Source organism: Pseudomonas sp. WS 5010, from assembly GCF_012985565.1.
Taxonomy (GTDB): domain Bacteria; phylum Pseudomonadota; class Gammaproteobacteria; order Pseudomonadales; family Pseudomonadaceae; genus Aquipseudomonas.
In genome coordinates this window covers 453,783-507,382 of the sequence record NZ_JAAQWQ010000001.1, presented here as the reverse complement: position 1 = coordinate 507,382, position 53,600 = coordinate 453,783, and the positions used below count along the sequence as shown (strand labels likewise).

At 56.5% G+C, this 53,600-nt stretch carries 70 protein-coding genes and 2 pseudogenes (2 of these 72 cut by a window edge); 16 read left to right on the top strand and 56 right to left on the bottom strand.

The genetic code is table 11. From position 1 onward, the window contains the following. From HBO11_RS02465 to HBO11_RS02445, 5 genes are all read right to left on the bottom strand, one after another. Nucleotides 1-527: the start of a molybdopterin cofactor-binding domain-containing protein gene (locus tag HBO11_RS02465; protein ID WP_170058769.1), read on the bottom strand. The gene continues 1,666 nt to the left of window position 1, outside the view; the window shows 527 of its 2,193 coding nt (coding positions 1-527); it begins with the start codon at nt 525-527; the stop codon falls past the left edge of the window. Between the two features lies 1 nt (nt 528). Beyond that, nucleotides 529-990: a (2Fe-2S)-binding protein gene (locus HBO11_RS02460; RefSeq protein WP_010562382.1), complete on the bottom strand. Its 462-nt coding sequence runs from the start codon at nt 988-990 to the stop codon at nt 529-531. 92 nt (nt 991-1,082) lie between these two features. After that, nucleotides 1,083-1,304 (bottom strand): hypothetical protein, encoded by a 222-nt coding sequence (locus HBO11_RS28785; RefSeq protein ID WP_170058834.1) that lies wholly within the window; start codon nt 1,302-1,304, stop codon nt 1,083-1,085. Nucleotides 1,305-1,435: 131 nt separating this feature from the next. Beyond that, nucleotides 1,436-2,470: an NADP-dependent oxidoreductase gene (locus tag HBO11_RS02450; protein WP_047300481.1), complete on the bottom strand. Its 1,035-nt coding sequence runs from the start codon at nt 2,468-2,470 to the stop codon at nt 1,436-1,438. A gap of 113 nt (nt 2,471-2,583) precedes the next feature. Further along, entirely contained in the window at nt 2,584-3,177 is a 594-nt protein-coding gene (locus HBO11_RS02445; protein ID WP_047300480.1) for a TetR/AcrR family transcriptional regulator, read from the bottom strand. A gap of 412 nt (nt 3,178-3,589) precedes the next feature. On the opposite strand from HBO11_RS02445, the gene HBO11_RS02440 reads away from it, so the two are divergent. Beyond that, complete coding sequence (locus tag HBO11_RS02440; RefSeq protein ID WP_047300479.1) at nt 3,590-4,210, top strand: glutathione S-transferase; 621 nt, start codon at nt 3,590-3,592, stop codon at nt 4,208-4,210. Between the two features lie 256 nt (nt 4,211-4,466). Here HBO11_RS02440 and HBO11_RS02435 read toward each other — a convergent pair whose 3' ends face one another. Continuing rightward, nucleotides 4,467-5,084 carry a transposase gene (locus HBO11_RS02435; protein ID WP_080963906.1) on the bottom strand — a complete coding sequence of 206 codons (618 nt, stop codon included), beginning with the start codon at nt 5,082-5,084 and terminating at the stop codon, nt 4,467-4,469. On the opposite strand from HBO11_RS02435, the pseudogene HBO11_RS02430 reads away from it, so the two are divergent. Then, nucleotides 5,028-6,044: pseudogene (locus HBO11_RS02430) on the top strand (IS110 family transposase). The gene HBO11_RS02435 and the pseudogene HBO11_RS02430 sit on opposite strands and share 57 nt — an antisense overlap. A gap of 249 nt (nt 6,045-6,293) precedes the next feature. Here the strand turns inward: HBO11_RS02430 and HBO11_RS02425 are convergent. The 40 genes and pseudogenes from HBO11_RS02425 to HBO11_RS02230 all read right to left on the bottom strand — a co-directional run. Further along, nucleotides 6,294-6,788 (bottom strand): annotated as a pseudogene (locus HBO11_RS02425) (IS5 family transposase); the annotation flags it as partial. Nucleotides 6,789-7,038: 250 nt separating this feature from the next. Further along, nucleotides 7,039-8,049 carry an NAD(P)-dependent alcohol dehydrogenase gene (locus tag HBO11_RS02420; RefSeq protein ID WP_047300477.1) on the bottom strand — a complete coding sequence of 337 codons (1,011 nt, stop codon included), beginning with the start codon at nt 8,047-8,049 and terminating at the stop codon, nt 7,039-7,041. A 57-nt stretch (nt 8,050-8,106) separates the two neighbouring features. Then, nucleotides 8,107-8,403 (bottom strand): helix-turn-helix transcriptional regulator, encoded by a 297-nt coding sequence (locus HBO11_RS02415; protein ID WP_047300476.1) that lies wholly within the window; start codon nt 8,401-8,403, stop codon nt 8,107-8,109. A gap of 142 nt (nt 8,404-8,545) precedes the next feature. Next, a complete protein-coding gene (locus tag HBO11_RS02410; RefSeq protein ID WP_047300475.1) occupies nt 8,546-9,208 on the bottom strand; it encodes an inovirus Gp2 family protein in 663 nt (220 codons plus the stop codon). A gap of 2,252 nt (nt 9,209-11,460) precedes the next feature. Beyond that, nucleotides 11,461-11,841 (bottom strand): DUF4354 family protein, encoded by a 381-nt coding sequence (locus HBO11_RS02405; protein WP_170058768.1) that lies wholly within the window; start codon nt 11,839-11,841, stop codon nt 11,461-11,463. A 42-nt stretch (nt 11,842-11,883) separates the two neighbouring features. Then, entirely contained in the window at nt 11,884-12,360 is a 477-nt protein-coding gene (locus HBO11_RS02400; protein WP_170058767.1) for a DUF3757 domain-containing protein, read from the bottom strand. A 119-nt stretch (nt 12,361-12,479) separates the two neighbouring features. Continuing rightward, complete coding sequence (locus tag HBO11_RS02395; protein WP_170058766.1) at nt 12,480-13,001, bottom strand: lysis system i-spanin subunit Rz; 522 nt, start codon at nt 12,999-13,001, stop codon at nt 12,480-12,482. Next, complete coding sequence (locus HBO11_RS02390; protein WP_170058765.1) at nt 13,001-13,426, bottom strand: cell wall hydrolase; 426 nt, start codon at nt 13,424-13,426, stop codon at nt 13,001-13,003. The genes HBO11_RS02395 and HBO11_RS02390 overlap by 1 nt, the downstream gene beginning before the upstream one ends. Before the next feature lie 61 nt (nt 13,427-13,487). Continuing rightward, nucleotides 13,488-14,036, bottom strand: a complete 549-nt coding sequence (locus HBO11_RS02385; RefSeq protein WP_170058764.1) for a tail fiber assembly protein — start codon at nt 14,034-14,036, stop codon at nt 13,488-13,490. Between the two features lie 2 nt (nt 14,037-14,038). Next, nucleotides 14,039-14,473 (bottom strand): hypothetical protein, encoded by a 435-nt coding sequence (locus tag HBO11_RS02380; RefSeq protein ID WP_170058763.1) that lies wholly within the window; start codon nt 14,471-14,473, stop codon nt 14,039-14,041. 361 nt (nt 14,474-14,834) lie between these two features. Continuing rightward, complete coding sequence (locus HBO11_RS02375; RefSeq protein WP_169872498.1) at nt 14,835-15,560, bottom strand: hypothetical protein; 726 nt, start codon at nt 15,558-15,560, stop codon at nt 14,835-14,837. A 1-nt stretch (nt 15,561) separates the two neighbouring features. Next, nucleotides 15,562-15,957, bottom strand: a complete 396-nt coding sequence (locus HBO11_RS02370; protein WP_170058762.1) for a hypothetical protein — start codon at nt 15,955-15,957, stop codon at nt 15,562-15,564. Between the two features lie 30 nt (nt 15,958-15,987). Continuing rightward, nucleotides 15,988-19,860 (bottom strand): DUF1983 domain-containing protein, encoded by a 3,873-nt coding sequence (locus HBO11_RS02365; protein ID WP_170058761.1) that lies wholly within the window; start codon nt 19,858-19,860, stop codon nt 15,988-15,990. Between the two features lie 59 nt (nt 19,861-19,919). Further along, nucleotides 19,920-20,513 carry a tail assembly protein gene (locus tag HBO11_RS02360; protein WP_170058760.1) on the bottom strand — a complete coding sequence of 198 codons (594 nt, stop codon included), beginning with the start codon at nt 20,511-20,513 and terminating at the stop codon, nt 19,920-19,922. Between the two features lie 55 nt (nt 20,514-20,568). After that, nucleotides 20,569-20,991: a hypothetical protein gene (locus HBO11_RS02355; protein WP_170058759.1), complete on the bottom strand. Its 423-nt coding sequence runs from the start codon at nt 20,989-20,991 to the stop codon at nt 20,569-20,571. A gap of 19 nt (nt 20,992-21,010) precedes the next feature. Further along, nucleotides 21,011-21,817, bottom strand: a complete 807-nt coding sequence (locus HBO11_RS02350; protein WP_170058758.1) for a DUF6694 family lipoprotein — start codon at nt 21,815-21,817, stop codon at nt 21,011-21,013. Nucleotides 21,818-21,909: 92 nt separating this feature from the next. Further along, nucleotides 21,910-22,665 carry a C40 family peptidase gene (locus HBO11_RS02345; protein ID WP_170058757.1) on the bottom strand — a complete coding sequence of 252 codons (756 nt, stop codon included), beginning with the start codon at nt 22,663-22,665 and terminating at the stop codon, nt 21,910-21,912. Nucleotides 22,666-22,667: 2 nt separating this feature from the next. Then, nucleotides 22,668-23,420, bottom strand: coding sequence for a phage minor tail protein L (locus HBO11_RS02340; protein WP_170058756.1), 753 nt, complete (start codon nt 23,418-23,420; stop codon nt 22,668-22,670). A gap of 11 nt (nt 23,421-23,431) precedes the next feature. Next, complete coding sequence (locus HBO11_RS02335; protein WP_170058755.1) at nt 23,432-23,770, bottom strand: phage tail protein; 339 nt, start codon at nt 23,768-23,770, stop codon at nt 23,432-23,434. After that, nucleotides 23,770-26,832 (bottom strand): phage tail tape measure protein, encoded by a 3,063-nt coding sequence (locus HBO11_RS02330; protein WP_170058754.1) that lies wholly within the window; start codon nt 26,830-26,832, stop codon nt 23,770-23,772. The genes HBO11_RS02335 and HBO11_RS02330 overlap by 1 nt, the downstream gene beginning before the upstream one ends. Before the next feature lie 27 nt (nt 26,833-26,859). Further along, nucleotides 26,860-27,162 carry a DUF1799 domain-containing protein gene (locus HBO11_RS02325; RefSeq protein ID WP_170058753.1) on the bottom strand — a complete coding sequence of 101 codons (303 nt, stop codon included), beginning with the start codon at nt 27,160-27,162 and terminating at the stop codon, nt 26,860-26,862. 17 nt (nt 27,163-27,179) lie between these two features. Continuing rightward, nucleotides 27,180-27,560 carry a phage tail assembly chaperone gene (locus HBO11_RS02320; protein WP_170058752.1) on the bottom strand — a complete coding sequence of 127 codons (381 nt, stop codon included), beginning with the start codon at nt 27,558-27,560 and terminating at the stop codon, nt 27,180-27,182. A 3-nt stretch (nt 27,561-27,563) separates the two neighbouring features. Beyond that, the gene (locus HBO11_RS02315) at nt 27,564-28,220 is read right to left on the bottom strand and encodes a phage tail protein (RefSeq protein WP_057959946.1); all 657 of its coding nucleotides are present in this window, start codon (nt 28,218-28,220) and stop codon (nt 27,564-27,566) included. Between the two features lie 72 nt (nt 28,221-28,292). Continuing rightward, on the bottom strand, nt 28,293-28,709 hold the full coding sequence (locus HBO11_RS02310; protein ID WP_170058751.1) for a phage tail terminator-like protein: 417 nt from the start codon (nt 28,707-28,709) through the stop codon (nt 28,293-28,295). Continuing rightward, nucleotides 28,706-29,302, bottom strand: coding sequence for a hypothetical protein (locus HBO11_RS02305; protein ID WP_170058750.1), 597 nt, complete (start codon nt 29,300-29,302; stop codon nt 28,706-28,708). The genes HBO11_RS02310 and HBO11_RS02305 overlap by 4 nt, the downstream gene beginning before the upstream one ends. Continuing rightward, nucleotides 29,299-29,670 carry a hypothetical protein gene (locus tag HBO11_RS02300; RefSeq protein WP_170058749.1) on the bottom strand — a complete coding sequence of 124 codons (372 nt, stop codon included), beginning with the start codon at nt 29,668-29,670 and terminating at the stop codon, nt 29,299-29,301. Before HBO11_RS02300 ends, HBO11_RS02305 begins: the two co-directional genes overlap by 4 nt. 17 nt (nt 29,671-29,687) lie before the next feature. Then, the gene (locus HBO11_RS02295; protein ID WP_170058748.1) at nt 29,688-30,191 is read right to left on the bottom strand and encodes a DnaT-like ssDNA-binding protein; all 504 of its coding nucleotides are present in this window, start codon (nt 30,189-30,191) and stop codon (nt 29,688-29,690) included. 59 nt (nt 30,192-30,250) lie between these two features. Further along, nucleotides 30,251-30,841, bottom strand: a complete 591-nt coding sequence (locus HBO11_RS02290; protein WP_170058747.1) for a hypothetical protein — start codon at nt 30,839-30,841, stop codon at nt 30,251-30,253. Nucleotides 30,842-30,887: 46 nt separating this feature from the next. Beyond that, entirely contained in the window at nt 30,888-31,850 is a 963-nt protein-coding gene (locus HBO11_RS02285) for a major capsid protein (protein WP_170058746.1), read from the bottom strand. Nucleotides 31,851-31,862: 12 nt separating this feature from the next. Next, nucleotides 31,863-32,591 carry a hypothetical protein gene (locus HBO11_RS02280; protein ID WP_170058745.1) on the bottom strand — a complete coding sequence of 243 codons (729 nt, stop codon included), beginning with the start codon at nt 32,589-32,591 and terminating at the stop codon, nt 31,863-31,865. A 413-nt stretch (nt 32,592-33,004) separates the two neighbouring features. Then, nucleotides 33,005-34,105 (bottom strand): minor capsid protein, encoded by a 1,101-nt coding sequence (locus tag HBO11_RS02275; protein ID WP_170058744.1) that lies wholly within the window; start codon nt 34,103-34,105, stop codon nt 33,005-33,007. Then, nucleotides 34,080-35,498, bottom strand: coding sequence for a DUF4055 domain-containing protein (locus HBO11_RS02270; RefSeq protein WP_170058743.1), 1,419 nt, complete (start codon nt 35,496-35,498; stop codon nt 34,080-34,082). The genes HBO11_RS02275 and HBO11_RS02270 overlap by 26 nt, the downstream gene beginning before the upstream one ends. After that, entirely contained in the window at nt 35,495-36,817 is a 1,323-nt protein-coding gene (locus HBO11_RS02265) for a terminase (protein WP_170058742.1), read from the bottom strand. Before HBO11_RS02265 ends, HBO11_RS02270 begins: the two co-directional genes overlap by 4 nt. Further along, a complete protein-coding gene (locus HBO11_RS02260) occupies nt 36,792-37,268 on the bottom strand; it encodes a DUF2280 domain-containing protein (RefSeq protein ID WP_170058741.1) in 477 nt (158 codons plus the stop codon). The genes HBO11_RS02265 and HBO11_RS02260 overlap by 26 nt, the downstream gene beginning before the upstream one ends. Before the next feature lie 31 nt (nt 37,269-37,299). Continuing rightward, entirely contained in the window at nt 37,300-37,923 is a 624-nt protein-coding gene (locus tag HBO11_RS02255) for a putative metallopeptidase (protein WP_170058740.1), read from the bottom strand. A 51-nt stretch (nt 37,924-37,974) separates the two neighbouring features. Further along, nucleotides 37,975-38,394 carry a hypothetical protein gene (locus HBO11_RS02250; RefSeq protein WP_170058739.1) on the bottom strand — a complete coding sequence of 140 codons (420 nt, stop codon included), beginning with the start codon at nt 38,392-38,394 and terminating at the stop codon, nt 37,975-37,977. Between the two features lie 68 nt (nt 38,395-38,462). Further along, nucleotides 38,463-38,714 carry a hypothetical protein gene (locus tag HBO11_RS02245; RefSeq protein ID WP_170058738.1) on the bottom strand — a complete coding sequence of 84 codons (252 nt, stop codon included), beginning with the start codon at nt 38,712-38,714 and terminating at the stop codon, nt 38,463-38,465. Next, nucleotides 38,711-38,902: a hypothetical protein gene (locus HBO11_RS02240; protein WP_170058737.1), complete on the bottom strand. Its 192-nt coding sequence runs from the start codon at nt 38,900-38,902 to the stop codon at nt 38,711-38,713. Before HBO11_RS02240 ends, HBO11_RS02245 begins: the two co-directional genes overlap by 4 nt. Beyond that, complete coding sequence (locus tag HBO11_RS02235; protein ID WP_057959961.1) at nt 38,902-39,132, bottom strand: hypothetical protein; 231 nt, start codon at nt 39,130-39,132, stop codon at nt 38,902-38,904. Before HBO11_RS02235 ends, HBO11_RS02240 begins: the two co-directional genes overlap by 1 nt. 56 nt (nt 39,133-39,188) lie before the next feature. Continuing rightward, nucleotides 39,189-39,521, bottom strand: coding sequence for a phage holin, lambda family (locus HBO11_RS02230; protein ID WP_065943809.1), 333 nt, complete (start codon nt 39,519-39,521; stop codon nt 39,189-39,191). 260 nt (nt 39,522-39,781) lie between these two features. Between HBO11_RS02230 and HBO11_RS02225 the strand changes: the two genes are divergently transcribed. After that, nucleotides 39,782-40,390, top strand: a complete 609-nt coding sequence (locus HBO11_RS02225; RefSeq protein ID WP_170058736.1) for a hypothetical protein — start codon at nt 39,782-39,784, stop codon at nt 40,388-40,390. A 102-nt stretch (nt 40,391-40,492) separates the two neighbouring features. Here HBO11_RS02225 and HBO11_RS02220 read toward each other — a convergent pair whose 3' ends face one another. The 9 genes from HBO11_RS02220 to HBO11_RS02180 form a co-directional block, all read right to left on the bottom strand. After that, a complete protein-coding gene (locus HBO11_RS02220) occupies nt 40,493-41,179 on the bottom strand; it encodes a hypothetical protein (RefSeq protein ID WP_170058735.1) in 687 nt (228 codons plus the stop codon). Further along, nucleotides 41,176-41,850, bottom strand: a complete 675-nt coding sequence (locus HBO11_RS02215) for a recombination protein NinG (RefSeq protein ID WP_170058734.1) — start codon at nt 41,848-41,850, stop codon at nt 41,176-41,178. The genes HBO11_RS02220 and HBO11_RS02215 overlap by 4 nt, the downstream gene beginning before the upstream one ends. Then, on the bottom strand, nt 41,847-42,434 hold the full coding sequence (locus HBO11_RS02210; protein WP_170058733.1) for a DUF1367 family protein: 588 nt from the start codon (nt 42,432-42,434) through the stop codon (nt 41,847-41,849). Before HBO11_RS02210 ends, HBO11_RS02215 begins: the two co-directional genes overlap by 4 nt. Next, nucleotides 42,427-42,897 (bottom strand): hypothetical protein, encoded by a 471-nt coding sequence (locus tag HBO11_RS02205; RefSeq protein WP_170058732.1) that lies wholly within the window; start codon nt 42,895-42,897, stop codon nt 42,427-42,429. The genes HBO11_RS02210 and HBO11_RS02205 overlap by 8 nt, the downstream gene beginning before the upstream one ends. Further along, a complete protein-coding gene (locus HBO11_RS02200) occupies nt 42,897-43,679 on the bottom strand; it encodes an ATP-binding protein (RefSeq protein WP_170058731.1) in 783 nt (260 codons plus the stop codon). Before HBO11_RS02200 ends, HBO11_RS02205 begins: the two co-directional genes overlap by 1 nt. Continuing rightward, complete coding sequence (locus HBO11_RS02195) at nt 43,660-44,610, bottom strand: DnaT-like ssDNA-binding domain-containing protein (RefSeq protein WP_170058730.1); 951 nt, start codon at nt 44,608-44,610, stop codon at nt 43,660-43,662. Before HBO11_RS02195 ends, HBO11_RS02200 begins: the two co-directional genes overlap by 20 nt. Further along, nucleotides 44,610-45,407 carry a phage antirepressor protein gene (locus tag HBO11_RS02190; protein ID WP_170058729.1) on the bottom strand — a complete coding sequence of 266 codons (798 nt, stop codon included), beginning with the start codon at nt 45,405-45,407 and terminating at the stop codon, nt 44,610-44,612. The genes HBO11_RS02195 and HBO11_RS02190 overlap by 1 nt, the downstream gene beginning before the upstream one ends. 61 nt (nt 45,408-45,468) lie before the next feature. Then, the gene (locus tag HBO11_RS02185) at nt 45,469-45,936 is read right to left on the bottom strand and encodes a YmfL family putative regulatory protein (protein WP_048365773.1); all 468 of its coding nucleotides are present in this window, start codon (nt 45,934-45,936) and stop codon (nt 45,469-45,471) included. Nucleotides 45,937-46,000: 64 nt separating this feature from the next. Then, the gene (locus HBO11_RS02180; RefSeq protein ID WP_170058728.1) at nt 46,001-46,255 is read right to left on the bottom strand and encodes a Cro/CI family transcriptional regulator; all 255 of its coding nucleotides are present in this window, start codon (nt 46,253-46,255) and stop codon (nt 46,001-46,003) included. A gap of 95 nt (nt 46,256-46,350) precedes the next feature. Between HBO11_RS02180 and HBO11_RS02175 the strand changes: the two genes are divergently transcribed. From HBO11_RS02175 to HBO11_RS02140, 8 genes are all read left to right on the top strand, one after another. Then, complete coding sequence (locus tag HBO11_RS02175) at nt 46,351-47,211, top strand: S24 family peptidase (RefSeq protein ID WP_170058727.1); 861 nt, start codon at nt 46,351-46,353, stop codon at nt 47,209-47,211. Nucleotides 47,212-47,215: 4 nt separating this feature from the next. Next, nucleotides 47,216-47,455, top strand: a complete 240-nt coding sequence (locus HBO11_RS02170; protein WP_170058726.1) for a hypothetical protein — start codon at nt 47,216-47,218, stop codon at nt 47,453-47,455. Nucleotides 47,456-47,499: 44 nt separating this feature from the next. Continuing rightward, complete coding sequence (locus tag HBO11_RS02165; protein WP_178121763.1) at nt 47,500-48,021, top strand: hypothetical protein; 522 nt, start codon at nt 47,500-47,502, stop codon at nt 48,019-48,021. Continuing rightward, nucleotides 48,014-48,781, top strand: a complete 768-nt coding sequence (locus HBO11_RS02160) for a DUF1828 domain-containing protein (protein WP_170058725.1) — start codon at nt 48,014-48,016, stop codon at nt 48,779-48,781. Before HBO11_RS02165 ends, HBO11_RS02160 begins: the two co-directional genes overlap by 8 nt. Nucleotides 48,782-48,921: 140 nt before the next feature. Further along, the gene (locus HBO11_RS02155) at nt 48,922-49,191 is read left to right on the top strand and encodes a superinfection immunity protein (RefSeq protein WP_222936211.1); all 270 of its coding nucleotides are present in this window, start codon (nt 48,922-48,924) and stop codon (nt 49,189-49,191) included. An 82-nt stretch (nt 49,192-49,273) separates the two neighbouring features. After that, nucleotides 49,274-49,600, top strand: coding sequence for a DUF2388 domain-containing protein (locus HBO11_RS02150; protein ID WP_170058724.1), 327 nt, complete (start codon nt 49,274-49,276; stop codon nt 49,598-49,600). Nucleotides 49,601-49,741: 141 nt separating this feature from the next. Further along, nucleotides 49,742-49,954 carry a hypothetical protein gene (locus HBO11_RS02145; RefSeq protein WP_222936215.1) on the top strand — a complete coding sequence of 71 codons (213 nt, stop codon included), beginning with the start codon at nt 49,742-49,744 and terminating at the stop codon, nt 49,952-49,954. A 400-nt stretch (nt 49,955-50,354) separates the two neighbouring features. After that, complete coding sequence (locus HBO11_RS02140) at nt 50,355-50,564, top strand: helix-turn-helix transcriptional regulator (protein ID WP_170058722.1); 210 nt, start codon at nt 50,355-50,357, stop codon at nt 50,562-50,564. A gap of 56 nt (nt 50,565-50,620) precedes the next feature. Here HBO11_RS02140 and HBO11_RS02135 read toward each other — a convergent pair whose 3' ends face one another. Further along, a complete protein-coding gene (locus tag HBO11_RS02135) occupies nt 50,621-50,932 on the bottom strand; it encodes a DUF1654 domain-containing protein (protein ID WP_170058721.1) in 312 nt (103 codons plus the stop codon). 811 nt (nt 50,933-51,743) lie between these two features. Between HBO11_RS02135 and HBO11_RS02130 the strand changes: the two genes are divergently transcribed. The 5 genes from HBO11_RS02130 to HBO11_RS02110 all read left to right on the top strand — a co-directional run. After that, complete coding sequence (locus HBO11_RS02130) at nt 51,744-52,166, top strand: hypothetical protein (RefSeq protein ID WP_170058720.1); 423 nt, start codon at nt 51,744-51,746, stop codon at nt 52,164-52,166. Further along, entirely contained in the window at nt 52,163-52,354 is a 192-nt protein-coding gene (locus tag HBO11_RS02125; protein ID WP_057959985.1) for a hypothetical protein, read from the top strand. Before HBO11_RS02130 ends, HBO11_RS02125 begins: the two co-directional genes overlap by 4 nt. Next, nucleotides 52,351-52,542, top strand: a complete 192-nt coding sequence (locus HBO11_RS02120) for a hypothetical protein (RefSeq protein WP_170058719.1) — start codon at nt 52,351-52,353, stop codon at nt 52,540-52,542. Before HBO11_RS02125 ends, HBO11_RS02120 begins: the two co-directional genes overlap by 4 nt. Nucleotides 52,543-52,622: 80 nt before the next feature. Further along, the gene (locus HBO11_RS02115; protein ID WP_262380935.1) at nt 52,623-53,480 is read left to right on the top strand and encodes an ERF family protein; all 858 of its coding nucleotides are present in this window, start codon (nt 52,623-52,625) and stop codon (nt 53,478-53,480) included. Then, nucleotides 53,477-53,600, top strand: partial view of a YqaJ viral recombinase family protein gene (locus HBO11_RS02110; RefSeq protein ID WP_170058718.1) — the beginning only. It continues 1,505 nt past the right edge of the window; 124 of the gene's 1,629 nt are visible here — the first part of the coding sequence; the start codon lies at nt 53,477-53,479; its stop codon lies beyond the right edge, outside the window. The genes HBO11_RS02115 and HBO11_RS02110 overlap by 4 nt, the downstream gene beginning before the upstream one ends.

Here is a 53,600-nt window from a genome sequence, read left to right as displayed (position 1 = left end):
CCTTTGGGGCCAAACACCTGGCCATTCTGCGCATGACACAGGCTCGGCGCGACGCGCCATTGCAGCGCTGCCGCCTGAATCAACAGGATGCGCGCTGTAGCGCCCGCCCGACGCAGCGGCTCCCAGGTGTAACGGGTAGAGGTCGAGCCACCAGTGGCCTGAAACTGAAGCAGGGTATCGGTATACAGTGCGGAGTTCGGTGGGGCCTCCTGGATTACTACCTTATCCAAATCGACCTCAAGCTCCTCCGCCACCATCATTGCAATACCAGTTTGCGCGCCCTGACCCATTTCAATCTTCGGCGAGATCACCGTGACCACGCCATCTGGGCCCACCCGCACAAAGGCCCCGAACCCCTCAGCGGAGCGATCACCCAGCCGGCCTAAAGCAGCAGCCTCGGAGGCAGCGCTTTTGGACACCAACGGCGGTAGCCAGGTACTCAACACCAAGCCGCCGACCGCGATACCGCTGCCTTGCAAGAGACGGCGACGGGACATATCAACATTCATTTCGATTGTCTTCTTCATCTCACGCCTCCTCTACACGGCCAACACTGTGGATGGCTGTGCGAATACGGGTGTAGGTGGCGCAGCGACAAAGATTGCCTGCCATTGCAGCATCAATCGCCTGATCGTCTGGCGCGGGCTGGCTCTGCAGCAGAGCAGTGGCCGCCATGATCTGCCCTGACTGACAGTAACCGCATTGCACCACCTCATGCGCCAGCCAAGCCTGTTGAACGGCTTGACCGACAGCAGTCTCACCGATGGCCTCAATGGTGGTGATTGAGCGGCCCGTCAAAGCAGCTACAGGGGTCACGCACGAACGTATCGGCTGACCATCAAGATGCACGGTGCAAACGCCACACTGAGCAATACCACAGCCGTATTTTGTCCCGGTGAGGCCAAGCACATCGCGTAAGACCCAAAGCAGAGGCATATCCTGCGGCACGTCGACTTGGTGCGACTGTCCATTGATGATTAGCGTTTGCATCTTCATTCCTCAGACTAGTATTTTTAATGAGCCGACAGTCTTCATTACTAATCAGCACACAGGGATATATTAAAAATATTCAGCAGCTTTTATTAAGCAATACGCCTCAAACGAGAAACCAACCACCCCGCAAGTGGAAAAGATACGAGTTGGGTAACAGGGACCAACACCACCACCTCAACCAGCACCATTAATGGAAAACTGAGATTACGCGTGAGTGGACCCAACAAACTCAGCACAAGTAAAAGTGTCGGATAAAGACCTATACAACCAACCACAACGCGCCAAAACGCGGAGTGTAATTTGTGCGACATATTGCTGCGGGAATTCATAATCACACCTCCTAGCCGATCACTTAAAACGGACTGTTTTTTTTTAAAAAAAACCCTGCCAAAGAGTAGTAACAATGGCAGGGTAAAAACTCTACGGACACATCAATAATAAGTTATTCGTCACTCACACAAACAACTAACTTTCCAAAGTTACGACCCTCTAGCAGTCCAATAAATGCTTTAGGCGCCTCTTCTAATCCGACTACTAATTCCTCACGATATTTAATACGACCATCAGCAAACCAGCTTGACATCTCTTTAAAGAACTCATTATAACGATGACCATAATCATCAAAAATAATAAATCCTTGTACATTAATGCGCTTCCGTAGAATGGTGCCCATTAATGCAGGTAAACGATCTGGCCCGTTCGGTAAAGCAGTATCGTTGTAATGCGCGATAATACCGCAGACAGGCACTCGGGCCTTTGGATTCAGCAGCGGCAGTACCGCATCGAATACTTTTCCGCCGACATTCTCGAAGTAGATATCAATACCCGCTGGGCAAGCCTTAGCCAGTTGCTCAGCGAAGTCTGGCGCACGGTGATCCAGGCAAACATTAAAACCCAGAACTTCCACGGCATGCCTGCACTTTTCTTCCCCGCCTGCAACGCCTACAACATGACACCCCTTGATCTTCCCAATCTGCCCCACAGTTGCTCCGACCGGCCCGGTGGCAGCAGCAACCACCAGAGTCTCACCTGCCGTAGGTCGACCAATGTCCAGCAACCCCATGTAGGCGGTGAAACCTGGCATGCCCAATATTCCCAAGGCATAAGACGGATGCGCCGCCGTCTCACCTAGCGGGGTCAGATCGCTACCATCGGACAAGGCATAGTCTTGCCAACCACTGAAAGACAGAACCCAGTCATCCACTTTATAGGCGTGATGCTTTGAGGCAACCACACGACATACAGTGCCACCCACCATTACCCCTCCCACTTCGACTGGAGGGGCATAGGACGGCGCATCACTCATGCGACCACGCATGTAAGGATCGAGTGATAGATAGATAGTACGCAGAAGTACCTGCCCCTCTGCGGGCTCAGGAATTGGGCCTTGTTCAATACGAAAATTCGCTTCGACAGGCGCACCATGTGGACGCGACGCCAGAACAACGCTTCGATTGATTTGCTTTGATTGGGGCATCTTCAAATTCCTTGGCTGGTGTTGAAAAAACAGTCGTATCAACAGACAATAGATTAGACCAGTCTGCTATTTTTCAGGTAAAGCAACCCACCTGTGGGTGGGCGATCTCGCAATCAAGCCTTCTCAGAGGCCAGCATGACCTGAGTAGTTGCCATGGCATTTTCTAGCGACCGACTATTACGGTGCAGCTTGCTCAGCAGGCTTGCACCAAGCCAAAGCTGGTATAGGGCCGTAGCGGTTAGGTAAGCATCACATTGAGGCAAGGAACCGTCGAGGCGCCCTTGCTCGAGACAACCAGAAATACGTTCAATTATTTGATCTGCTCCGTCGCGAAGAGTGATACGCATCACCTCCGAAAGATCCGCCACCTCGGCGCTCAACTTAACTACCAGGCACTTTTGCTCATCACAGGGCTCACAATAGCTATCAAGCCATTTCTGCCAGTACTCCATGAGTCGCTCACGAGCTGTATTCCCCGTCACGGCGAAGCGCTCGTCCATATTCGCCAAATAATTGCGAAAGTAATCCTCGAGCAAGGACTGCCCGTACTGCTCCTTGGATTTGAAGTAATGGTAGAACGAGCCCTTCGGCACACTTGCCGCGTGCAAAATCTCGTTAAGCCCAACACCGGTGAATCCCTTGACCACCATCATTCGGTGGCCTGTGTCGAGCAAATGTTGGCGCGTAGCATCATAGCGTGGTTTCATTTGCACAAGATACCAAAAAAATAGACCAGTCGTCTATATGAGATTGCTGATGAAATCATAGCAATTGTCTCTCACAGCCGCACAAAACAACATACGCGCCACCTCACATTCGGCGGCCCGACAACGCAGCAATCCTTGCAAGCACCAACCCTAAGCTTGCCTAAAGCGCCTTAGGCTTCTGGAGGCACTGCCCTTCCATTAGAGATTAACCTATGAATTTAGATCCGCGCCAAGCCGGACGGGATATGACCTCGATGGCTATGAGAGTACTTAAATTATTGATCTAGTAGACTGGTCGCATATCGACAGATACAATTTCCCACTCACTCGTTGCGAGTTGGAATATCAACCTGTGGATAGCCTCACGCAACGTGACACCACCTTACGGTGATTACTCAAAGGCGTAAAAATCATGATAAGACTTCATCACCTTAATGACTCAAGGTCGATTCGCATTCTGTGGTTACTGGAAGAAATAGGCGAACCGTATGAAATTATCCGGTATCAGCGTGATGAAAAAACCCATCTGGCCCCCCAGGCTCTGAGAGCTATTCACCCCCTTGGCAAGTCTCCAGTTATAGAACTGGATGGAAAGATAATTGCGGAGTCTGGCGCGATCACGGAGCTTTTGATAAAAAAATTCGCTCCTCATTTAGCACCAGATGAACTTTCGCCTGAGCACATCGACTATATACAATGGATTCACTTCTCAGAAAGTTCAGCAATGCTTCCGTTCTTGCTGAAAGTATTTAATGAGTTTGAAATACAATCCGGAACCGATCTCAAGTTTCTTAATGATTACGCTGAAAAAGAATTTAATAAAGTTTTTTCATATTTAAACGACTACCTGAATGGTAGGACGTTTTTAGTCGAAGAGCGACTCACCGGAGCAGACTTCATGCTGGGGTTTGTCGTGAAAGGCGCGCTCAACTGGCTCAAATCCGGGAGCAAATTCCCACATATCGAGAGCTATATTCGCAACCTTGAAAATCAGACTAGCTATAAACGAGCACTGAATATAGACGCTAACTGAGTTGAGCTTTTTAACACACAGCCGTGGCTGACTCTAAGCCTGCCATGGCTACTTACTCTAAGAGCCTACAGGCCACTGAGGCCGAAATTCTGCGGATGGCTCAACATCTAGGGAAGGTCTGAAATACCCACCGATTTTTGATGCCCTCGCTGCTTGAGGTTCAAGAAATTCCAAGTCGGCCGAAAAACAGACGCTTCCTGTTTTTAATTCACGGCTCTTTCCTCTGATCGTGCTGTTTCAGGGCGATCAGCCCGCATTACAGACGCACCTCTCCCGCATTCAACATCCGCTTTCGCACCATCCATAGATTTGACAACGCGAACAAGGTCGTTTGCTGAGCGATGTTTTTCGCCAAACCGCGAAAGCGCACTTTCGTATAGCCAAACTGGCGCTTGATCACCCGACATGGGTGCTCAACCTTGGCCCGTACCTGCGCTTTCGCGTGTTCGATCTTGCGGCGTAGGCGGCCGATCAAACTCGTTTCCGCCTGCTTTTTATAGCTGCTGGGCCGGGCGGCAATCGACCAGATCATCTTGCGATTCTGATGCTCAAGACGCTTGTCCACGCCGGTGCAACCCGCATCGCCGCACATGTAAGTTTCCTCGCCGTGTAATAACTGATCGACCTGCGTCATGTCCGCCACATTCGTCGCAGTCCCCACCAGGCCATGTACCAAGCCTGATTCGGCGTCGAAGCCGACGTGCACTTTCATCCTGAAGAAATACATATTTCCTTTAATGAGATGGTCAGCCCTGCTCGAGAAACCCAGTGAGTCTAGACTTACCGGGTTTCTCTCTTTACCGGAGGAGGATCTCTCATGAATACCGTGACGCTTCTGGGTATCGATATCGGCAAGAACACCTTCCACTTGCATGGCCAGGACGCCAGATGAAACCAGCTCTTGCGCAAGAAGCTCAATCGTAGCCAATTGCTGCCGTATCTGACGCAGTTGCCAACCTGCAAAATTGCCATGGAGTCCTGCGGCGGCTCGCAGTGGCTGGCTAGGCAGATCGAAAGCTTAGGCCATCGAGTGCAATTAATCGCGGCGCAGCATGTAAAGGCCTACGTCCCCGGCAACAAGAATGATTTTATCGATGCAGAGGCCATCTGCGAAGCAGCGTCGCGACCCAGAACCCACTCGGTTCCGGTAAAGACCCTTGAGCAGCAAATCCTGTCGACCGAGCACAAGCTGCGCAAGTCTTGGGTGGATAATCGCACGGGAATCATCAACCAGGTGCACGGCTTTCTGTTGGAGTTCGGCATCATTTTCCCCGTTGGATATGCGGCTCTGGAGCAGGTACCGGCGTTAATGGAAAACCACGAACTGCCGATTCGACTGCGCAATGCGGTTGAGCGAATGCTGCTCGATATTCAACGCCTGACTCGAGATATCAAAACCATCGATGTCGAGATCAAACAGCAACTGTCTGAGGACGCAGCCGGCATGCGCTTGTTGAGCATCCCCGGCATCGGCCCTCTCACCGCTAGCGCGCTGCTGGCGGATGTCGGCGACGCTTCGACTTACAAAAGCTCGCGCGACTTTGCCGCCTCACTCGGGTTGGTGCCTCGACAGTATTCAACCGGTGGCAAGACGAGCTTGCTCGACATCAGCAAACGCGGCGACAAGTATCTGCGCTGCCTACTGGTGCAAGGCGCTCACGCACTGATGATCCGAATCGACAAGCGAAACGATGCGCTCGGAGCCTGGGTAAGAAAGCTTTTGGCTCGCAAGCCGCCGAACAAGGTCGCCTGTGCGCTAGCCAACAAAATGGCAAGAATCGTCTGGGCTGTGTTAGCCCGAGGCGGTAGCTACAACGTGCAACAAACGGCTTGATCTAACCGAATTACCACCGGCTTTTGCGACGACAGTGATGATGACGATAAACGGCAAACATCCCGACTGAAAACCTGAAGACGAAGATAGCTTTGTTCGTAGCTGATCCTTTTATCAAGGACTGTTGGGAGCGACTTCTCATCAAGGGCCGAGCGCTAATGACCGTGCTCACCATGAGCCCGGATACATTAGCGCAAGCATGTTTTACCGTTCATCACGCTGGGTTGCGGGAGGTGGGCTGACCATACATTTCGTCTGATGCATTTCGGGAACGCGTCTGCCGTCCTTGTTCTTGGTCGAACTCGGCGCGTGAATGATCGTCGCATCGACCACCGAGCCCTGACGCATCAGCAGGCCACGATCACCCAGATAGCTATTGAGGATCTGCAAAATTCCGCCCGCCAACTCATGTCTTTCCAACAAACGACGGAAATTGAGGACCGTGGTTTCATCGGAAATCCTATCCAGATTCAACCCCCCGAACTGGCGCAGAATCGTCGTTTCATACAGGAACTCTTCCATCGCCTGATCGCTTTAGCCGAACCAGTTCTGCATCAGATGAACCCGCAACATGGCCAGCAACGGATACGCCGGACGGCCCCCTTCGCCCTTTGGATAATGCGGTTCGATTAAGGCAAGCAAGCCCTTCCAGGGCTCTACCTGACCCATCTCGATCAGGAAGCGCTCGCGGCGGGTCTGCTTACGTTTGCCAGCATATTCGGCCTCGTCAGCAGATTCTATCAGGGCGAGTAGGCTTGTCGGCCTGCACAAACAGGCCGGATATAAGACTGCTCCTACCTATACGTCAGCACGAATACCCCCTTGAGCTTCGGGAGGCGTCCATATAAGAGTTTCCCTAAGAGCCCACAGGCCACCGAGGCCGACATCCTGCGGATGGCTCAACATCTGGGGCGATGAGTCGTTTGTCGAAAGGACGAGCCTTGACTGAAAAGCCAGAGGCACACGTCGCATGCGTCCTCTGACGATGTGTCGCTTAGATATCCAGGCAGATTTTGCCGAAATGCTGATTGGTTTCCTGATACTTGAACGCTTCGACAATCTGGCTCAACGGAAAATGACGATCAATAATGGGGCGCATGCCATTAGCATTGATGGCACGGATCATGTCTTGCTGTTGGCTGCGGCTACCCACCAATACACCCTGCAGACGCACTTGCTTGATCAGTGCCGGTACAAAATTCATTGCACCGCTTACGCCACTCAATATCCCGATGACGGAGATGTGACCAGCGACCCGAATTGCAATCATCGATTGCTCAAGCGTCGCAGGGCCGCCGACTTCGATGATGTGGTCAACACCACGGCCACCCGTTAGAGCGCGTGCAGTTTCGCCCCAGTTAAGGTCTTTGCGGTAATTGATCACATGATCAGCGCCTAGCGCTGTCAGACGTTCAAGTTTTTCGTCGCTTGAAGAGGTAGCAATGACGGTAGCACCGGCCATTTTTGCGAACTGCAGGGCGAAAATTGAAACGCCACCAGTGCCTTGAACGAGCACGGTGTCGCCCGGCTTGAGTGAGTCATCGGCCATCAACGCGCGCCATGCAGTAAGGCCGGCGGTGGTAAGCGTCGACGCTTCGGCATGGCTGTAGCCAGTAGGCGCGAGGGTGAACGATGTGGCTTTGGCCGTCACTTGCTCGCGAGCGTAGCCGTCAATGCCATCACCTGGCACGCTAACAAAGCCTTCAACCAGTGGCGCACCGTCGATCCACTCCGGGAAGAAGGTGCTGACGACCGAGTCACCCACCTTGAATTCAGTGACATCTGGGCCGACAGCAATGACTTCACCTGCACCATCGGCCATGGGGATGCGTTTTTCGCTAGGGCCCCACATGCCGCTGACCACCGCGAAGTCGTGGTAGTTAAGCGAGTTGGCGTGGAGGCGTACGGTGATTTCGCCACGCGCTGCGGCTCGGACTTCGCTGCTGCCAACCACAACGTTTTCATAGCCACCACCGGGTTGGACGAAGATCGTTTTGCTGCTCATGGGGGGGATTCCTTATGTTCTCTAATTACGCGAAATAACGAAATGATAACTCAAAAATTACAACTCGATGATCAGCCTAGCCGCAAAGTCGTCAATCGCCTGCTCATTGCGCCGGTAGTAAGTCCACTTTCCGATGCGGGTGGTTAGCACGAAGCCTGCGCGCTGCAATATTGCTAAGTGTGCAGACGCGGTAGAAGGCGAAAGCCCTGCCTTGTGCTGCAAATGGGTTACGCACACCCCTATGGCAGGATCGCCATGATCCTGAGGTGGGAAATTATTAAGTGGGTCTTTGAGCCACTCCATCATTTGCATGCGAGTGTCATTGCCCAGGGCTTTGAGCTGTTCGAGTATCATGGCTGGCAATGTTACGCTTTTTTACGAAATGATCAACAATTAATCTATTAACCGTGAGGGTGTCCCAGACTTTGGGTAAACGGGTTTTCTGTTAAACCGACAACACTACTGATGGGCACCTTGGTCTGCAGCGCTGGCTCACTCACCCTCTACTGCAACCAAACACACGACAGCGATTGCCGTACACCTTGGTAGCTGCCTTGCAGAGGTAGCTCACTCGACGAAAGTACTGGTCCATCACCACTGGATCATTCCGAGTGAGTTGGTACTCAGCGTTGTCAGGGATATGCACCAAGCCATTGGTATCATCGATAGGCATTCTCAACGCACTGGCCCATGCAGCATGAATGCGGCCGTATGTATTCTCTCGTGCTGAGTCAAAGTATCCCACGGTGTGGTACGCATCCCGGTTAAGCAATAGGACGAAGTGGTAATGCGGTCTACCCTCTCGCCCGATCTCCCTGACCCAGCACCAGCGCACTTGTGTCTGATGTGCAGAACCATTCAGTCGCCTGGAACGCTCCCGTGCTGATTGGATTCTGAAGGTCAACGAATCGACAAATCTGGAAATGACAGTGTTATCTGATTCAGGGACGGAGTCGTCATCTGGGAAATGCAGGTCGAACCGTAACGCGAACACTCGACGGTGAGCGCTCAGCGCCAACCGAGTGGTTTCATAGACGCCTTCGAGGTATTGGGTAATGAAGGGCACGTGCGCGGTCAGCACGGGTAGCCCACGGAAGGTGCTCTCGCAGTGTAGGTGGAGATTGCTGTTGTCAGGGTGACGCTTGGGCTGGTATGTCATGGGAATGATCCACTGAGTAGGTACATCAACTCAGTGGATTCTGTAAATTTTTACAGTTCGTTCTGCAGGTGTAACTGCGCTAGGAGCTTGTTCAGTCACTGGCTGAGCTCATCCCTTCTTGAGGGATGAGCGTGATGGGATGGCTGCCTTGAATGGATGTATGGGTAGGATCTATAGGTTGATGACGGCTATGAGAAATGCAAGCTCTACCTCAATGAATCCATGTCTAACATATGGATATATAAATAATACTAATACCGAAACCCACCACCCCACTCCTGCAAGGGAGTGGGGCGGCAAACTGCCAGAGATCTCGGCAAGAATAGGACGGCAGCAGTGATTCAGATGCTCTGGAAATAAACTACAGATTGGAGCCACACGGTCAGCAGGAGTGCCGGCCGCAAACTTGGTGGACGCTTAGCGAGGGCATCGTGTGTCCTTTGTAATTAACGAGCAAGGCAAAGCGGAGGACCGCATGATACATGGACCGGCGCTTAGCCTGATGCCGAAGGCTAAGGCGCTTAGGGCTAACGAGGCATCAGTACACGGTTTCATTTTGGCGCGGAATACCACCAAGATTAATCAGCTTTGGCTGACTTCAGCGCGATGAGCTACATAAAGAGGGTTACCAGCTTTTCGCTAACGGTGACCCAACGGTGACCAAAGCGTTCGAATCTCAGAAACAACAAAGCCCGGACCTTTCGGCACCGGGCTAAGTCATTGAAAAATATGGTCGGGACGGAGTGATTCGAACACTCTACCCCTAGCACCCCATGCACGCAGCAACACCGTAAGCCCTTGTGAAATGGCTGTTTTTACTGGCGCTCGCTGCAATCGAATGCCCACAAGAGCTTACAAGTGCGTGAGAGAGTCACGCAAAAGTCACGCGCCATCCCCGGCGTCCTGCCGACCGAACACAACCAAAACCGCAGCAACAAACAAATACAGCACACCTAAAGCCACCACTCCAGACGCCACAACCGGTAACAAGTCCCACCTTGCTTAAGGAAGTATGGAATGAGATGGTTCTCTGTTGGGTGTTTTGGAGGGAGACCATGACCACATTTCAATTCATCGTAGGCATGGTTGTATGCCTCGCAGCTCTCGGCGTGAGAGCCTACCTACTCTTTCAATATCACGGTAAAGAAAAGACTGGCCGCTCGAAAAGCCAGTGAATAGCGGCAAGATCCATATCTGATGCTTGCCGCTTAAGTTTTTGATATCCGTCAACCGCGCTCTCCAGACATCAATGAATGGAGGCGAGAATAGAAGCCCTGGAGCGGCGCACTCCGGGGCTTTACTTTTCTATTTGGCCGCTACGTAAATGATAAGCGCGATGGCAACCATCCAGGCGACGACCAGCAGTACTCCCAGCCCTACAAAATCCTGAGTCATAGCCTTTCCTTGTGCGTGGCTCCTTCCGTGGGGTGCAGCTTAACGCGACATAACCATAACGTATGCATGGCACGCCCGTAGCGCTCAGGCTTTCCACGCGACAGTGATGCAGCAGTATGGGCTTGATCGAAGCGAAGGCCATGTAGTACGTGGCTTTAGCTGGCGCGCCGTCTAAAACCCTGCCGCGATTTGCGGCGCTTTAGGACCAATGAAGCCGGGTTAGCGCCAGGTAGTATTAGACAGAAAAACACCTACCCCGGCGTCCTGCCGACCTAACACCAAACCAAAATCCCCTACAGCTCGTCGCCTCACATCGCACAACCCGCAAACCTCGATTACTGTATGCACACACAGCACTCGGATTAACCCACCATGAACATTGATGAAGACACCTCAGCGAGGCTTGGATGCCTACGCGTAGCGGGTCACGCTTAAAAGCAATAGGGATAGAACTCCATGCGTGGCGTGGCTCACACTATTTGCAAATGGCCAGCGATGATTTGGAATCACAGAGGAATACCGGCCACGAGCATCTTGTCGCGCAACTCGGTCGCCCGTTCGAGGTCCAGCGTGTTATTGAACAAGGGGTTGGGGAGCAACGGAACAGAAAGTGCACTTAAGCCCAGCAGATCGTGGTCGACAAAGGTGGGAGAAAGCCTGCTGAATAAGGTCAGGTGAGAGCAGGTCGGCGAGGCTCTGAACCTGGTCTAACGCGGTCAGATTGATAATGCCGAGCCTGTGAAAGTTCCAATTAAAAAGGGCCTATGTTTGAACATTGGCCCTGTTTACACCAACCACCGGATCGCTCAACCGATCCTTAAACCATCGGCATTAGCCTAAAAGGCTGCTTTTTCAATTTATTTACAATCGTCAGAGATTTTTACCAGGGCCGCTTTGAAGACTGCATCGTTTTTAGAAGCAAACACAGCGATTCCTTTGACAAGCTCTCCTTCTTTCAGCGTGCCTGCGCTCAATTTTTCATCAACCGTATCGAGCTTGAACTCTTTCTTGTCAGGAGAGTAAGCCTTCAGGCAAAGCTTTGATAAATCGATACTATCGCCTGATAATTTTGCCACTGCTACCTCGAAGGTTTTAGTGTAGGCGTCTTTACCTCCAATGGACATTGAACCTTGGGATTGTTCTGTGGCATACACCGCAACATTATCAGGATTGGCGGCGCTTGCAGTAAAGCAGAAACCGGCCAGAGCCGAAGATAAAATAATAGTAAAAGCCTTCATGTTAAGTCCTTCCTGTAGTTTAATCGTCTTGGTTATTGTTCGTTACTTTAAGAAAAAGCCACATGCTCGCTCGCCTTTGTCCGTACACTCCAATATTGTTTTTGATGAAAAATCACCCAATCTCTTCCATGAAGAAGACCTGACAATCCACATGATCTCATCATTTTTATTTCCAGTATTTAGCCTCATTCTCAGGTGTCTTCCCTCCGATGTGGTGTAGATGCAGCTGATTAAAAATCCGCGAGTTTCTGAGTTTTCTTCAGTCAACACAAAAACCGCTTTCTCGAATGCCACTACACTAGCGAGCCCGTCACCGGGCAGCATACCGACCCAATCAACACCTTCCGATTTGGCTGGAGAGATAAACACCCCTCGGTTATTTTTTATGTGCCTCGGGGTAGGGCATGATTCTTCATCACCTGGCCAAGCCGGGATATCAAAGTACTGGCTACTAGCCCCAGCAGGAAAAATCGCAAACAACTGCAAAAAAATAATCCCTCTTAAGACAAAAAGACGCATGAACTAGCCACCTGATAGATTTCAAAGCCTTCTTTTATCAGTCCGCAGATTTTCTCGATGTAGGACTTGTCCGAAACTTCTCGAGAATTTTCCTGTTTTCATCACCTCCAAAAAATCCTCTACCTATTCGTTACAGCCCTGACATACGCCTGACACGCCCGCAGCGCAATCAATCCTTGGTCGCCGGCATCGGTGATGGCGATAATTCGTTGAGCATGCGCTGGGTCAAGTTGGGCTCTACGGGCTGCATGAACCAAGCCGACGGCGCCGGAGGCGGCAGGCACGTTGCAGCCACTGGCTGAATCCGTGGCGTCGAGAAGGACTGACAGCCGCAAATCAGTAGTAGCAAGGCGGTCACGCAGCAGAACCTGGTTGCGTTGAGCATCGGAAAGCTCTCGGGTGTGTTGTTGATCGGAGGTGGCCAGCGTCTGCTCCAGGGCCAGGCGCCTGCCCTGCTCGGCGCTCACCTGTTCGGCGGCGGCCGCGCTGACGGCAGCCAGTTCGCCCTGGTGCAGGCCGGCCTGCTCGGCCAGCATCTTGCCCATGCGCCATTCCTGCACCTGCCAGGTGACGCCGGCGGTGCTGGCCATCAGCACCAGGATCAGCACCACCAGCCCGGCCAACTTCTGGACGGGCGTCATCACGGAACATCCTTGAAAAAGACGTGGTGCCCGAGGCGCAACGTCTGCTTGGCCTTCGCCGCCCAGGCCGGGGCCTTGGGCATTGTGGTTGCATAGTAGTGCGTGGCCCCGCCGGTTGGATCCGGTACCGCGCCGGCCATCACCTGGTCAGCAGCACGCTGGGCCTGGGCGAGCTGCGCGGCCGGGATCGGCTTCGCACCGCTGAGGTAGGCGTAGTTCGGGTCGTTCTGGTTCCAGCAGCTGAACTGCCATGGCTTCAGGCACACACCGGCGTAGCCCTCGCCCCACCAGGACTTGGCCTTGCCGTCGAACACACGGTTGCGGATGGTCCATGCCACGGCTATCTGGCCGGCGAGCCCCTCGCCGCGAGCCTCACCCCACAGCGTGCGCGCCAGGATGTCCCGGTCTTTTTCGGAAGTGGTCATGCTTTTCTCCAGGCAAAAATAAACCCGCTCGATGGCGGGTGTGGTCGACTACGGCGCGATGCTACGGCGCGGCGGGCCAATCAATGGCGAGCGGGTAGCCTTCCTGCTCAGGAACGCGATTCAGGGCCACGCGGTATTTCTTCCAGGCCTTGAGGGTCGCCAACTCTGCCTCGGTCCCTTCGTCGATATCGACGGCGTCCTGAAGTGGCGCGATTGCGTAATCCGCCTCGGCTCGCAGGTGCGCGATCTGGGTCTGTGCAGCCACCACAGGATCAAGCGCCGGCGGCGGCAGCTCTTCCTGTCGGGGAAGATCCGGCACCAGGATGTGCAGCGTGATCATGACCTTCAAATCGTACGGCCCGCCATCTTTGGTCACGGTGACCGTGAGTAGGTCATCTTCAAACGAGATGTTCACCTCGGCGGGATTGTCCGAGGGGTGAAGCCCGTAGCCCCAGCCCTGATCGAGCGGTGGGAATGGGACCATGCCCTGGGTGCCGGTGACGCAATAGACACCCACGTCCTTGCGAAAACAGTTCACATCCGCCCCGCCGAGCGAGACGAAATCGAACTTTTCACCCGCGCCAGTAACGTTAATTGCTGCTCTTGCCATGATCAGATCGCCCTCAGTGTGTTGTCGGCCATGCGGGTGGTGTTGCCGGTGTGGTACATCCGCACCCAGGGAAGGAAGCCGTTGAATGCAGAGCGAAAGAGGAATTGGTTGTCGCCGTTGTAGATCATCATCTGGGCCCCAACTCGCCCTGAGCGCCTTAGGGTTATGCCTGTTGCGTTAATAGACTCTCCGGTACCGCCGGGAAAGATCGCATTACCCGCAATAAAGGCACCTCCAAGTTCATCGTAGGCAGTCGTCCAATCTGAAATCCCTACACAGTCCGCACCAAGGCCAAGGTCTCCATTTTTCAGCACTCGCCCTGGTGTGGTATCCGCATTGCCCACGGTCAGCGCCGCTGTTGCAGCAGTGCCGAGCCCCAGACCTGAGCGCCCTTCAGCCTGATTTCTGCCACCAGTGCCGCCCTTGGCCACCGGCACGACGTTCTCCGTCGATACGCTCCCCAGGCCGCGAGCGTGGCGCCCCACTGCTGAACCATTTGGTTCACGGCATCGGCCAGGGCTTTGGGGTAGCCATTGACGGGCACAATCCCGTACCCGGCGCCGCCAACGGCCGCACCACGGTATGCCGGGGAGATCGACAACGAGGTATCGCTTGCAGGATTGATCACCTGATAGATGCCCTGGTCAGGACCGACAAACATATCCCCCGCACGGCAGTTCGAGAACTTGGTGCCGACGCCCGTTACTGTCGGGCTCCCGTTCTGCACGCTTACAGTCCCTTCTGAAAACCAAGAAGCCATAGGTTTCTCCAGTAGAGTGCCCATATCGGCACTTGAAATTAGTTGTAGTAGCGATCTATTGGAAACTTGCAAACGGGAATACTCAGGCAAAAACCGCTTGAGCCTTGCCAGTAGAACCGTTCTAGATAGTGCCTATTATTAAAGATCTGCAACACCGGAACCCCACCTTCTAAAATTGTGATGCCGGCATATTTTGAGTCGTTTGCAAACCACATTATCCCGCGATCAAGACTCGACACACTTATAAAGTCATCAACATCAACTGTTACATCGCTGTAATAAATATCTACAAAAGACCCTCTGCCAACAGTCCAGTTCTTTGAGAATTTCCCATAGCGAACCACCCTATCACTGGATACAAACATGATCCTATTTTGCGCATCACGCACTTCAAGACCATATTCAGATGAACTGCTTTGATCTGAGTACTTACAAGAAACGAACTCCATTAAGTAATCTTGCAATACGCTGCCGCCCCGAACTGCTGACGTGACATGAAAGCCGGTCCAGTTGCCCGACGATCCTTCAATTGAGGTATACAGCCCGAGGCTGGCGTGTGATGCCGATATCGTCCTCAAAAATATTTGGGGTGGCTCCACGGTGCGAATAGGTTTGGCAAAGGTAAACTGCCCTTTGCCTTCCTTGTCAGTGTAGCGAGACTGGATTCTGAACTGCCCTCGCTCGGAGAACACCAGTACTTTGTACACGCTGCTGATGCTGACAGACCCGTGATCGTTAACAGCTACAAAACCGTAGTCATCCATATCAATTTACCTTGACCACTTCTACGACGCTCTCCACAACATTGCGCGTCCACATCTCGCGGTTTTTCCCGCCACCACCACCGTCCGGCTCGCGGTAATTGATTTGTGTGTAAATCGCAATTCTTGTCCCGCCCAAGTTTGTGTAAGTCGGTAAGCCACCCCAGGTATCAGGGTAACCAGGCTGATCATACGGCGCGTAAGCTTTGGGGGTGATGGTGACAAAGCAGGTGGCGGGGTCATAACCTGGAACATCCATAAGGATGTACTCATAGTTAGAACCGCGTCCGCCACCAGTAGCCGCCGGGACTATCAACACCGCCAACTTCTGGAGGGTGAAATCCTCCATACCTAATGTTTTAACACCGTTAGCGTCAAACACACTTAAACCAAAGTCCATGCCCACACCTCCCCTGCAACTTCAACCCAGTCAAGGTCTTAGATTGCCGGTCATAGTCCGACGCACGTCATTACCGTCATACACAGCAAGGCCGTTGTTATTGAGCAGAATAGATCCGCCAGTACCATCGCCACGAAGTGCGAATGTGCCTGACTTAACGTTGATCTCCAGCAATGGCCGACCTCTGGAGTCGACAGCCTCAGATCGCAGCGTCATGCCCAGGATGATCTCCTGGATAAATGCCTTGTTGATGATTGCTTGGTTCAGTACTACCTGATTACCTTCCACCACGAACATCGGAACAAGTTGACCGCTTACCTCATCCACCACTGCAAATCGCTGAGCAAAGATCAGGAATTCCGCTTGCTCCCCGTCAGAACCAAAAGCAAAACCAGAAGTAACCCTTTTGCCACCCACTATGGTCTGCGCCTTTAGCGTAACCATTGACGAAACACGCCCATCGAGACCTACCAAAGTCTGGTTCACTTGCTGAACCGAGGCGCTGGTCTCGCCGATCTTCGATTGCAGGGTTTCCGTAGTCCTGGCCAACGCCTCGTTCGCAGAGGCCTGGACCTTCTTCTCAACCTCAAAGCTGGCTGTCGACTCCCAGGCCTTGATCGCGCCGGCAAGATCGCCGGAACCATCATCGCCGCGCACCGAAGCCCGCAGCGCCTCATTGCTGGACGCTTGAGACGTGACCTTCCCGTCGAGGTTGGTGACCTTGGTGTCGAGGCCGGTGATTGCCTGGGCGTTGCCGGCCACCTTCCCTTCGGTCAACTCCAGGTCGCTTTTGAGCTGAGTCAGTTGAGTGGCTGCCGTCTGCTTGTTGGTGGCCACCACCTGCTCCAGAACGGTCAGCCCGGACTGGTTCGCACCCACCCGCACCTCCATCGTGGTGAGCTGCCGCGCCAATGCATCGGTTTCCGTGGCCCGGGTGCGCTTCTCAATCCCGAGATCAGCGGTCGATTGCCAGCCTTTCACCGCGTCCGCCAGGTCGCCCGATCCATCATCACCACGGGCGGCCGAGCGCAGCGCTTCAACCGATGTTGCAGTGGCCAACACCTGGCCATCGATCTCCTCGATCATGCTGGTGACCAGCTGAACCTGCTGGGCCAGCGCGTTGGTGGTTTGCAGGATCGTGCCGATATCCTTCCAGTACAGCTGGTTTGGCGGCGCTTCGCCGGCGGGTACCGGGCCAGTCGCCTGGTACAGGTGCCCATCCTTTTGCGTGAATGCGCCAGTGGTGTAGCGCTCATCCGGGTTGTACGGCTCTGCGCCGGTGATCTGGCCCAGCAACCCCTCCAGCTCTGCCTTGGCCTCTTTCAGCCGTTCGTTGACCGAGTCGGGGCCGTCCCCCGAAATCAGGTCGATCTCTTCTCGCAGGCTTGGATACAGCGCGCCCTTGCCGATCTTGTCGGCGAAGTACTTTTCGTACTCGGTCTGGTCCGAGCTGGCCTGGCCATTTACCGCACCAGGGATCGGGAAGAACGGGCCAACGTTGCCGGTCCGGTCCACCAGGCGCGCCCAGAAGAACAGGCTCGCACCCGCCAGCAGGCTGTGCATTTCATGCGTGGCCTGCGGGTAGCTGAAGTCGCTCAGCTTCGCGGCCGTCGTCAAGTCCGGCGACTCGCTGTACCAGACCTCCGTGCGCTGGGTGTCCTCTGCACCTGGTGGAAAGCCCCACTGGATACCGATGCCATAGACCAGGCTGGTGGTGGTCAGGAACGCCACCGCCGGCGGCAGGCCTACCTTACCTTCCAGGTTGGTCAGGTTTGAACTCTTCCAAATCGAAGATATCTCGAATGCACTCACCGAACGCACCCGGGCCAGATAGGCGCCCGAGTAGGTTCCCGTAACGTCCACGCTGGTCGAACCAGTGCGCTGCAGCTTGATCCAGTTGCCGCTGTCCTTGCGCCACTCCACGTCATACGCGACAGCGCCAGCCACGGCAGGCCATGAGATGTTCATGGTGCTGATCGCCAGGCCCTGGTCAACGGAGTAGTTCGACGTGATGTCGACGCTCGCCGGCGCCGGAACGACGGTGATCGGCACAACGCTGATCGGGCGATCTTCAAGGCGCGCGCCGGTGTCGATGTGCGCGAACTTGCTCGGGTCGTACTGAACGGCCGATATCTCGAACACGCCTGGCTCTGGGCGAGCCACACTCACCACCCGATACAGCGGGATGGCCAGGTCGTCAGCATCCAGTGCCCACACCAGCTCAGGCTCCGGCACCACGGAATAAGCAACGGTCACGGTAATCTGCCGGCCGCTGACCAACTGCACGGTGCGCCCCTCGCACTTGCCGTCGGGCAGGTTGAGGATCAATCGGTCACCGGGCTTGGCCTGGGTGTCGCGGTCCAGTTTGATGACTTTGCCATTCACCGCCGAGATGCGTCCGCCCACCGGCCGACCGGCCAGGAGTTCGTCGGCGATCGGGATCACATAGCCAGGCAGCGGGATACGCCCGTCGAGACCAACCTTGAAGGTAACGGCCCGATCCTTGGAGTTCGTCAGCAGCGCCCACTTACCGCGGCGCTGGGCCTCCGACTCGCGATCACATGCAATAGCACTGATTTCAAGCGGGTTATCGCCGTAGCGACGCTGCAGCTTCTGGTCAGTGACAGAAGTGACGTCGGTATCGTGGTTATTCTCACGGTTGTCGTAGCTGACCAGGGCCCGGCTATAGCGGGTACGCTCCGACGCGCTGGAATATGTGAACTTGCCATCAATAACGTTCGCGCGCGTGTAGGCGAAGTCGAAGTCCGTAGCGCGCGGCATATCTGACAGGGTGAAGACCTGGCCCTGGGCCCAGTAAGTCATGCCCCGATAGATCGCCGAGATATCACGTAGCAGCGACCACGCGTCAGCCTTGCTCTGAAGGTTGAGGTTGCAGATAAAGCGCGGCTCCATACCACCCTTCCCATCCGGCACCTGCTGATCGCAATACTGCGAGATGCGGTACAGCTCCCACTTGTCGACCATCCACGGCTTGATGCGGCGACCGAGGCCGAATCGGTCGTTGGTGGTGATGCCGTAGGTGTGCCAGACGGGGTTGTCCGTCCAAGCCTCTTTGAAGGTGCCATCCCACACGCCTGTATAGCTGCGAGAACGCGAGTCGTAGTTGCTTGGAACCTGCCATTTTCGGCCATCACACACGACAGTCACAGCAGGAATGCTGCGGAACTGCTCAGCGGAGAACTCGATGTAAAGTAGCGCGGTATTCGGGTAGCGGATCTTCGCGTCGATCACCTCCGTGAAGCCGGCAATCTGCATCGTGTCGGAGATTTTGTTGTTGTTGTTTTGATTGATCGTCAGTCGCGTGATGCGCATCAGCCAACCGCTGACTGCCTTAGGCAGGTCGATTCGGCGAGTTCGCTCGTACACAGTCGTGGTCTTGCCGTCGACGGCCTCGCTCAGCACCTGCTGGTAGGCGCCGCCGTCGGTGGCCACTTCGACCTTATATTCGATCCGGTAGCCATTGATATTGCCGCTCGCATCCACGGACTGGAGCGCCGGCCAGGCGAAACGTACTCGCACGGCAGAAAGCTGGGTATTGCTGATCGCTCGAACCCAAGGCGTACCGCTGCGCAGCTCGGTGCTGATCGTCGTTTCGTTCTCGATCGACGGGATGCCCTGGATATAAGTCTGGTCCACCGCTCCGGTGCGCCACTCCCACTTCACGTTCGGGAAGTTCATGTTGCCTTGGGGATCCTGCAACGGGGTACCGTCGAGGCGGATGTCGCGATCCGTAGGTGTGCCTTCAAACTCTCCCTCGCCTACAGCAATCAACATCTTTGCAATGGCCACTGAGCGCAGACTGTCCGGGGCCTCGGTTGGGGTTTTAGGCTTTGCTTCGCCACCCTTGGCGCCGCGGATATCAATTTTGCGTACTGCGCCCATGCTTTCCTCCAGGCAATAAAAAGCCGCCTCAAGGGCGGCTGCGGTGCTTCACGTGCGGGCTACATCTGGTCTTCGGCATAGATGGCAGCACTGATGATCGCCCCGCCCCATGGGCGCCTTCCCGCGCATAAAGGCACTGGGTTGCCGGAAGCCGTGGTGTTCTTGGCGCTCCCAAAGGCGTAGCCGGGTGTGTTCTCTGGCGCGGCGCTGGTTTTAAGGCCGCCGGCCTGGGGACTGAGCATCTGAATAACGCCGCCGGCGACAAGGCCAATGCCCGCGCCAATGAGCGGGGTACCGAAAGGCGTGGCGGAGAAGATCACCCCAACTACAATCAGGATCGCACCGACAATTGTTTGGAGAATACCGCGGCGCTTGCTACCCACAACCACTGGCGCAATGCGTATATCCCCGGAACCGCTGTAATTTAGCTCCTTCTCCCCGATGTTGTGCTTGTCGCGAAATACTGCAAACTCAAGCCCGCGTGATTTTGCATTTGACAAAAAACGTTCGAAGCCTGGGATCTGGACGCAAAGCGCCTTAATGGCCTCGGCCGGCGATTTCACCGCGAGCCTGAAGGACTTTCCGAACTGACGGAGTTGACCGTGCAGGCGAATCGTTGTCATAGGTTGATAGTTGATCGCTAATGTCTGCATCACTTTCTCCGGGCAATAAAAAACCGCCCGGAGGCGGCTTCAAAGTTTTCTTGGTTCAGTGGTAATCGACATAAGGGCCAATGTAGAACCCGGCCATATCGCCGCTAATACGGTACAGGCTTTCCTTGCCAGGCTTCACCGTCGCTGCGATGGTTCGAATTGCTGCGCCTGCGCACAGGCCTGAGCCCGCTAGGCCAGCGCCGAGATTGGGCGATCCCGGCGGAAGGTAGAATGTAGCCCGCTGACCTGTACCTATTTTTGCAGCCCTGCGGCCGTCGACATAAACAACAATATCGCAACCAGAACCGACCGCGCCCGAGTCGCGAACCACGGTGATTTTTCCGCTCTCGCCAACAGGTTTAGTCTGGAAGGCATAGACCTCGTCCGACGGAACCGGCTTCGCATCCCGCACCGAAATCGCCGATGAGGCGCACCCCGCCAGCATCGCCACCGCTAACGCCGCTATCAAAATACGCATACTCATCCTCCCCGCCGGATCAGTTTAACGAATACTTTTTCTGCAAGGCTTCTAAGCGCTTCTGATTCGCCTCTGTGAGTCCCTCGGAGCTGTAGAGCGCTTTCTTGTCCGCTCCATCAAGACGGTAAACCTCAACGGTAAACACCGCGTCAGCAGGAGCATCGACTTTACCCCAGTCGCTGTAAGAGTTCGGCCCCAGCACCCAGTCAGCCGTTTCTCCAGGCTCCAGTCCCCCAGGAATTTCATAATTGAAAGTATCAGAGAACCATGGGATTGATCGACCTGGGCTCGCAATGGTTCCTTTGAAATAGGCCCGTGAGATAGCTTGCGCAGTGCCGTTCTTTACAGAAATTTCAATGAATGGTTTTTTCTGCGAAATATATTTTTGGCTCTCCAAGTAGAATCTGGATTTGCTTACTGTGAACGCTTGGAGCTGCGCTTTTGCATTCTCTGCTTCGTTCTTTTTGGAAATCAGTTCCTGTATTTCCGCAAGAGCTTGTTCTTTCTCGCGCTTCTCGCGCTCAAGCCTAACAGCAGAGGCCTGATCCATGATTTGAGCGGCAGTCTTCCCATTCATATCTTGACGAGCTGTGTCCAAAACGCTCTGAGATGTTTGTTTTCCGCTCATAACCCCTGCGAGATCAATACCTTTCATTGAAAGAAAGACCACATCCTGCTTGAACTGCTCTCGTTTTTCCGCAGGAAGAGACTCACTAACAGCGCCTATTGACTTCTTGAACGAGTCTTCGGTCGCCCCATCTATTTTTTTTTCCCCGCACCCCACAAGCAGAGCAATGACGGCACCGAGCAAAACTATCCTTTTCATAACCGTTTCCTTTATGGTTGACCCGGTAGGATAGCAAAAGCACATCACAAGCATCGCCCTGCGAACGACACGTTTGTCATTCGGGATGAGTGCTATCGAGCGTTTACGTGACGCAAAATCAGTCTGGTGCGCTGAGTCCAAGGCCCCCCGTACACAATGATTTCGGATGGCCTGCCGTACATGTGGTGAAGCATGAAAGGCCCGGGGCCGAAGGTGCCCGACTCTTCATCGGGCAGCGTTGGGTCGGTGCCCAGGTAGATCCCAGCATGGTTCGGGTGAACCGTGCGCCCGACCTGCATAACGATCAGATCCCCTCGCTGTGGCCGGTCGACACGTACAAAACCGGCGGCCTCGTAGTTCGCCTCGTACAGGCTGGCGTTCTCCGCACTCTCCCACCAACCATCGGTGCGCTGGAAGGCTTCGAACCCGAGCCCCCATTCCCGCCGGTACCAATCAGCACAGACCTGCCAGCAGTCCCAGGCGCCGTGTACGAACGGACGATTGAGCAGTGGCGTATGGCCGGTCGGCGTGATCGTGCGTAGGTCGCCCTCGGGCCAGCTCAAAATGTGCCAGGGCAAAGCCGTGGCCTCGCACATGGCCAGGTCATGCGGTGACGGCCTGCTGGTAGCGTCCGGGTGCGAGTGGATAATTCCTATCACCTCGCCCAGGTCTTCCGCCGTGGCGTAGTCCTCAGGATCGAGACAAAACTCTTCGTTCGGCTCCGTGGCGATGTTCCGGCACGGGAAGTACTTCTGTGCGCGCCCGACGGCCAGCAGCAATCCGCAGCACTCTTTCGGATACTGGGCCGCCGCGTGCGCCTGGATCGCAGCGATGATGTGCTTGCGCATGATCAGCTCCGGGCAATCAAGGAGACAGCGGGGAATCCGCCGAAGGAAAGTTCGTTGCTCTCGCCGAAGCGCAACTTGCAGGACGACAGGCAACCCTTGCACTGATCAAGGGCCGGGTCATCCGTGGGGTTGTCCTCGTCGTCGAACATGGCTGCGCCGGTATAGCCGCAGTCCGGCCCACGGTAGCCGTTGGTCATGGCCCAGTGGCAGAAGGTTGTCATCTGCCGGCCGGGCAAACCGTGGTTGTCGATCTCACCAGGGGAAGACAGCTCCCAAATCACAGCCTCACCGTCCTCACTGGTTTTCTGGTCGATGTACCAGATCTCCAGCGCTTCCTGGGTCGGATCGGCAGTTGGGTTTCCCTCGGGGAAGTTTGCCGCGTCCAGGTACTTGGCCAGCGTCTCGCGAACCGTCAGCTTGAACTTGAGCATGTCCTCGAAGGCCAGGCAAAGCGCAGTGACGCGCCCGTTGACGTTCCCGGCGGCGAAAGTCGGCCGAGAGGCGGTGCCGTCGCTGCTCGAGGAAATGCCCTCAATCTGTACCGGCCAGGCTGCGTACTCCTCGCCCTGCCACCAAATCGACTTGGCCGGGAGCTCCTCATCGGAATGCTCGTAGGCCAGCAGTTCTTCGGGTGTATGCGGAATAGCATGCCCGTGAAAGCGCAGGTAATCGGCGCCGTATTCCGTCCCGTCAATTTCAAACAGGCGAATCTCGCCGCCGGGCTCCAGTTTCTGGATGTCCGTGATCAGTGCCATGGGCGGTTATCTCAGGGATGAAAGGTTTGCTGAAAGGTGGCGGTGATGGCATAGACCTGGCCGCCACGGTGCACGGGCTTGTAGCCGTTACACTTGTAGAGACCCAGATCCCCAAGGGGAGGCGTCCAGAGAAACGCCTTTGCCCCCTTGTGCCGATCAAGGAACGCCTTGATTAACAGTACCCGGGGCTTGGCGCCGGTGAAGGTGAGCGGCCAGGACTGGGACTGGTTGTTGAGGCCGTCCTCTACCGACTGCTCGTATCCATCGCCGAACTGCTTGGTGCGGACGCGCTGGGCGACATCCCCTTCCGCGCCCTTCTCCGTCTCCCAGATGAATCGTTCGATGGCCATCAGCGCCCCTTGATTGCTTTGTTGATGACGCCGCCTTGGCGCATGTCCTTCGTCCGCAGCTCCTGGTACTTCTGCTCGACGAACGCTGCCAGCTCTTTGCCGAATAGGTCGTAGCCAGGCGCATCTGCGGACGAAGACGCGTTACCGTCGCCATCGATGTGCACCTCGACGTTGATCTGAGTTGCACCCGCCCCGCCACCGCCCATGGCCATAACACCCAGCTTCCCGCTGGAGGTTCTGGTCAGCGGCATAATTGCCTCTTCTCCTGCCTCTCCCATGACGCCGGTCTTGCCATTGGCCATGCCGAAGGCCGTTGGCTTACTGACAATGGAGTTGGTGAACGCACCGCCGTCGGCGAACATCTGCACACCGCTCGACCACGCGCCGCCCTTGGCTTGCGGGAAGTAGGTGCTGGAGTATCCGGCAGATGATGCCCCGAGGTTTGACGACGTGGCACCCGCAGACCCGGCGGCCATGCCATTGCCTCCACCAGCAGCGCTACCACCGAAGTAGCTCGCTGCTGCGCCAACCAGGCTACCCAGCAAAGCCGAACTGGCCTGGCGGGTAGCGATACGCGCCATGTCCGCCAGTATCGACTTGGTGAAGTCCGCAAAGGAAAGCTTCCCTGTCATGGCGAAGTTGACGATCGAGTCCTCCATGGAGCTGAAGGCATTACCGAACAGGCTTTTTGTCTGTCCGGAAATGTTGCGCGCCGAATCCAAGTAGTTGTCCCACGCCGCAGTCGCGCCCTTGGTCCAATCGCCCTGGGCATTCTCCACATCCGCATAGTTCTGCCGGATCTGGTCGGTCGCCTTCTTGTTCGCATCGGCGAGCGCCTGCGATTTTCGGGTGAACTCTTCGTCCGACATATTGCGCGATGGATCGGAGCGCTGGTTTTCCAGTTCCAACGACTGCTGAGCAAACCGGTCTTGCTGGCTGTTCAGTTGCCCGTTGAGCGCGTTCTGGCGGTCCCCTTGACCGACGCCCAGCACGGCGCGTTGCCCGGCCAGTTCCAGGGCTCGCTGTTGCTGCCCCAGCGCCTGAACGTACGAACTGATCGCCCGCTCCTGCTTGGCGAGTCGCCCGGTCTCATTGGTCGCCAACACCTCAAGCTGGCTGTCGGCATCCTTCTGCGCCTTGACCATCCCTGCGCGCGCGTCGGCGATCTTCTGATCCAGTTGGATGCTTTGCGCGGCCGAGGTGGTCTTCTTGCCCTTGGCGGCTTCCAGCGCGGCAATTTCGGACTCATACGCTGCCGTGGTCTGGTCGAGCTGATTGCCGATCAGCGCCTGGCGCCGCAGCAGGTAATCCGCCTCTGAAAGCAGGCCGGCCTTCTGCGCCGCGTCCAGTTCCTTCTGGTAGTTTTTGTAGGTGTCGGTGATGGCAGCCAGGTCGTTCTTGGCGCTGTTGAAGCTGGTCAGGTCGACCTGGGTGCCGGGCGCTTTGGGGTCTTTGAACTTGGCGTTGATGTTCGCAATGTTCTTATCGACAACGTCCTGCTGTAGGCGCGGATCGTTTGGCGAAACCTTGCGGATATCAGCCAGTTGCAGCTTGTAGTCCTCAAGCTCTTTGGTCCGCTTTTGCTCATTGGTCAACGACGACTTGGTCAGCGCGTCAACTTTGGTCATGGCAGTAACGGCCGCACCCTGTGCCTTGGCCTGCTCGCCCTCCCACTTGGCGATATCTTCCTGGGCGGCTTTCTCATCTTCCAGCATGTTCAGGCGGTTTTGCCGGAACTCGATCAAGGCATTCTTGGACTTTTGGTTTTGGAATAGGCCATCCATGCCCTGGGCTTCAGCCAAGCCAGCGCGGGCATTTTCGATGTCCGCGTTGATATCTCGGCGGCCGGCATTTTTGAGGCCATCGGCTGCCTGAGCAACCGCGTTATAAGCCCTCTCCCAAAAACTGAGGTTCTCCAGGATCTTCGGTGTACGCTCATTGATGGCATCGGCGTACTGCTCTGTGGCCAGCTTCACCGCGCCGGCGTGATCGCCTTGCTCTTCCAGTGCCGCGATCTGCGAGTAAACCGAGGCTGTCAGGTAGTGGTATTGATCATTCAGCGCGGCAGACGCCTTGACCGGGTCGTCGGCCAGCTTCACGAACTCCGCGACCGTCTCGCTGACCGCCTTACCGGTGGCTTCCTGCATCGACACGGCAGCCTGGGTAATCCCGGTGAAGCTATCACCAGCGATCTTTCCGTTGTCCGCCAGCATCGCCAGAACGGCAGCAGCCTGGCCAGTGGTGCCCACGGTAGCGCTGACCTGCCGCGCCATGTCGCCCAACTGGCCCGCACTCACGCCGGCGTAGTTGCCAGTAAGGATCAGGGATTTGTTGTAGCGGTCCTGTTCTTCGCTGCCCTTGTAGTACGCAACGGCCAGGCCACCCACAGCAACAGTGGCCAACGCCAGCGGCGCCAGGATGGCGAGCAGACCAGCAGCACCAGCGCCAGCTCCGGCGCCCAACTGAGCGACGGCGCGAACGCCACTACCCCAGTCGCCAGAGGACAGCGCATTACCCAACTGCACAACGTTTTCCTGCGCCTGGCGGGTGCCGAGGCGCAGCTTGTCGAAACCGGTGGCCGTCTTTTCGAGCTTGGCGTAGTCCTTGTCGATCTTGCTCAGGGCAGTGTTGTACTGATCCTGGCTGATGCGGCCGGCGTCCAGATGCTTACCAAGCTGCTCGACCTGAGTGTCCAGCTTCGCCAGTGCGGCGCGGGCCGGGTCGATTGCGCCCAGCAGGCTGTTCAGGGCCTTCTGTTCGTCCAGGGCAGACTTGGCCAGAGCCACCTGCTGCTTGTCGAGCTGCGCGGAGATCTTCGCCGCCTCGGCCTCGCCATAGGCGCCGGTCTTGGTCAGCTTCGCCAGGGCATCACGCTGCTTTGCCAGGTCCTGCGTGGTCTTGGCACTGGTGGAAAGCGATTTCTCCAGCGCCTGCATTTCGTTCATCAGCGAAACGGCGGACTGCTCGGCCCGGCCGCCGGCCTTCGCCATTTCATCCAGGCTCGTTTTTGCCTGGATCGCATCGGCCGAGTCGATCTTGACGCCGAGTTCTGCAATGTTCATCGACTCACCTTGAATAAGTGCCCGTGGTTACGGGCTGTTTTCCCTTTCCTCCGCCATGACGCGCAGGGCTTCGCCTTCCAGGACTTGAAGGTCAGGGAAGATTTCAGGGAGCTTCTTTTTCTTGATGCCGAGGAACCCGGCCACGTCGCGGATGCAGCTGTAGTCGAGACCGATCGCGCCGCCGGCGCCTGCTCGCCACTGGGTGGACATGCGGTTGAAAAGGAGGAAGGCCGGCCAGTTACAGGGCCAGACCTCCACCTCCTCAACCAGATCTCCCGGGGCAAGGCCGAACATGCCGATAATCGCGTCGGGCACGCTCGGCGAGTACATCGCGCGGGCGGCGTCAGTCAGTTTCCCAGGCGGGCCTGGTTGTATGCGCCTTCATGGGCTTTAACGACCGCCTCGGCGGCGCCCTGGCAGGACTTCACGAATGCAACGATGTTGTCGTCGTTGTATTCGTCGTCGAAGCCCCAACCGACTACCAGGTCCTTGATTTGCTGGGTTTGCTGCTCGGTGTCCAAGGCGACCACTTCCGACCAGGACGGTTTATCGCCAAGTGCGGTGCGTGCCTTGTCCCGCTTCTCGTTCCATTCATCGAACAAAGCGGCAAGCTCGGCGCGATCCCGGTACTTGAAGGTGAACTCAACCTTCTCAGGCGCGCTGCCGACAATTGGAATCAGCACTGGCGCAGTGAAAGTGGCGTTCTGCGCGATACGGATCTTGGCCATCGGTTACACCACCGCAGTCAGGTAGCGAGTCGGCTCGGCCTGTAGCGCAAGGTTGACGGTGCGCGTCAGCAGGTTGTTACGAGACACCGCCGGCTGTTTGGAGAACGACGTGTAGGCGCCGTACAGCAGCGTGTCATTGCCCGGCAGGTTCAAACGTGCGGCCTCGACCTGCTTGCCCGCATCGGCCTTCATCAACACCTTGTTGAAGTCTTGAATCGGATCGTCGGCAAGGGTCAGTACCATGCTGGCAGCCGACTTATCGGTGGGAATCTGCTTGCCCTGGTCGTCTTCGAGGAAAACCACGTCGAGGTAGTTCTGCTCGCCACCGGAGAAGGCCACATCGGAGATTTGCGGGATCTGAACCCAGGTCAGCACCTTGCGCATGGTCCCGGCACCACCACCGACAGGGAAGGCCTGGGTGTCGGTAGTGTCGATACTTTCCAGGGTGATTGCAGTAGCAGTCGCCGCCTTCACGCGCACGACCTTGCTATCCAGCTTGCTCCAGCCGGAAGTGAGCAGGACGATGTCGCCCGCAGCCAGGGTGCCGCCGACAACGGTGGCCACGGCCTCAGCGGCGTTGGTGATGGTGGCAAACGCCAGAGCAGCTGCATAGGTTGCAGCGTGCTGGAAGGTGCCGCCATTCGGGATTTTGTAGCCCATGGGTATTTCCTCTTTGCAGATATGAAAAAACCCGCTCAATGGCGGGCTCGTGGGTTTGCCCAATGGGCGGGATCAGTTCGTGTCGGCTCGGTACAAGAACGAGACCGGGACGGTATAGGTGGAATCGCCGGTAATACCGGGGCCCTGGTCGACCGGCGACATCGTCACCACGGTGACCGGGCCCTTGGTGTCCCTGGCGTACAGCGGGAACAGATCTGTCAGTTCAGCTGCTATCGGGTTCGTCTTGGTCTTGCCGGTGCCCGCCGGCGCGATGATGCTTACTTGGAACACACCGGTGAACAGCCGGTGATCACCGCCAAGCGTGTTGCTCGCGGTGTCGCCCGGGATTGTGAAGGCTAGCAGGTAGGTCTCGCCCGCCGCCGGCGTGTAGGCCGTGTTCTCGAAGACGATCTTCAGCTTCTCCGACCTGGCAGCGCTCCAAGCGATGAGCTTGGCCTCGTAGATCGAAGCGATGATTGCGTGACTCATACCTGGTTGTTCCTTATGGCCTCCACCACGATCTGCTGAAAGCGAGCCACGGTTACCCGGACCATGCCGCCAGGGGCCTGGGTCGAATGGCCGAACTCCAGCGGGATCGCATAGGGCAAGTTGTTGATGATGTAGGCCATCTGGCCGGCGGTGAAGTCGCTCATTGCAGCGACGAGCGCGGCAGTGGTTTCGGCGCCGCTGGGGTCTACCTCGTCAAATGTGACGTTTTCGACCACGCCGAGCGAGATGTGCCAGTTCGCCCGGAACCGGCCGCCGACATAGCCTTCTGGGGCGATAACATCCATGCCGTCGTGTAGCTTGCGGCCCTTCTTGAGCCTGCCACCTTTCGTGAGGTTAGTCGGATCGCTGCGCAGAGCGCTGTTGTGCTCGTCGACAGCCTTGTTGTACTGGGTCGCTACGGCGTTCTGTGCCCATATCTCTGGGTTGCCCACAGGAGACATGCGGATCAGGCTGCTGCCAACCTCGATGATGATCTCACGTACGCTCGCGTCGATGGCTTCGCTGGCCTGGGTGGCGAACTCGGCCAGGCTCAAGGCGAAGCTGCCGGATTGTCCGGCGCCTGCCCGACTCACGACCGTACCTGCAGTTCATACAGGATCGGAGTGCCGGCAGGGTTGACCTCCTTCAGCGGAGGGACGATTGACCAGGTGCGGCCCTGGGCAATCACCTTGTCGAGCAGGCCGGGCACCCAGGCCAAGCCGTTCGCGGCAATCTTGAGCTTCTTGTCGCCCTGCCGGATGAGGCTGTTGTTTTGAAATTCGAGGCCGGTAAAGTCGAGGAGGATGCCCTGGGCGATTTGCTCAACGGTTGCACCTGGCGCTTCACCGCCCAGCTCAGGGTCGTATTCGCCTGGCTCCGTCTTGCAAATAGTCACGGGTTGGCCGAACTCTGTGATCATCTCCAGAGCCATCACGGCCATTTCGTCGTAGAAGGTGGCCATGGTGGTCTCCGTTGTGGCTATGCGCGCACGGCGAACAGCCCGCGCTTTTTTAGGTAATCCGCAAACTGCGTAGCACTTGGCCGATCCGGTGCCGCTGGTAGTAGCCGGTTGCTGGTGTTGGGGATCGCCGCGTACTGCCGCGTCACCGCACCTTCGACACGATCCAGCAGAACCGCGCCCTTGCGCTTCTCCACCGGGTCGATATCGTCCTGATGGATTTCGGCGGCCAGGGCCATCTGGCCGTACTGGATGCGCGCTGGCAGGTAGTTGTTCGGCTTGATCTCTTGATCCAGCAGCACCTCCCGGCGCGGCCAGGACAAGCCCTGCTCGCTATTGGTCTTGCGCCCTTTCCAGGTCATGCCATCCATCGCCAGTGCAGCCCGTCGCAACAGCGCTTCCTGCTCAGGAACACCTGCAGGAATGACCGTGCCGAATTTCACGGCATAGCGGGCCAGATCCTCGGCGCTCGCGTAACTTTCGGCGTCAGGAAGGCCTTGTCCGGTCTCGATGATGAGTGTCATGCGTCAACTCGCTCGAATGGTCTGAAGATTGGCCGCCGGGTGACCGACAGCCAGCAGTATTACTCCTTGGTCAGCTCAGCTACGAGCTTTTCCAGGGATTCTTTCGAAGCGTTGGCCCGGTACGGAACCTTGGCCTCATCGAGCTTTGCTTTCAGCGCGGCGATTTCGTCGGCCTCACCAGCCGGCGGCGTGATGGCGGCTCTCTTCAGAGCTTCAACCTCATCACGCAGCTCGTCGACAGTAAGAAGCAGGCCGTCACGCTCGGTGGTCAACTCACCAACTGATCCATGGATGGTGCCCAGCACTTCGAACAAGCGCAATGCCAAGTCGCCAGACTCTGGACGGTGGATTTCGCCACCCTCCATGCCTTCGACCAGCAGAACCATGGCGCCACTCTCGGCTTGCAGATCGGCAAGCAGCTGAGACAGCTCACCAGAGGCCGACGCCTGCGTGCCGACAACAACAAGCACCGGCAACTCAACAACCTCAACGCCAACACCGGCATCTTCGTACGCCGTGACGATTTCGGGATAGTCACCTACCACGGTCACTGTCGTTGCATCGCGCTCAATGCTGCGGAATAGACCAGGGACGCGGTAACGCTTGCCAGGCTCAAAGCCGTCAAGCTGGTTTGTATAAACGAGTTTCATCGGAATCTCCGTAGCGGCCATCGCTGGCCGCTTCCTGGGGTGGTTATCAGCCGCCGACTGGTGGCGTGGTGGTGAGGTTGATCATCACGCCTGCGGTGACCTTGTTGCTGTCGGAGTGCTTGACCCAGTTCGCAGCAGAGCCAACGGCAGCCAGCGTTGGGTTGGTGCCACCGGTGGACTCCTTCCAGCTGTAGCCCAGCACGTCGATGTTGACGGTACCTTCGGCGCGGTAGCCGATAGCCAGGTTTTCCTCGTCGTTGACGTCGTACGAGCGGAAGCCGGGGGCCTGAGACTCGGTGATGACCACGGCGTTCGGCAGCAAGCCGAAGATGGCATCCACTGGAGCCTTGTCGGTCACCAGTACTGGCTTGCCCAGGGTGCCAGGCAGGCCGCCGTAGATCACGACGCCGGCTTCTTCGTAGACCTTGTTCGCAATCGCTTCATCAACGATATCGAAGTAGGCAGACGAGTGCATGACCCACAGCGCGATCCGGCCGAACTTGTCACCGAATTTACGCATGCCACGGGTCAGGGTCTTCTTGCCGTCGGTTTCGATGTTGGCCGACACCACCATGGCAGCGTTCGAGCCGATGGCGGCCTTAAGTGCGCCGGTGGCGTATTCGATGAAGCCTTCGATGGTGGCATCGGCAACATCGGCGCCGATGATTTGGGAGAACTCTTCCACTGCCCGGCCGCGGCGCTTAAACGCCTCTTCGGTGGTCTGGTACGGGCCGTATTTCCATGGTGCCTTGACACCTACAGCCTCGCCAGCGCCGATTTTCTTGGCGGTGACCTTGCCGTCGGAGTTGACATCGCGGTGCTCCAGACCGCCGCCGAGTTTGTAAAAGGCACGCTTGCGGAAGTCGCCCTGGATCAGCTCGTTGTCGAGAACGATCGCGCCGTTGGACGATGCGTTGAACACGTCCAGGTTGTCCTGAATGCGCTCCAGGTATGCGGTCTGCGCCTCATCGTTGTAGATGATCAGGTCGCTGTTAACAGTTGTTGGCATGAGTGTTTCCCCTTACTTGGGCAATGCGAGATATGCGGTTTGGCCGTGCTTGCGCTGGAAGTCGCGCTTCTGCTCGGAGGTCATTTCGGAGCGCTTGAATGCAGCCTTGCCGCCACCCCCGCCCGGGGCAAATGTGCCTGAAGCCCTTGGCCACAGGTGAGGTGCGCTTTCGCGCAGAGACTCAGCCCATTCGAGCGGAGTCAGAGGGGTCTTGCCGTCTTTACCGAGGATGACCTGGCCGGATTCATCAGCGGCGACCGCATCGCCATCTTCGTTAAGGGTGAACACGCCTTTGGCGCGCAGGATGATGTCGTCTGTTGCTTCGGGGAGAGCGCCGGCTTTCAGTGCTGCGCCGCGCACTGAGTCGCCCAGGACTTTGCCCTGGAACTTGGCGGCGAAGGATTCGGCCTTCTCGGCGCGCTCGCTGATGGCCTTCAGCTGCTTGTCGTAGTCACCGCGCAGGCGCTCAGTGCGACGGTTGAAGACCTCGTCCACCTTGCCCTCGGTAAGCAGCTTGGTTTCTTCGTCCTGGCCCGCGCGACTGAGCAGGCCTTTGACGGCGTCGATGTCGATGCCTTCAAACTGGGTTTCGAACTGAGTCAGCTTGGTCGAGGTGTCCTTCAGCTTTCCCAGCAGCTCTGTATTCTTGGTTTTCAGCCCGGTAACAGAGGCTTCAACGGCAGTCGCGATAGCGGCCTTGATTGCCGGGTTTTCCAGGTCGATTTCGTTTTCTTCTGCCACGTTGATGCACCCCTTGGGTATGTTTCGCCCGCTTTGCAGGCATAAAAAAACCCGCCATTCGGCGGGTCTACTTACTTGTTCTTTAGCGGCAGCGCACAGCTATACCGTTACTCATTAATGATCGTACCTAACACATACCTCGATGCAGTCCTTGTCCGTCCATAGCGCGTTCTCAACGCTAGTGACAATAAAATAAGTCGACTGCGATGGAGCAACGCCACATTGAATTTTGATTTTCTCCCCTCGGACTGGAATAAAAGCTTCCGAGCGAGAAGCGTACTCCCGAGTAAAAAAGAGCCCTTCTTTCAACTTCAGGTGTAGAACTGGGGACTCAATGAGCGTGTAATTCACGATAGTTTTCATTTTCAAATCATTCCATGACGTAAGAATTTGAATGTTAACCGCTTACTTATCTAACGATCCAGCCCGCCAATATTAGCCCTCAAAAAAGCCAGTGGCTCCAGCGCACGCATTTGCACGAGAGTCAGCGGAGCAAAGTTGCGATCAAGCTGCATCTCGGCGAAACGCTCCACGGTCAGCCCACCCTCCCGGAACAGCTTGGCCCGGACTGGGCCGATAGCAACGTCCTGGAACGAAGCTGGCTGCTGCTGGAGCCAGTGGTAGTAATCCAGGCTTGCGCTGACCTGCTGGCCGCCATTGGCGCCCACCGAAGCTCGGGTAGCGCCCTTGGCGAACATCTCGCTAAGTTTGGTCAGCAGGATGAAGGTGGTTCGACAATTCGGGTGAAACGGCGGCCTTGGGCCAGACTCAACTGGAAACCTACGACCATCCAATGATCGGCATTGCTGGCTGGTCTTGCTGTCCAGCGTGGCCACCATCTGGATTTCTTCGACGATATCCGTGTTGGCCTTGGCCACCTCCATCCTTGCCTGGGATGACACATGCTGAATGGCGGTGTGCACGACGGTGCTGGCATTGCGGTTGGTGTTGGCAAGAATGCCGTCCTTGTAGCCGGCCGCCTTGGTGCCGCGAATGTTGCGGATGATCTGGAAGTTGGTTTGCCCCTCGAAGAAGCCTTGCCGGATCGTGCCGGTGACTCGCTCACGCTCTGCGCCAGTCCACCCCTTGATGAAGGCCTTCAGCAGCTTCCCGCCGCCGGTACCGCGCACGCTGAGCGGGTTCGTCAGCACTGCGGTGCGGATTGCAGCGGCCGTCGGGGCGACCACATCCAGCGACACGCCAATCGGCGCCGACCTGGCGAGACTTGTCGCCTCAAACTCAGCCTCGTAGTTGGCGATATCCACCAGGTCGAGGTTCAGTTGCGCGCTGTAGCGGTCGAAAATGCCCAGTAACAGGCTGTCGACTTCCTTCAGCAGTGCCTCCAGACGCTTCGTGTTGTATTCCGTCAGGTCCGACTGGGTGAGCCGGTCCCGGATCGAGCGATCAATCTCCTTGAGAAAGGGAGCGAACTTGCCCACCTCCCCCGCCTTGAGCTTTTCGAGGAAGACTGCGTGCCGGATGGTCGCATCAAGTATCGCCTGGTTCACCGCCATCTACTTTGTCCTCGTCGTCCAGGCCCAGGCCGTCGCCCTGCTCTTCCAGCTCGCCGTCGATCTGTTGGTCGGTACGCTCTGGTGCGATCAGCCCAAGCTTGCGCAGATATGCTCGAAGGTCCGCTTTCGCAAAGCCTCCGTTCTGCCACAAGCCCACCAAGGCCGTGATCATCTGCGGATCCGCCGTCAGCTCGACGAACTCTTGATTGACCTGGTAGGCGACCTTCTTGTCGGTGATGCCCATGTAGGCGCAGCACCACATGATTGCCCGGGTGTAGGCCTCGCTCACGTTCGCCACGCACCCGGCCAGCACCGAAGTAGACGCCGATTGATCGCCGCGGGACTCCGTAGCGGTCTTGGTAGCAAGTGACGCAACCACCATCCGGGCGCCCAGCTCGATCATCATCTGGTTCTTGTCGGCCATGGCCTCTTTGACCAGGGTGTTCGGAGCGGGCTGCGCATAGGCGAAGGCGCCGCCGGCTGGAAGCAGCATTGGCGCCCGGGAACCGACGTAAATGCCGTTTTTCTCCATGTGGTCACGCCATTGCTCATCGAGCCCAGATATATAGGGCTGAGCCTGCCCACACCAGAAAACGCTGTCTTCGTAATCGGCACTGTTCCGGTAATGGCCCAGGTTGATCATGGCGATGTCGTATAGCGGCGACTCGTCGATGCTTGGATCGTTGTTCTGTGCGCCGACGAAGGTAAACGGGATTTCCTTGAGGCGACCGGTTACACCTTCGGGCTTGAACTCGTCGATGACTGCCAGAGGCCCGCCACCTTTCGGCCCAGACCGGCGCCAAACGCGACATACGAAACCGTCATCTTCCAGCACCAGCTCCCGGTACTGCTCAACCGTCTTGTAGCCGAACCCTTCCGGGATCTCCGGAGACTCGCGCAACACCACCAGGGTTAGCACGCTGTGACCATTCACCATGCCCGTGCGCCAGTTGATGATGTCTTCAGCGCAGTAGGAAAGGATCACCGAGTGACCGCCGATGCCATTGTCCTGGTGATAGTCGACATACAGGCCGTGGCGGCCAGCTTCAAGCACCTTTTCAAGCGTGCCCTGTGAGTGCTGGTAAATGCTCACGCCCGAACCGTTGGCGTTGTCCTGCAGGTATTCCAACTTTTTCGGCACCGTCAACGTCGGGTCTTTGTGGAACGCCAGGCCGAGCAGCCCGTTACGGGTGTGCCCGGTGGCGTTCTTGAATACCGCTCGCTCCCGGTAGGCCTTGTTCCGGTCTACGTTCTCAGGCGACTTGTCGTGTGAGTTGATGTACGGCAGTCGGTCGACAACCCGGTGCTGGCCGGCACAGACGTCGCGAACGGTTGCCCAGCGATCCAGCACAGCTATGTATTCCGCCCGCTTGAAGGAGACGTCGTTGCTCATCGGGCGTATCCCATTTTGATAGAAGTGACGATCGCTTTGATCGGATAGCGCTTGGCGATGAAGTAGCCGGCGGCGTCGTTCATGTGGTCATGACCCTTCTTCGGGTCTTTGTCCGGCTCGCCCTTGTCGGTGTAGGTCTGTCGCTCCAGGCACAAGGTGAGCTGAGGGCACTGGTCGATGTTGACCTTCAGTCGTCGCTCGCCGTAGGCGTTCAGGAACATGGCGTTCACCGAGTTAACGCGGTCTTTCACACCAGGGTTTGTGGAGTCGACGATCACCGTGAATTTTGCTTTCTTCAGCAGTGACAAGTCGGACTCGCTCGCGTTTTTGCTGCTGGTGTTTTGCCCACTGGCGTCGGGATAGACCGCCACCGAGTGACCAGGGAACCGTGTCTGGATCTTCTCGATCATCTCAGGCGTGTCCCGAACACCATGAAATTCATCCAGAGCCATCGGCAGATCGTTACGCACGACATAGACAACGGCCGCCATCTTCATGACGTTGAAGTCCATGCCAATGTGCAACGCCTCGCCCGGCTTGATTCGCTCGCTGGTTCGGCACTCATCGCGATTGAACGTGTAGTAGACGACGCCCGCGTAGTTCTCAAAGCCGGCTTCGTACTCTTGCCGGAAGGTGCGCGGGTCCATCTTCCGGCGAGCCGCCTCAAGCTCTTCAGGAGGAACGTTGCCGCCTTGTAACGAGGTGTACTGCCAGCTCTTGTGGTCTGGCTCGCCGCCTGGCCTGCCGTCCAGATAAGTGTCGTAGCAGTGGTTGAAGCCCTTCGGAGTGCCAATGCGCAGCGCATGGCCGCCCTTGCGCATGCCAACGCCTGGAATCTGGTACTGACAAGTCGATAGCATCGGCCGCAGTACTTCTTCCCACGCCACCCACGGACAGTCTGCCCATTCATCCACGAGGACGAAGAACAGGCCGGAGCCACGCAGGTTGTCATAGTTATCGAGCCCCACCACGCGCATGACGTGGCCGGATTTGAGGGTGATCGAGCATTCCGTCTCGTTCGGGCGGTGTGCACGCCATGCTTCGGGGATAGCCTGCTTCAGGCGCCGCCAGAACACGCGCTTGGCCTGTTTGAACGTCGGCGCGCCATACCAGATTTCGTCCTCAACACTCACGCCCCACTCAGCAGCAAGGCGAGCGGCACGGCGCATTTCGGCCTTGCCCAGGAATGTCTTGCCGAACCGACGGCCACACACCGCATCGCGGAAGCGGGCCTCAGGCTGGAAGCCCCAGCAGTAAATGTTCGCCTGCTTGGGCGTCAGTTTTACCGGTGGGTCAAAGGTAAGGGGTAGTGGGGACATTCTCATCAGGCTCCAGGGTGTACTCAGCAACGGCGTGCTGCTGGTCCGCTTGGGAGCCCAGAGGTTTCTCAGGTTCGAGGCGGCGATTCACGTAAACGTCGCCCACCTCCTTGGCGGCCTGCTCGTACAACTGAGCGGTCAGCGCCAGGTTGCGCATGCTCTCGGCCTTCTCAGCCATTCGCCCCAGGCCACGAAGCCGGTAGGCGCGGTTGGCGATGGGTATCTCTGCGGTCTCTTCGCGGAAGCGCTTGCGAGTGTCGTGGAACAGGGTCACCCACTTCGCCGCCAGCCCCTTCCCCGCGGACTTAGTTGGGTCATGCGTCTCCACCTGCTGGCGGCTCAACACAAGCCCGTATTCGTTCTTGACGGCTTCCACCACCTGGGATGGGGTGTCAAAGCACGCCAGCGCCTGAACGATGAAGCTCTTCACCTCATTTTTCAGGGCTGCCATAAATTCTCATCCGTCTAGAGCCTGTCAAGAATCAGGCCGATCTGAGCAGACAGGTTCCGCAGGCCCTCGCAATGTTCAATCTCCCCACCTCGGCAGGACTGTTTGCAGCATCCACCAACGCTTGAACGTCAGGGCTTGCACCGTAGCGGCGGACCACACCGACAAACTCTTCCACGTCGTGGCCCTGCAGCTTGATCTTCGGTGCACCGTCTTGGGTGAATGCTGGTTGACCGTACTTGTCGGTCGCGTGAGCCAGGTGATACAGCTCGTGTTCAAGGAGCGCGCAGAACTCAAGGTCGCTGCACTGGACGCAGTAGTCAGCAGCCAGAGTGATGATGAAAGCCGGTACATCACCGAACCAATCACGCATCTGTTGCTCCATCCGGGCTTTCTGCCAGCCACCGGCGCGGAACGCTACCTGTTCGGCCTGGCCAAAGACCGTCCTACCCTGCTTCTCGAAGCTCGACGACGCCCACATGATCCGGATGTCTGCATCCAGTAGGTGGGCATGGTCTTCGTTGTGAATGCTGCCGGTGTCGGCGAGGATCTCGGCTTGGAGCCAGTCCCATACTTCAGGCGCAGGCGTCAAGCGGATACCAAAGGCGGACAGATCGCTCAGCTCAAGCAGTGACGTCGGTGGCATTGGTCTATTCATACCGCCCCCGTCGCATTGCTTGGTTTTTACTAGCTGTCGAGTGATTGCACGCTAGAAAAGGTTGTACTTCACCAGGATTTTCACTGAAACAAAGGCAAGGAAGCTGAGGAGGATGAACTTGTTTCGAATTCCATAGTAAAAACCTGATCGATCACTTTCTTCTTGGACGTACCCCCTCTGCTCTGGGAACGCGTTCCCAGGGTAGTCAGACTGCAGCTGAAGATAAGCAGAGTTCAATTTTATGGTTTGGATGCTGGACTCAATACGTTTAAATCCAAAGAGCGCGGTTAACCCGAGCAGCAGTAATGGAAATAGCTGAAGCGTGGAAGGATTCCAACCTAGTTGATCATAGGTCGCTGTTTGTGCCAGATACGCGCATGCTGCTAGCGTGGCTCCCAGCACAAACTGATCGAAGCCCATGGTGCCTTTGTAATAGCTGTCATTGAGCGTTTGAATTTGCGGGCTTGGCATTGAGCATACTCAAAAAATATTAATGCCCGATTCTCACTAACGCACAACTGCCTGTCTACAGCAGAGGCCTACTCTCCTCCGTCCAGCAACACATCGATCAGCTTCTGCTCGCCCAGGCGCATCGCACCCAGGCATTGCAAGTCATCGCACTTGGGGCCGAGACCGAACACGGTCACTTCTCCCTTCGCGCCGATCAGTGTCAGCGCGCCTACAGTGCATTCAGGGTGCTCACCTGCATCCAGGTCATCCGCGATCTTGCGTAGGGTCTTGGCAGCATCGCGCCATTCTTCACGCTTGAACTCCAGTATCTTGACCGTCATTGGCACACCATCTGATGTGTTTGTGCATGGGCGTGGCCGTGGAGCAAACTCACGATCAGCCCCTGAGGCAGCCCGGCAGCCTTGGCAACATCCACCGCATCGGCAATGGCCTTGTCGAGAGTACTTACCGCAGTGTTGATGTCTTGGCCCAGCGGGAGCGCATGGCGCAGGCGGGTAACCTTGCTCATCAGCTGAACGGATCGGCTGGTTTGGCGATCGAGCGCACGAACCACATGAAGCCCTGCTGCAGGTTGGTCTTGGCCAGGGCCAGCAACCGCGGGTCTACACCCTCAATACTGCCGATCTGCTTGAACAGCTCGCCGGCGTCAGCTTCGAGCGCCTTGATAGAGTTCATACCGTCGATCTCGGACTGGCTCAGGTCGCGGTAGCCGGTGATTTTCTTGTGCTGGTTGTCCATGGGTGGTTCCTCATTGTTCCGCGCCACGATTGGGCACATTCGAAACGTGGCGCGGATTACTCAGCCTTACGGCCTGGCAGCTTGAAGTCAGTCACCCGGTCAGCAATGGACCGGATCTTCTCTACGCCAAGGAAGCCAACCCAGCCGCCGACGAAGGTGGCCATGCTCTGCGGGAGCGAGAAGAACTCAAGCCCGCTGATTATGGTCAGGGCCAGGCCGCCACAGATGGCGCCCTCCACGATCATCTGGCGACGTGTGCCGCCGCCGTAAGTGATTCGCAGGACAGCCATCGCACAGGACAACGCTGCCGCATAGAGGATTGGCGAATGCTGGCTCAACCACGCAAGCGCTATCGCCCAGGTGTCTGGTTTGTCTGGCATGTTGGACATCTCGGTTCCTCCCCGTCAGGGAGTTAGGGATACGACAGGCCATAACCTGCGGAATTGAATCGGCTCACACAGCACTCCCAGCTCGGAGCAATGGGTGTGGTGGAGCCGAAAACTAAAAGGCCCCGATCAATGTCGAGGCCATGAATATGTCACTGATCTTTCAGTACGCCCGCCGAACATAGCTGGGGCAAGGTAGGAAGTTGACACTAACTTCGGAGTTCAAGCACGCTGAGCGACTACCAATCTTTTAAGGATGAAAAATGAACGAAAGTGGATGGGGAATTCTAATTAACTCAGGGGCAGCAATCGCCGCCGCGATCTCCGCCATAACCAGTGCGATAAGCGCCCGTGCCGCTTATAGAGCTATCAAGCAAAACGACCTGCTCCACTCCAACGAACAAAAAAGCACTGAAGCACAGCGTGAGAATACCCGCCTTTTTGATCACGCAATCATGACCCTCGAAAGAGCTTTCATGGCGCTCATGGGAGGAGACTCAACATGGAATATCCCACCCAAGAGTCGCCTCAATTGGCTAACAGCCGCACGATTGATAGAGGAATTTAAGGATACGAAAGCGCGGATCAGCGACCCATTACTTGCTCAGGAATGCTTAAGTCATGAAGCGCACTGGCGTCTTCAGTTCGCTCGCAAGTTAGAGGAGCTAGGAACTGGGCACGCCGACTATTTCAGGCAATCTGGAAAAGTCAGAATTCACTTAACCTCTGCAATTATCGTGTGCGCTTTTTCCGAATGGATGGTTGAATTGGGTGATGCGATAGACGAGCGAGGAAGCCCGCAACAGGCCGTTGAAGAGCTCGGCGTATCGCCCGTGTTCGCGCACCTGAAGTTTCATCTGGGCATTCTATGAATAAAAAACCCGGCGCTCGGCCGGGTTTAGAATTTCGTGTGCGTTTCGCGTTACTTGTGCACTATGGGAAAAGTACCCTCAAAACCCCACCATGTCAACATATTACGCTGCACTTTCTTCTTTTTCCGCGTAAATCACCTGCCATATAGGTTGTTGAGCCTGATCATCCACTTCCTTAATAGCTGTACGCAGGAAGTTCCAGATGTCCTTCCAGTCCCTGTCCCAGTGCTTTGGCTCGATGGTTACGCCGTAGATCTTCAGCATTCCTTCAGCCACCCGGGCCGGCCCCCATTGGGCCCCTCCATGAGCCTCCAACTTGTAGGACTGAAGCGCAAAGGTGATCAGGCAATGCGCCTTTGCGGCCTTGGCATCAGTCAGAGCGGAGAAGTCGACGTCACCCCAAATCAGCTTTTCGGCGTTCAGTACATGCACCACGGTCATGCATGGGTGGTACAGGTAGTGCCCGAATTGCTGCACCTGGAAAGGAAGTGTGTCGATGGCGCGCAATACCTTGCCTATCGTGGCCAGGTGCGCGGCGCGGGCGGTTGACCGGCCGGCAGACGTGCGTCGGGTTTCGCTGATGCTGATGCGCTGCCCCGGCACGGAGAAACGCCCAGCCTCCTCCCCCTTCTCGCTGCTCATCGCCGGGAATTGCGCGTCACGCTTGCCAATTTTCCCGCCAGTCTTGAGCGGTGCCGACTCTGCCCGGTCAATTGCCACAGCGCTGATCGACGCGTTCGATTCGTGCTGAGCCTCAGTCCATACCTGCCTTGCGTTGATCAGTTTCATGCTGCGAGCCCCTTCTTAAGTTCTTTGGTCTTTGCCCGGTATTCGGCGGTGATGACTTTCAATTGCTCTACTGTTTCTTTGCGTGGCGTGTGGTCGGCTTCCATCGCCTCGACAGCCTCCAGGCCGATTCGGGCGATAAGGCCGGTGCGGAAACCCTGGGAAACCGTCTCGCCTTTGCGGGCGAACTTGGACGACCCTGCGTTACAGCTCTTGCACTGGAGCCAGATATTGCTGGGCACCAGCCTTAACTCTGGCCGGGCGCCCTTACCGAGGAAGTGGCCTGCATCGAAAGCACCGCCGGTCTTCCAACCCTGGGCGCTGAGGATTGATTCCTGCGACTCGCCGCAACTGATGCAGCCGCTACCAATGCTCAACTCGTAGGTGCGCCGGTAGTCGCGTACGGCCTTCTCTGCGTCCTTCATGTGGTCCGCCCGGGTCTTCAGCGCCTCTTTGCGCACCTTGATCTCGCGGCGACCGACATCCGCCAGGGCCTTCTTGGCGCTCGCCTGCCCTTTCTCGGACTTACCGTGTGCGATGGCACACTCGATAGCCCCGCAAACCGATTGCCCAGCGCGGGCCGGCGTGAACATCACCCGGCACACTGGGCAGCGCTTGCGGCGTGCGCCGCCGGACTTAAGCGGGGTTTTGCGCTGTAATGGGGTGCGCTTCATCCGTAGCTCCCGATTTGGTCAGCAGCGTTCAATGCCGCCTCTTCCGATTCAAAGTGGGCAGACAGGACCAGGCGCCAGCAGGCGTTGAACACGTCGCGATAAAGTGGCTCGAAGGCCGTGTCATCCATGGAGGCCCAGCTAATTGACTTGGCCTCCTTGCGGACGCCGTCGGGAGTTCGCACCAGGTGGAAGTGCCCCGCCTCAATAGTGATCCACTCTCGGAAGGCTTCACGGGACTTGTCCACTGAAGGAAAGCGCTCGGCCCGGGCTGACTCTAGGCCCGCGATATAGGCATCGACCGCATGCGACAGCTGCCCAGGCTTTCCGCTCTGCGCCTCGAAGAACTTGGCCAGACCACGGATACCACGCATTTCCTGGCGAGGAACCAAGCCGCCAACCGGCTCCCAGTACTCCCACGCCAGATCCAGCATCGAGAAGAATTTGCCGTGGAACTTTGCGTTGCGCATTTTTGTGAACTTGCCGTGGACCACTTGGCCCAGCTTCCATTTCTGGGTTAATTCGCGGTCGGCCTCGGTCGCAGGCACAAGGCCTTGGACAGTACGGATAAGGGCGAGCTCAGCCATTGGATTGCTCTCCCTTGCCCATTACGGCGTCGACGGCAAGATCCAGCGTCTCGCCAGAAGGCAGCATTCCAGGGCCGATTGACCCAGCAATCGCCTTGTACTCAACGACCCCGCAGCGATCACGTAGGTAGCGATACCGCTCCGCGTCAGCCTGATCGTTGCGCCACTCATCACGCAGCGCCTGTGCAGCCGCGACCAGGCTATCGTTCTCGGTCCTGAGCCGGTCGCGCTCAGCCATGAGGTCCGCGCAGTCACCACGTAGCGAACGGATGGCTCGCATGTGCGGGTCTTCACACAGCCGCACGTTCTCGGCGAGCAGCTCCAGCGCCACCTCCACCACGGTCTTATTACCCAGGAACTCATCCAGAGCCTCGGTGCTGCGTTTCCAGTCGGCGCAGTCAGCCCGGTATGACGCGGCTTCGGCCCAGAGCAATCCCTTCAACTTCTCCTTGTCGATATCCATCAAAAGCCCTCCTTGCCGCGATGAGATTCCCACTCGAACGCCACTCCTATGCAGCCGTTCTCGCGGATGCGGTCGACACAGCGCACGCCCAGGGCATCGTTTAGCTCGGCGGGCGACAGGTTGCTGACGATGATCATCGGGCGCCCCTGCTCATACCTGCCGTTGATGATGCTGAAAAGCGTGGCCAGCTCGAACTCGCTTTGCTTGGTAGCGCCTACCTCGTCCAGCACCAGTAGGTCAGCACCGATCAGCTCGCGAATGATGTGAGCCTCGGAGTCGCCAGACTTGTCACTGAATGTCGCCTTGATATCGCCAATCACGGAGCCGACAGTGCGGTAGATCGCCTTGACCATGCGCTCGTTGATCAGAAAGCTTGCCGCCGACGTGGCCAGGTGCGTCTTACCGGTGCCGACCTTGCCAAGGAGCAGCATGCAACGCCCTTCCCGCTTGTGCTTCGAGAAGTTGTCGACGTACTCCATGCAGGCGTCCAGAGCTACCTGCTGGGCCGGCGAAGACACAATGAAGCCTGCGAAAGACTTATCAGCAAAACGCTTTGGGATTTTTGCTGCGTCGTGTTGCACCATCCGGAACTGAAAACGCTTGCGCTCAAGCTCTTCCATGTCGCGCTTGTCGCTGGCACAGATCGGGCAACCAGAAACACCGCCAGCCCTGAGCATCACCGCCGAGTATTCGCCGTGAGTGTCACATCGCGCCGACTGACGGCCAATGACACCGAACTTGCGGTCCAGGTGCGGGCCAAGGTCAGAGACGGAACGTGCCATTGGCATTCTCCTTGGTGCCTGCTTTGTAATCGCGGCTACCGGTCAGGGTGTGCCTTGCAATGGCTTGGGGTTTTGGGAATGGGCGGATATTGCTCGCTCTGTTCTTGTCGTCCTTCACCCATTTGACCAGCAGTGACACCCATTTGGATTGGGTTTGCAGGAGGCCAGTTGTCTCATGGTGCGCGGTGAACGGGGCCACGGCGTCCTTGGTGAACAGGTCAGTCGAGACGCCGAAGTGAACGCAGTAGGTCTTCAGCAGATTGGCGTCAGGCATCCAATCCAGGGTCATCTCGACAGGCGCCTTTGGGTCTACAGGCTGCTTAGCGTCTTCCGGTGGAAGGTCTTCTAGATCATCGAAGCCTTCGAAGCTTGAGCCCGGAATTTCTTCACCCGCGGAGAGAGAGTGGTGTTGATCTTGATTCGGAGAATCAGAGAATCCGGTATCAGGAATCAGGATTCCACAATCAGGAATCAGGGCGTTATCGAACGGTGGGTTAACAGGCTCTAACGGTTCTTTAACGTTAAAAACCTGTTCACCAACGAGAACCTTACGTTGAGAGCCTGCGACTACAACGTTCTTTTTCCGTTCGTAAACAGTGAGGTAACCGTTAATGTCCGGGAGTGTGCTGTCCTTTTCCGAGCCGTGCGGGCTCTGGTGCTTCTGGAAGTTGATGATCTCAATTACAGAGAATCCTGCCACCTGATAGCGAGAAATGAACCCGGCGGCAGCAAGTCGTGCCAGGCCCTCTTCCACGCCGTAGTCATCGCACGGGAACAACTCGATCTTGATTCGCTTCACGCGATCCTCGAGGCGCCCTTCCCGATCCGCCAGGCACCACAGGCCAATGAAAGCCAGCCGGTCAAATGCTGGAAGCTCGACAAGCAGCTCATTGCTGAACAGGCCGGGCTTGATGTTGCGTGCTCTGGCCATTACGCAGCCCTCAGTGCTTTATCGTGGGTGAACAGGCCGTCCCAGGTCTTCTTCATAGGCAGCTCGCCGGCCAGGTACAGGTCGTACAGGCGTGCAGCACCCTTTTTCAGCAGGATGGGTGTGTAGGAGATGAAAGGGTCTTTGCCGTGCGGGGTTACTTCATGCTGGTGCTCGGTCATGTACTTGTCGCGGGCGTACGAGCCAACACGGTGACGGGTGCCGGACTTGCTCTCGTTGTAGAGCCAGCTGCGGGCTTCGAGGTACTTGCCCACCTGCATGACGTTGACCCCATTCAGGCCCTTGCAGAACTGGGTGTGGGTCATGCCTTCCTTGAACAGGTTCTCCAAGGAGTGGATCTTCGTGGCCTGCTGCTCGACCTGGGCGGTGAGCATCAAGCGGGCCTTTTCAGACTCCATGGCAATCTGCAGGATCTGAATGGTGGAAAGTTCAGGTGCTTCCAGCGCATTGATCTTGGCGACAACATTGCGGCGAACCGCTTTCGACTCTCGCATGGAGACCAGTAAGCACTGATCCTTGGTAAGCATCAGCCCCTCGGACGCTGGACCGCGCTGATTCTTTACTACGAAAGTTTCGTAGTATTCACCTTCAAGCTCATCACGGCACCGGGCCGTAAAATCATTGCGGCGAACTTCGCTTTCGCCAAACTCGGTGCGCGCGGAGTTTACTAATTCGAGCAGATCAAAACTGCTCATCTTGTCCCGCGCCACGTTTTGCGATTGCAGAAAACGTGGCGCGAGATTGTTGGGGGTATTGACGGGGATGGATTGTGTATTCATTATTGCCTCGCTGAAGTAGCAATGAGCCAGGCCACGAACCTGGCTTTTTTGTGCCTGCGATTTATGCGCGGGCTTTGTGCAACTCAATTACCGCCCCGATAGCCTCAAGGCTCGCCGACATGTACTTGGCGTGCAGGGCGCGGATCTTCTTTGCTTCGTTCGAATCGATTTCGCCGTCTTCCAGGGCGGAGGCCACCATCTGGTCAAGCGCACCACGCTGTGCGGATGCAGCCAGCGAGCGCTGATACAGATCGACGTTGTCCAACTCCCCCGCTTCCGGGATCTTCACGAACACACCGCCGTACATGGCGCAGATGTAGTCCGGCAGATGCTCAGTCTTCGTTTCGCTTTCCAGCACGAAGATCTCGGCATCGCTTAGTGGCTTGCACCCGGCCGTTTCGTAAATCTGGTTTTCAAGTCGCTTGTCCTTGATGCCAAGGCGAGCAGCTGCGCAATCCATCCCACCAGGGAAAGCGTTGGACACGGCTGCCATTACTTGGCGGCGGGTCTCTAGTACGGGCGTTTTCATGTCCTAGTTTTTCCTTGGGTCGGTTGCGGTCAGAATTGCTTCAATGGAACGGCGGACAGGGATGTCAGGCGGCGGACTGCTGCGAAGCCTCAACAGATGCAGAAGCAATCTGCCCCCATGGAAAAGATGGGCAGAGGTCAGTGCGGTTTACGACGCCACCGGTCAGTGCTTCGATTTGAACTGCGCGCTTTGCCGGCACCGGGCGCTCGCCAGAGCACCACTGGTTAACGGTGGGTGCAGTGACCTGCAGCAGGCGCGCCATTTCCACCTGACTACCCAGCAAGCGAGATGCTTCTTTGGCCGCTTCTGCTGATTTCATGAGTTCTCTCCTGGAGATTTGTGTCGAATATAAGGCATTACCTTATCAAGGGCAAGCCATTGCCTAACCGTCAGCGCAATAGGCTTAATTAGGCAATGCTTACCGGACCAGAATTAGGCGCCGCCATTGAGGCCGCGCGGATCGCCAAGGGCGTATCGAAAAAGAATCTCGCAGACGACTTCTCCGTGAAGCCTCCGTCGATACAGGGCTGGGTGAAAAACGGCAGGATCGACAAGTCAAAGCTGATGGACGTGATCGCCTACTTCTCCGACGTCGTCGGGCCTGAGCACTGGGGACTACGCCCGGGCTTCTCCTACGAAAACCTCGAAGTCACCAACGAAGACTCTGCCATTCAAGATAGTAATGACGGGCGCTCGCTGGCTTCATCTGCGGCAGACATGATTCGTCAAATGTTGGCGTCGAAAGGTAAGAGCCTTTCAGAAGACGCTCGCGCCAGGTTGCTGGCTGCTGCAGAGCAAAGCGACTCAGGAAACGTTATCCATGTCGACTTCTCTCGCCCCGGCCAGGTTGGCGACGAGGTTTGGATTGCGCACTACGACGTGCGCGCAGCGATGGGCGGCGGGCAGATCCCGCACGAATACCCGGAAATGCTCCAGGACATAAGAGTAAGTCCCAAGCACCTGCGTGACCTGGGCGTTACCTTCAAAGAGCACTTCCATCTCAAGATGATCACCGGCTGGGGGCAGTCGATGGCTCCAACCATCAAGGATCGAGACCCGCTACTGGTCGACATCACGATCCGGGAGTTCACGGGAGACGGCATCTACCTCTTCTCCCACGACGAAATGCTGTACGTGAAGCGCCTGCAAAAGAAAGGCAAGGATCGCTTCAAGATGATTTCGGACAACAAGCATCACGACCCCGAGGACATCCGAGTGGACGACACTCATATCCTGGCCCGGGTTCTTTACGTATGGAACGGACAACCGGTGTGACGCCATGGCACTCACTAAGCCCAACCAGCAACTGCGCCGCGACCTGAAAGAGGCTGCGGCCCTGCTCAAGTGGTCAGGCGTCGATCTGTTTGTATTTGCCAAGCGGCTTCTGGCGGCGGGCGATGAGCAGGGCGCCAACGATCTGATGAAGATCGCACTGAGCTTTCAAGAGACAGAGGACAAGCTTGCCGGGTATGCGGATGAGGTCAGCGATCAGCGCATCACCAGGGCGAAGCCGGAATAGGAAGTAACACGCAAAATCCCCATTCATACCTCAAGGACGAAGACGTGGTAGACACGATCCTTACTGATGCGCAGATCAGTGATCTGCTCACCTGCAATAAAACCATATCCAACCCCGGCGCCCGCTGGAAAGATATGCAGTCGTGCAAGCAGAAGAACTACGATGTAGTCTCAGATGATGGCGCAGAATTCGAGATTTACCTGCGGCAGAACTCAAGAATTGCGCATAGCTTCTCATGCGGGATATTTCTAAAGCACCCCTCCGGCGATACGATCACGCTAGCGCGATACAACGGCAGCTGCCATCCTCACCAGAATGTTCTTGAGGATGGCGAGCGGATTGATTTCACACCGCACATCCATCGAGCCACAGAGCGCTACATGCTTGCTGGCAGAAAGCCAGAGCATTACGCGGTTGCCACAAACGCCTACACTGATCTTGAGGGAGCGCTCTGGGCAATGCTTGAGGATTGCAATATTTCAGGTCTACAAAAGCCCGTTCCGCCAGGTATCGAGATCGGGGCAGCCAATGGCATGACCACACAACTGAGTTTTTTTGATGAGTGAACTGACTGAAATCCGCGAATCACTCTGCACAGCCTTCTGCGAAGATGTTGCTGTGAGAGAGTGCGGCGATTTTCTAGCGGTATCTCTCCCGTTGGTCGCACGCGACGGAGATCAGTTCACTGCTTATATAGCCAGGACGGCTGGGGGCTGGCGGTTGTCTGATGCGGGCACAACAATGATGCGCCTGAGCTATGAGAACGACATTTCAAAATACTCAACTGGCTCACGAGGAAAGTTCTACCAAGGAATTCTGGCAGAATCCGGGCTTCGTGATGACGGCGGTGAAATTTTTATTGAGGTTCCAGCGGACAAGCTGGTACGGGGCTTGTTCGACCTGACTCAGGGTTTATCGCGCGTTGAAGACATGGCGCTATGGTCACGCTCTCGTCTTGGTTCGACGTTCTACGATGATCTGCGGGCAGCCTTGAAATCTATCCTCCCCGCTGACAGCTTTGAGGAAAACTATGTGCCCAAGATTGTGGATGGTCCGGCCTACACGGTCGATTACCGAATACAGTCGCAAGGTCGCCCTATTTATCTCTTTGGAGTGAACGGCAAAGACAAGGCGCGAATCACCACGATTACCCTTCTGCACCTGAAACAGGTTGGGGAGTCATTCACCTCGATCATCGTTTGCAGTGATTTCTCTTCCCTTCCAAAACAAGATCACACTCGCCTGCTCAAGGCGGCGAATGATTTTGTGCCGGACATAGCTGATATGGATAACTTCAGAGACAAGGTTCTTCACCACATTCGTTAAGCCCGGCCCAGCGCCGGGCTTCTTGTATCTTGCTATCAGGCCGATAGTTTTTCTGCGCTACTCAGCACCGTGACCGCCTATGCATAATGATGTCACTGCGCCATCAGGCGTTATTGCTTCATGCAAGACGGGCTTCTCTAATGAAAATTTTCGGTCTTGGTATTCTGATTCCGCTTTGTACGCTGAGCTACCTTTGCAGAAATGGCGATAATTACGTCGCTTTGGCTGCCAACCTCCTTTTCTACTCCAGCGCTTTGGTGCTGTATTTCTACCCGTCGATCTGCGTAATTAGATACGCCAAGCAAGAGCGCACCTCAGTTCTTTGGCTGAACTTATTTTTTGGCTGGACAGGCATCGGTTGGTTATTGGTTCTATACAGGGCTTTAGTGATTGGAGCGGAGGAAGAGTGACTCGGCACTGAGTGCCCTTTGTGTGGCGATCGCCCAGTTCTGCTATGGTGTCGCCCTCTGATAGCAATGGAAGCATCGAACAATGAATTCATGGAAGGCTCTGGGGGTTGCCCTGCTAACATCGGTCAGCACGCAGGCCGTATCAGGAGATGGCGCCAACCCTATCGCTGCCGCGATATTTATCACAATCTCCTCGCCAACCATTTTAATTGGTGCAACCACGTCTCTCACGACCGACCCGCCTAAGATTTTCAAGTCAGCCAAGACCGACGCTCTGGCGTTCATTGGTTCGGACGGCGAAATACGGGGGGCCCAGTTTGAGCAAGCCTCCAGATACTACCGCTCGACCAGCACGCCGCCGCTAATGTCAGACACCCAACTAGCCCGGGCGATCGCAACTTCCTTCTGACTGCGACTTTCTAGCCGTCCCTAGCGCCGGGCTTCTTGTATCTGGAAAGCGTACACTCATAGTCTATCGATCAGCGGTTGCGCCCCACTCCGCTCTACTTGACTAAAATCAATCCGAGCTATGGAGGGATAGCCTGTGGATATGCCAAAGAGCGCTGAAGAGATCCGGGCGCTGCTACTCAGTCAGCGGCCCGGTCTTAAAGATGATCTTGCGAAGATTTCAGACTTTGAGGTGCTGCAGCTCATGGCGTGCGCCTACAAAAACGCGATTGATATCAAAGAAGCCGAGCTGGTTGAGATCGATAGGCTGTTGGACGAATCTGCGAGAGCGCTATTTTCCCCGGTGCCTCATTGATCTCATCGGGCCTATAGAGAAGGTCGGAGATCTTGTTTCTGCCCTACCCCGACCCGCCCATACACTGTGCTGTGCTAGCAAGCAGTGTTCCCGCCTGCTGCGCGAGCTTTCTCCACTCATCGCTGGTAATGAGGCCGGCGCACTCCATTGCGTCAGCCCGCCTCAATAATTCAAAGTACTTAGCCTCTGCATCCATTTGGCCTCCAGCCAGTGCAAAGAGGTCGCGCCAGGCTGTCATAGCCAGTCTTCGCTGCGCCTCTCTCATTGAGGACCCCTAATGGTGAGATACGAGAATATGGATCAGGATACAGCGGGCAATTTAGTATGATGGCACTACGGCGACCAATGGTGGTTGTACGCCACGAATGGTAGGGTGCGAGATCAATTGTGGGGGGGGCCAATGGAAGAGATTACCCAGCGTCTACGCGAAGAACGTAAGCGCCTCGGATTCACTCAGGAAGAGCTCGCGACCATGGGCGGAGTCAAGGTAAATGCCCAGAGCATTTACGAGCGAGGACTCCGGACTCCTAACGCGATCTACCTGGCAAACATAGCAAAGGCTGGGATTGATGTGCTTTACGTTGTGACCGGCAGGCGAGTGCATGATTAAGCACCCACTTCCGAATTGACCAGTAGCCCGCCATTGAGCGGGCTTTTTCATGACTGTCAGAAAGGTGCTAGCTCTTCTTCTGGCTCATACTCAACCTCTCCCCTGCTCGCCACCTCGACTTCCTGCTGCTCCCACCTCACCGTCACGCTGCCGTCGTCATTGAGCGTCAACTCAAGCTCGTCAGTGTCAGCGATCACGCTCAGCACCTCTTCCCACTCCCGATCCCCGTCTGTGTCCAGGCGATGAATCGTTACCCAGCGCTGCGCCTGGGCCACGGGGTGGTTGATCATCGATGAGACGCGCAGCGCAAGGCGCTCCATGCCACTCACTTCTTCCCGAACTGCGGGTGCCGCCTGCTTCTTCCCCATGAAATCCCCTCCCAGTTTAATGCTGTATATCCATACAGCTTAGGCAAAGCTTATATCAGCGCCTTCGCGAATGTCATCTCCAAAATTGGAATAAAGGACCGGGAGTATTTTCTTAAAATAATTAGGCATTACCTATTTACAGATCATTAGGCATTAGCTTATTGTTCGTCCATCGCAGCAACACACAGCCACTGCGAAGGGCATCCGCCCACCGCTCTTTGGTTTTACCCCTTGCCGGATCACCACCGGCCCAGATTCAAAGGCAGCGATGAACCGGCCTAAACGGTTCAGAGGGTTGGCAACTGACCCGGGCGCGCAGCGTAAAGCGCCAAGAACAGTTATCCAGCGGGAGAACAAGCCGAAAGGCCCGCGGCTGGAGTGACATTCGATTCAAGCCGGTGACCGACGCCAGTAGCGGGTCACGGCCAGCTCCAAAAGATTTGAATTAGCAATCCCGATAGCCTCGGCTGGGAACGCCGGACCTCATGCACCCTGCCCACTTAAACGGGCAAACGAGCTGCAGCGTGCATGTTGTAGGGACCTGTGATCCAAGGCGAACAGATGCTGATTGACGCCCTGGGGAGGAAGCTCACCGCCAGCCAACGAAGACGACCGGCCAGCCCTGCAATCAGCAGCGGGTAACTGGCCAACACCGCTGACGCAACAAACCCAGGCCGTCGCCAGTAGCGGGCCTGGGCCCCCTTCCCCACCTCTATTACGTCAGCACTCCTCCCCCGCGCCCATCGGCAAACAGCGGGAGGCATGAGTGTTGACGAATACAGGTGAACAACCCGCCACTTTGGAGGCGACCATGTCAGCACTACGCGAGGCTCAGTTTGAGCACGATGAACAACTACCGCCTCCGGTGAGCGAAACCTCTCAGCAATTGGCTCGCAGCGAATGGCTGTACAACGCCGCCGAAGAACTGGCCAGAGGTGGCAGCGTGGTGTTCAAGCGCCACCTGCACCCGCAGCAAGGCGTCACGGCCTATCAGTTCGCACTGGCGGTCGATGAGTACGCCAACAACCTTCTGGCCGACTGCGGCGTCGACGCTCCAGCCCTGGGCTACTTGCTGATCGCTGGGATGGCGGGCTCAAGGGTGAAATCAGAAGCATTGGAGCTGCTCGGCCAGAGTGACCACCCACTTGGGAAGCTCGGCGAGATTGCCGAACGCCTACTCAAGCCTCTGGCTGATGACGCTTTGATCGCCCAGGCCGAGGACAACGAACTGTGAGCCCCTACGTTGAGATCGATAAAGCGCTGTTTGCGCTTGAAGATCCAGATAAGCCCGCCATCGACGAGATCTTGGCCGAGGGTTTGATCGTGCGCCACTTCACCTCAGGCGCCATCAACGCAGAAGAATTTCATTGGTATAGCGCACGCCTCCTGGATGTCAGCCGGCGGCGTAAGGAGAAGGCATGACTACCGCACCGGTTAAATCACTGATCGACGAGCAGCTCGAAGATGTCAGCGCTCATAACCTTCGCGAGGCCTACAGCCTGGCCGAACGCCGCGGCTTCTTCGGTGCGCCAGTTGAGCAGTACGCAGAGCCTGGTTACGGCGGTCGAGTGCTTCAAGTACTCCGCTATAGGGTTCAACAGCAGAGCTAAACCTACGTCCGGCCCGCCCTTCAATATCCCCAAGCACCCAACAATTTTGAACGCTGCGAGCATCGCGGCAAGGAATCCCCATGTCCGCAGAGAGAAAGCCCAGCCCTATAGTGGAAGATGCTGAGTCGAGTGTGGTTACCACTATCGATCCCCGTCGCTCGCCAAGTGTGTCGACTGATATTTCAGCTCAAAGCAGTGATGCCGCCAGCATCATGTCCGTGATCATCCAGGTCGCCACCAATCCAAATGTCGATGTCGGAAACATGGAGCGGCTGATGCAAATGCACGAGCGTCACGTCGATCGACAGGCCTCAGTTGCATTCAGTATTGCGATGGTCAGCGCCCAGAAACGAATCAAGCCGGTGACACGTAATGCTCTCAACAAGCACACGGCCAGCACCTACGCCAGACTTGAAGATATCGACCGGGAGATCAGCCCGATTTTCACGGAGGAAGGCTTTTCGCTTTCCTTCGGAACTGCTGATTCTCGCCTGCCCGGCCATCTTCGCGTCACCTGTGAATGCATGCACGCAGGTGGCCATACGAAACTATATCAGCTCGACCTTCCAATTGACGCCGCAGGATCAGGCGGAAAGACAAACAAGACCGGAGTGCAGGCGAACGGCTCAACGATCAGCTATGGCCGGCGATACCTGACCCAGATGATTTTCAACGTCACCACAACCGATGACGACGATGACGGGAACTCGGGAGCCCCTCTTCCCAAGGATTCGCCACCAGAGCCTGAGGCTCTTCCACCGTATCCAGCTGAAAAGTTCGCTGAAAACTTCCCTAAGTGGGTTGCCATGATTCTGAGCGGGCAAAAGACAGCGGAGCACATCGTCGTGATGCTTGGACTGAAAGCAACCCTGACCGAACACCAGAAAAAAACCATTCTCGCAATCATCGCCCCATCACAAGAAGGAGACGCGACATGAAAATTCATAACGTAGTTCAAGGCTCTGCCGAGTGGCACGCTCTGCGCGCGCAGCATTTCACAGCCTCTGAAGCTCCCGCCATGATGGGCGCATCGAAGTATCAAACGCGGACCGATCTGC

Bases quoted from the DNA above. Each gene is read 5' to 3' on its own strand.
- HBO11_RS02350 (WP_170058758.1), bottom strand. From the start codon at position 21,817: ATGAAAAGGATAGTTTTGCTCGGTGCCGTCATTGCTCTGCTTGTGGGG.
- HBO11_RS02170 (WP_170058726.1), top strand. From the start codon at position 47,216: ATGGCACTCACTAAGCCCAACCAGCAACTGCGCCGCGACCTGAAAGAG.
- HBO11_RS02160 (WP_170058725.1), top strand. From the start codon at position 48,014: ATGAGTGAACTGACTGAAATCCGCGAATCACTCTGCACAGCCTTCTGC.
- HBO11_RS02460 (WP_010562382.1), bottom strand. From the start codon at position 990: ATGCAAACGCTAATCATCAATGGACAGTCGCACCAAGTCGACGTGCCG.
- HBO11_RS28785 (WP_170058834.1), bottom strand. From the start codon at position 1,304: ATGTCGCACAAATTACACTCCGCGTTTTGGCGCGTTGTGGTTGGTTGT.
- HBO11_RS02285 (WP_170058746.1), bottom strand. From the start codon at position 31,850: ATGCCAACAACTGTTAACAGCGACCTGATCATCTACAACGATGAGGCG.
- HBO11_RS02235 (WP_057959961.1), bottom strand. From the start codon at position 39,132: ATGGACAACCAGCACAAGAAAATCACCGGCTACCGCGACCTGAGCCAG.
- HBO11_RS02155 (WP_222936211.1), top strand. From the start codon at position 48,922: ATGAAAATTTTCGGTCTTGGTATTCTGATTCCGCTTTGTACGCTGAGC.
- HBO11_RS02250 (WP_170058739.1), bottom strand. From the start codon at position 38,394: ATGCCAAGCCCGCAAATTCAAACGCTCAATGACAGCTATTACAAAGGC.
- HBO11_RS02450 (WP_047300481.1), bottom strand. From the start codon at position 2,470: ATGCCCCAATCAAAGCAAATCAATCGAAGCGTTGTTCTGGCGTCGCGT.
- HBO11_RS02415 (WP_047300476.1), bottom strand. From the start codon at position 8,403: ATGATACTCGAACAGCTCAAAGCCCTGGGCAATGACACTCGCATGCAA.
- HBO11_RS02385 (WP_170058764.1), bottom strand. From the start codon at position 14,036: ATGGCAAGAGCAGCAATTAACGTTACTGGCGCGGGTGAAAAGTTCGAT.
- HBO11_RS02290 (WP_170058747.1), bottom strand. From the start codon at position 30,841: ATGAAACTCGTTTATACAAACCAGCTTGACGGCTTTGAGCCTGGCAAG.
- HBO11_RS02325 (WP_170058753.1), bottom strand. From the start codon at position 27,162: ATGTACTCGCCGAGCGTGCCCGACGCGATTATCGGCATGTTCGGCCTT.
- HBO11_RS02410 (WP_047300475.1), bottom strand. From the start codon at position 9,208: ATGACATACCAGCCCAAGCGTCACCCTGACAACAGCAATCTCCACCTA.
- HBO11_RS02435 (WP_080963906.1), bottom strand. From the start codon at position 5,084: ATGCAAGTGGAAGGTGTTCTTGCCGATATCGATACCCAGAAGCGTCAC.
- HBO11_RS02275 (WP_170058744.1), bottom strand. From the start codon at position 34,105: ATGGCGGTGAACCAGGCGATACTTGATGCGACCATCCGGCACGCAGTC.
- HBO11_RS02195 (WP_170058730.1), bottom strand. From the start codon at position 44,610: ATGGCCAGAGCACGCAACATCAAGCCCGGCCTGTTCAGCAATGAGCTG.
- HBO11_RS02445 (WP_047300480.1), bottom strand. From the start codon at position 3,177: ATGAAACCACGCTATGATGCTACGCGCCAACATTTGCTCGACACAGGC.
- HBO11_RS02150 (WP_170058724.1), top strand. From the start codon at position 49,274: ATGAATTCATGGAAGGCTCTGGGGGTTGCCCTGCTAACATCGGTCAGC.
- HBO11_RS02330 (WP_170058754.1), bottom strand. From the start codon at position 26,832: ATGAACATTGCAGAACTCGGCGTCAAGATCGACTCGGCCGATGCGATC.
- HBO11_RS02375 (WP_169872498.1), bottom strand. From the start codon at position 15,560: ATGGATGACTACGGTTTTGTAGCTGTTAACGATCACGGGTCTGTCAGC.
- HBO11_RS02345 (WP_170058757.1), bottom strand. From the start codon at position 22,665: ATGCGCAAGCACATCATCGCTGCGATCCAGGCGCACGCGGCGGCCCAG.
- HBO11_RS02255 (WP_170058740.1), bottom strand. From the start codon at position 37,923: ATGAATAGACCAATGCCACCGACGTCACTGCTTGAGCTGAGCGATCTG.
- HBO11_RS02400 (WP_170058767.1), bottom strand. From the start codon at position 12,360: ATGCGTCTTTTTGTCTTAAGAGGGATTATTTTTTTGCAGTTGTTTGCG.
- HBO11_RS02260 (WP_170058741.1), bottom strand. From the start codon at position 37,268: ATGGCAGCCCTGAAAAATGAGGTGAAGAGCTTCATCGTTCAGGCGCTG.
- HBO11_RS02340 (WP_170058756.1), bottom strand. From the start codon at position 23,420: ATGGCACTGATCACGGACATCCAGAAACTGGAGCCCGGCGGCGAGATT.
- HBO11_RS02360 (WP_170058760.1), bottom strand. From the start codon at position 20,513: ATGCAGACATTAGCGATCAACTATCAACCTATGACAACGATTCGCCTG.
- HBO11_RS02265 (WP_170058742.1), bottom strand. From the start codon at position 36,817: ATGTCCCCACTACCCCTTACCTTTGACCCACCGGTAAAACTGACGCCC.
- HBO11_RS02190 (WP_170058729.1), bottom strand. From the start codon at position 45,407: ATGAATACACAATCCATCCCCGTCAATACCCCCAACAATCTCGCGCCA.
- HBO11_RS02145 (WP_222936215.1), top strand. From the start codon at position 49,742: ATGCCAAAGAGCGCTGAAGAGATCCGGGCGCTGCTACTCAGTCAGCGG.
- HBO11_RS02180 (WP_170058728.1), bottom strand. From the start codon at position 46,255: ATGAAATCAGCAGAAGCGGCCAAAGAAGCATCTCGCTTGCTGGGTAGT.
- HBO11_RS02225 (WP_170058736.1), top strand. From the start codon at position 39,782: ATGAACGAAAGTGGATGGGGAATTCTAATTAACTCAGGGGCAGCAATC.
- HBO11_RS02115 (WP_262380935.1), top strand. From the start codon at position 52,623: ATGTCCGCAGAGAGAAAGCCCAGCCCTATAGTGGAAGATGCTGAGTCG.
- HBO11_RS02315 (WP_057959946.1), bottom strand. From the start codon at position 28,220: ATGGGCTACAAAATCCCGAATGGCGGCACCTTCCAGCACGCTGCAACC.
- HBO11_RS02215 (WP_170058734.1), bottom strand. From the start codon at position 41,850: ATGAAGCGCACCCCATTACAGCGCAAAACCCCGCTTAAGTCCGGCGGC.
- HBO11_RS02185 (WP_048365773.1), bottom strand. From the start codon at position 45,936: ATGAAAACGCCCGTACTAGAGACCCGCCGCCAAGTAATGGCAGCCGTG.
- HBO11_RS02355 (WP_170058759.1), bottom strand. From the start codon at position 20,991: ATGCGTATTTTGATAGCGGCGTTAGCGGTGGCGATGCTGGCGGGGTGC.
- HBO11_RS02320 (WP_170058752.1), bottom strand. From the start codon at position 27,560: ATGGCCAAGATCCGTATCGCGCAGAACGCCACTTTCACTGCGCCAGTG.
- HBO11_RS02130 (WP_170058720.1), top strand. From the start codon at position 51,744: ATGTCAGCACTACGCGAGGCTCAGTTTGAGCACGATGAACAACTACCG.
- HBO11_RS02300 (WP_170058749.1), bottom strand. From the start codon at position 29,670: ATGGCCACCTTCTACGACGAAATGGCCGTGATGGCTCTGGAGATGATC.
- HBO11_RS02405 (WP_170058768.1), bottom strand. From the start codon at position 11,841: ATGAAGGCTTTTACTATTATTTTATCTTCGGCTCTGGCCGGTTTCTGC.
- HBO11_RS02395 (WP_170058766.1), bottom strand. From the start codon at position 13,001: ATGACGCCCGTCCAGAAGTTGGCCGGGCTGGTGGTGCTGATCCTGGTG.
- HBO11_RS02120 (WP_170058719.1), top strand. From the start codon at position 52,351: ATGACTACCGCACCGGTTAAATCACTGATCGACGAGCAGCTCGAAGAT.
- HBO11_RS02390 (WP_170058765.1), bottom strand. From the start codon at position 13,426: ATGACCACTTCCGAAAAAGACCGGGACATCCTGGCGCGCACGCTGTGG.
- HBO11_RS02220 (WP_170058735.1), bottom strand. From the start codon at position 41,179: ATGAAACTGATCAACGCAAGGCAGGTATGGACTGAGGCTCAGCACGAA.
- HBO11_RS02140 (WP_170058722.1), top strand. From the start codon at position 50,355: ATGGAAGAGATTACCCAGCGTCTACGCGAAGAACGTAAGCGCCTCGGA.
- HBO11_RS02270 (WP_170058743.1), bottom strand. From the start codon at position 35,498: ATGAGCAACGACGTCTCCTTCAAGCGGGCGGAATACATAGCTGTGCTG.
- HBO11_RS02420 (WP_047300477.1), bottom strand. From the start codon at position 8,049: ATGAGCAGCAAAACGATCTTCGTCCAACCCGGTGGTGGCTATGAAAAC.
- HBO11_RS02175 (WP_170058727.1), top strand. From the start codon at position 46,351: ATGCTTACCGGACCAGAATTAGGCGCCGCCATTGAGGCCGCGCGGATC.
- HBO11_RS02240 (WP_170058737.1), bottom strand. From the start codon at position 38,902: ATGAGCAAGGTTACCCGCCTGCGCCATGCGCTCCCGCTGGGCCAAGAC.
- HBO11_RS02295 (WP_170058748.1), bottom strand. From the start codon at position 30,191: ATGACACTCATCATCGAGACCGGACAAGGCCTTCCTGACGCCGAAAGT.
- HBO11_RS02200 (WP_170058731.1), bottom strand. From the start codon at position 43,679: ATGGCACGTTCCGTCTCTGACCTTGGCCCGCACCTGGACCGCAAGTTC.
- HBO11_RS02335 (WP_170058755.1), bottom strand. From the start codon at position 23,770: ATGGCCATCGAACGATTCATCTGGGAGACGGAGAAGGGCGCGGAAGGG.
- HBO11_RS02245 (WP_170058738.1), bottom strand. From the start codon at position 38,714: ATGACGGTCAAGATACTGGAGTTCAAGCGTGAAGAATGGCGCGATGCT.
- HBO11_RS02310 (WP_170058751.1), bottom strand. From the start codon at position 28,709: ATGAGTCACGCAATCATCGCTTCGATCTACGAGGCCAAGCTCATCGCT.
- HBO11_RS02365 (WP_170058761.1), bottom strand. From the start codon at position 19,860: ATGGGCGCAGTACGCAAAATTGATATCCGCGGCGCCAAGGGTGGCGAA.
- HBO11_RS02230 (WP_065943809.1), bottom strand. From the start codon at position 39,521: ATGTCCAACATGCCAGACAAACCAGACACCTGGGCGATAGCGCTTGCG.
- HBO11_RS02370 (WP_170058762.1), bottom strand. From the start codon at position 15,957: ATGGACTTTGGTTTAAGTGTGTTTGACGCTAACGGTGTTAAAACATTA.
- HBO11_RS02135 (WP_170058721.1), bottom strand. From the start codon at position 50,932: ATGGGGAAGAAGCAGGCGGCACCCGCAGTTCGGGAAGAAGTGAGTGGC.
- HBO11_RS02210 (WP_170058733.1), bottom strand. From the start codon at position 42,434: ATGGCTGAGCTCGCCCTTATCCGTACTGTCCAAGGCCTTGTGCCTGCG.
- HBO11_RS02205 (WP_170058732.1), bottom strand. From the start codon at position 42,897: ATGGATATCGACAAGGAGAAGTTGAAGGGATTGCTCTGGGCCGAAGCC.
- HBO11_RS02440 (WP_047300479.1), top strand. From the start codon at position 3,590: ATGATAAGACTTCATCACCTTAATGACTCAAGGTCGATTCGCATTCTG.